Annotated in this window: 12 protein-coding genes (1 of these 12 running past the window's edge); 5 read left to right on the forward strand and 7 right to left on the reverse strand. The window is 76.5% G+C overall.

Annotated elements, in window-relative coordinates:
* The 4 genes from ACFVHV_RS11995 to ACFVHV_RS12010 form a co-directional block, all read right to left on the reverse strand.
* Positions 1-16,877 (reverse strand): type I polyketide synthase (locus ACFVHV_RS11995; RefSeq protein ID WP_380350908.1); only part of this gene is annotated, 16,877 nt, incomplete at its 3' end.
* Between the two features lie 307 nt (positions 16,878-17,184).
* Entirely contained in the window at positions 17,185-18,021 is an 837-nt protein-coding gene (locus ACFVHV_RS12000; protein WP_380350910.1) for an ABC transporter permease, read from the reverse strand.
* Positions 18,021-19,028, reverse strand: a complete 1,008-nt coding sequence (locus tag ACFVHV_RS12005) for an ATP-binding cassette domain-containing protein (RefSeq protein ID WP_359915576.1) — start codon at positions 19,026-19,028, stop codon at positions 18,021-18,023. The genes ACFVHV_RS12000 and ACFVHV_RS12005 overlap by 1 nt, the downstream gene beginning before the upstream one ends.
* Positions 19,029-19,129: 101 nt before the next feature.
* Positions 19,130-20,368, reverse strand: a complete 1,239-nt coding sequence (locus tag ACFVHV_RS12010; RefSeq protein ID WP_359915578.1) for a cytochrome P450 — start codon at positions 20,366-20,368, stop codon at positions 19,130-19,132.
* Between the two features lie 263 nt (positions 20,369-20,631).
* Here ACFVHV_RS12010 and ACFVHV_RS12015 point away from each other — a divergent pair, with 263 nt between their 5' ends.
* The 4 genes from ACFVHV_RS12015 to ACFVHV_RS12030 all read left to right on the forward strand — a co-directional run bounded on the left by ACFVHV_RS12015 (position 20,632) and on the right by ACFVHV_RS12030 (position 24,314).
* Positions 20,632-21,549 (forward strand): ABC transporter ATP-binding protein, encoded by a 918-nt coding sequence (locus tag ACFVHV_RS12015; protein WP_380350912.1) that lies wholly within the window; start codon positions 20,632-20,634, stop codon positions 21,547-21,549.
* 54 nt (positions 21,550-21,603) lie between these two features.
* The gene (locus tag ACFVHV_RS12020) at positions 21,604-22,332 is read left to right on the forward strand and encodes an ABC transporter permease (RefSeq protein ID WP_359905274.1); all 729 of its coding nucleotides are present in this window, start codon (positions 21,604-21,606) and stop codon (positions 22,330-22,332) included.
* Between the two features lie 111 nt (positions 22,333-22,443).
* Positions 22,444-23,679 carry a sensor histidine kinase gene (locus ACFVHV_RS12025; RefSeq protein ID WP_359905250.1) on the forward strand — a complete coding sequence of 412 codons (1,236 nt, stop codon included), beginning with the start codon at positions 22,444-22,446 and terminating at the stop codon, positions 23,677-23,679.
* Positions 23,676-24,314, forward strand: coding sequence for a response regulator transcription factor (locus tag ACFVHV_RS12030; protein WP_359905253.1), 639 nt, complete (start codon positions 23,676-23,678; stop codon positions 24,312-24,314). Before ACFVHV_RS12025 ends, ACFVHV_RS12030 begins: the two co-directional genes overlap by 4 nt.
* Positions 24,315-24,339: 25 nt before the next feature.
* Here ACFVHV_RS12030 and ACFVHV_RS12035 read toward each other — a convergent pair whose 3' ends face one another.
* The 3 genes from ACFVHV_RS12035 to ACFVHV_RS12045 are packed head-to-tail and all read right to left on the reverse strand — an operon-like array spanning position 24,340 to position 56,352.
* Positions 24,340-35,271: a type I polyketide synthase gene (locus tag ACFVHV_RS12035; protein WP_380350915.1), complete on the reverse strand. Its 10,932-nt coding sequence runs from the start codon at positions 35,269-35,271 to the stop codon at positions 24,340-24,342.
* A 19-nt stretch (positions 35,272-35,290) separates the two neighbouring features.
* Positions 35,291-39,895, reverse strand: a complete 4,605-nt coding sequence (locus tag ACFVHV_RS12040; protein ID WP_380350922.1) for an SDR family NAD(P)-dependent oxidoreductase — start codon at positions 39,893-39,895, stop codon at positions 35,291-35,293.
* Between the two features lie 23 nt (positions 39,896-39,918).
* Positions 39,919-56,352 (reverse strand): type I polyketide synthase, encoded by a 16,434-nt coding sequence (locus ACFVHV_RS12045; RefSeq protein ID WP_380350917.1) that lies wholly within the window; start codon positions 56,350-56,352, stop codon positions 39,919-39,921.
* Between the two features lie 280 nt (positions 56,353-56,632).
* Between ACFVHV_RS12045 and ACFVHV_RS12050 the strand changes: the two genes are divergently transcribed.
* Positions 56,633-57,671, forward strand: the 5' portion of a protein-coding gene (locus tag ACFVHV_RS12050; RefSeq protein ID WP_359905265.1) for a cytochrome P450. It continues 185 nt past the right edge of the window; 1,039 of the gene's 1,224 nt are visible here — the first part of the coding sequence; its start codon is at positions 56,633-56,635; its stop codon lies beyond the right edge, outside the window.

Consider the following 57,671-nt stretch of genomic DNA (forward strand, 5'->3'; position numbering starts at 1 on the left):
GCGAGCAGCACGTCGCGGAAGTTCACACCGGCCGCGCGGACGCCGATCCGCACCTCGCCGGGGCCGAGCGGCCGCTCGGCGGTGTCGGCGGGCAGCAGCCGCAGGCTGGTCAGGATGCCGGGCTCGGTGGGGTCGAGGGTCCAGGCGGCGGCGTCCTCGGGGACGGTCAGCGCGGCGGAGGCGGGCACGCGCACCAGTCGGGGCGCGTACAGGGCGCCGCCGCGCGCGGCGAGCTGGTTCTCCCCCAGCTCCACCGCCCGGCGGACCAGCGCCCAGTCGGCCGAGCCGTCGTCGTCGAGCAGCAGGACGCGGTCCGGGTGCTCGGACTGGGCCGAGCGCAGCAGGCCCCACACCGCGGCGCCCGCCGGGTCGGCGGGCTCCTCCCCCGGGTGGACGGCCGCGGCACCGCGGGTGACGACCACCAGGCGGTCGGCCTCGTCCCGGTCGCCGGACAGCCAGCGCCGGGCGGCGTCGAGCGCCCCGGCGGTGGCGGTGCGGGCCCGGGCGGCGTCGTCCGCGCCGGTCGCCTCGACCCGGTGCAGCACCAGGGCCGCGCGGGCGTGGCCGGCCTCGACGGCGGACAGCTCCGCCACCGGGCACTCCTCGGCGGCGGCGGCGCCGGCCGGCAGCGCGCTCCACTCGACCGCGAACAGCGCGTCGCCGGCCTCGGCGCGGCGGCCGTCCGGCTGACCGGTGGGCGCCGGCCGCAGGGTCAGCGAGCGGACGTCGGCCACCGGTGCGCCGGTGGCGTCGGCGACCCGGATCGAGATCGCGTCCCGGCCCGCGGGGGCGAGCCGGACCCGGGCCACGGAGGCGCCGGTGGCGTGCAGGGTCACCCCGGACCAGGCGAACGGCAGCGGCGTCGCGCCGGCGTCGTCGAGGAACCCGCCGACGGTGGTGGCGTGCATGGCCGCGTCGAGCAGCGCCGGGTGGACGCCGTAGCCGGCGGCCTCCTCGGCGGCGCCCGCCGGGAGGGCGATCTCCGCGTAGACGGCGCCCTCGGCCCGCCAGGCCCGGCGCAGCCCGCGGAAGACCGGCCCGTAGCCGTAGCCGGCCTCGGTCAGCCGCTCGTAGTAGCCGTCCAGCTCCACCGGTTCGGCGTCGGCCGGCGGCCAGGCGGAGAGGTCGTACGGTTCGGCGTCCGTCCCGGCGGCCAGGGCGCCGGAGGCGTGCCGGGTCCAGCCGGCCGCGCCGTCGGGCTGGGCGTGGACGGCCACCGGGCGGTCGCCGGCCGGGTCCGGGTCGCCGACCCGCACCTGGATGCGGACGCCGCCGGTGGCGGGGACGGCCAGCGGGGCCTCGACCATCAGCTCGCGCAGCGCGGTGCAGCCGACCTCCCGGCCGGCCCGCAGCGCCAGTTCCACGAAGCCGGTGCCGGGCAGGATCGCCGTGCCGCGCACGGCGTGGTCGGCCAGCCAGGGCTGGGCGGCGAGCGACAGCCGGCCGGTGAGCAGCGCGCCCTCGCCGTCGGCGAGCGGCACGGCGGCGGTCAGCAGCGGGTGCTCGGTCGACAGCAGGCCGGCGCCGGTCACGTCGGCCCCGGACCGGCCGGGACGCAGCCAGTAGGGCCGGCGCTGGAAGGCGTACGGGGGCAGGGTGATCCGGCGGCCGCCGCGGTCGGCGAGGACGGCGGACCAGTCCACCGCGGCGCCCCGGGTCCAGGCGGTGGCGACGGCGGCCAGCAGGGTCTCGGCCTCGGGCCGCTCGCCCCGGGAGGCGGGCACCAGTGCGGCGTCGTCCCGGCCGGTGGCGTCCAGGGTGAGGCGCGCCATGGCGGTGAGCACCGCCTCCGGGCCGAGCTCCAGGAAGCGGGTCGCGCCCTGGCCGGCGAGCCAGCGCACGCCGTCGGCGAAGCGGACGGCCCCGCGGACGTGCCGCACCCAGTACTCGGGGGTGCAGATCTCCTCGGCGCCGACGGCGGTGCCGGTGAGGTTGGAGACCACCGGCAGCCGCGGCGGGTGGTAGGCGAGGCCCTCGGCGACGGCGCGGAACTCGGCGAGCATCGGCTCCATCAGCGCCGAGTGGAAGGCGTGCGAGACCCGCAGCCGGCTGGTCCGGCGGCCCTCGGCGCGCCAGTGCCCGGCCAGGTCGGCGATCGCGTCCTGCGGTCCGGAGACCACGATCGCCCGCGGGCCGTTGACGGCGGCGACGTCGACCCCGTCGTGGGCGGCGAGCGCCTCGGCGGCCCCGGCCTCGTCGATCTCGACGGCCAGCATCGCGCCGCCGGCGGGCAGCGCCTGCATCAGCCGGCCGCGCGCGGCGACCAGGGTGCAGGCGTCGTCCAGCGAGAGCACGCCCGCGACGTGGGCGGCGGCGATCTCGCCGATGGAGTGGCCGAGCAGGAAGTTGGGGCGCACGCCCCAGTCCTCCAGCAGCCGGAACAGCGCCACCTCGAAGGCGAACAGCGCGGCCTGGGTGTGGACGGTCCGGTCCAGCAGGGCCGCCTCGGGGGTGTCCGCCTCGGCGAACATCACCGCGCGCAGCGGGTGGTCCAGCTCGGTGTCGAGCCGGGCGCAGACGGCGTCCAGGGCGTCGGCGAACACCGGGAAGGCGGTGTAGAGGGCGCGGCCCATGCCGGGGCGCTGGGAGCCCTGGCCGGAGAACAGGAACGCCGAGCGGCCGTCGGCGCTCTCGCCGCGCAGCACGCCGGGCGCCTCGGCGCCGGTGGCCAGCGCGCCGAGGCCGGCGAGCAGGCCGGTACGGTCGGCGGCCAGGACGACGGCGCGGTGCGCCAGGCCGGTGCGGCCGGTGGCCAGCGCCAGCGCGATGTCGGCCGGGTCCGGGTCGGTGCCCGTCCCCGCGTCGGCGAAGCCGTGCAGCCGCTCGGCCTGGGCGGCGAGCGCGCTGGGGTCGGCGGCGGACAGCAGCCACGGCAGCGGCGCCCCGGTGGCGGGTGCCGCCGGGCCGCGGGCCGCCGTCTCGTCGACGGGGGCGCTCTCCAGGATGACGTGGGCGTTGGTGCCGCTGACGCCGAAGGAGGAGACGCCGGCCCGCAGCGGTCGGCCGTTCTCGGGCCAGGGCTGCGTGGCGGTCGGCAGCTCGATCGCGCCGGCCGACCAGTCCACGTGCGGTGAGGGCGCGTCCAGGTGGAGCAGGCCGGGCAGCTCGCCGTGGCGCATCGCCATGACCGTCTTGATCACCCCGGCGACGCCGGCGGCGGCCTGGGTGTGCCCGATGTTGGACTTCACCGAGCCGAGCAGCAGCGGCCGGTCGGCCGGTCGGTCCTGACCGTAGGTGGCCAGCAGCGCCTGGGCCTCGATCGGGTCGCCCAGCTTGGTGCCGGTGCCGTGCGCCTCGACGGCGTCGACCTCGGCGGCCGACAGCCCGGCGTTGGCGAGGGCCTGGCGGATCACCCGCTGCTGGGCGGGGCCGTTCGGGGCGGTGAGGCCGTTGGACGCGCCGTCCTGGTTGACCGCGCTCCCCCGCACCACCGCCAGCACCCGGTGCCCGTTGCGGCGAGCGTCCGAGAGCCGCTCGACCAGCAGCATGCCCACGCCCTCGGCCCAGCTGGTGCCGTCCGCCGCCGCCGAGAACGGCTTGCAGCGGCCGTCGACGGCGAGGCCGCGCTGCCGGCTGAACTCGATGAAGGAGTCGGGCGACACCATCACCGTCACGCCGCCCGCGAGGGCGATGCCGCACTCGCCGGAGCGCAGCGCCCCGGCCGCCATGTGCAGGGCGACCAGCGAGGAGGAGCAGGCGGTGTCCACCGTGATGGCGGGGCCCTCCAGGCCGAAGGTGTACGCGAGCCGGCCGGAGGCGACGCTGGTCGTGGTGCCGGTCAGCACGTGGCCCTCGACGCCGTCGGGCAGCACCGCGCCCTGCCCGTAGCCGGAGGAGGTCATGCCGACGAAGACGCCGCCCTGGCTGCCGCGCACGGCGGTGGCGTCGATGCCGGCGTCCTCGAAGGCCTCCCAGGCGGCCTCCAGCAGCAGCCGCTGCTGCGGGTCCATCGCCAGCGCCTCGCGCGGGGAGATCCCGAACAGGCCGGCGTCGAACTCGCCCGCGCCGGTGAGGAAGCCGCCGGAGCGGACGTAGGTGTGCCCCTGCCGGTCGGGGTCCGGGTCGTAGAGGCCCTCGACGTCCCAGCCGCGGTCGGTCGGGAAGTCGACGATCGCGTCCCCGCCGGCCGCGACCAGCCGCCAGAGGTCCTCGGGGCCCTCGACGCCGCCGGGGAAGCGGCAGCTCATGCCGATGATCGCGATGGGCTCGTCGGTGGCGGCGGTGGCCGTCGCGGCCGGGCCGGAGTCGAGCCCGCCGACCAGGTAGCGGGTCATCTCGCCGATGGTCGGGTGGTCGAACACGGCGGTGGCGGGCACCGGGGTGCCGGTGCCGGCCGCCAGGCGCTTGCCCAGTTCGACGGCGGTCAGCGAGTCGAAGCCGAGGTCCTTGAAGGTCCGGCCGGTTTCCAGGCCGCTCGGGTCGGCGTGCCCGAGCACCGCGGCGACCTCGGCGCGGACGACGGCCAGGGTCTCCCGCTCGCGCTCGGCGGCGGACAGTGCGGCGATCCGGCCGCCGAGGGCGGCCGCGCCGTCGGTGCCGGCGGCGGCCGCGGCGGTGCGCGGGCCGGGCAGGTCGGCGAGCAGCGGGCTGGGCCGGGCGGAGGCGAAGGAGGCGGTGAAGGTCGTCCAGTCGACGTCGGCGACGACGACGGTGGTCTCGTCCCGGTCGACGGCCCGGTCCAGCGCGGCCAGGGCCAGCCGCGGGTCCATGGCCGGGATGCCGCGGCGGCTCAGGAAGTCCGCGCCGCGGCCGTCCGGGCCGCCGGACCACGGGCCCCAGGCGACGGAGGTGGCCGGCAGGCCGAGCGACCGGCGGTGCTCGGCCAGGGCGTCGAGGTAGCTGTTGCCGGCCGCGTAGGCGGCCTGGCCGCCGCTGCCCCAGACCCCGGCGATCGAGGAGAACAGCACGAAGGCGTCCAGCGGCACGTCCGCGAGCGCGGCGTGCAGCCGGGCGGCACCGGCGGTCTTGGCGGCGAGGACGGCCGCGAACTCTGCCGGACCGGTCAGCTCCAGGGCCTCGGTCGGGCCGACCTCGGCGGTGAGGACCACGCCCGCGACGGGGTGCTCGGCCAGCAGCGCGGCGAGCGCGTCGGCGTCGCCGAGGTCGCAGACGGCCACGGTGGCCGGGGTGCCGGCCCCGGTCGACTCGGCGGCGAAGTCGGCGAGTTCCCCGGACGGTGCGGAGGCGACCAGCAGCAGGTGCGCCGCGCCGCGGCCGGCCGCCCAGCGGGCGGCCTGGCGGCCGAGGGCACCGTCGGCTCCGGCGACCAGGACGGTGCCGGTCAGCCGCCGGCCCTCGCCGGCGGGCGCGGGCTCGGGGGCGCGCAGCAGCCGGGCGGCGTAGGTCCCGGAGGACCGTACGGCGCTCTGGTCCTCACCGGTGGCGCCCGAGAGGAGGGCCGCGAGGCGCCGCCCGGCGCGCTCGTCGAGGACCGGCGGCAGGTCGATCAGGCCGCCGGTGCGGTCCGGGTGCTCCAGCGCCAGCGACCGGCCGAAGCCCCAGAGCTGGGCCTGCACCGGGTGGTCCAGCCGGTCGGCCCGGCCGGTGGAGACGGCGCCCCGGGTCAGGGTCCACAGCGGGGCGGTGATCCCGGCGTCCCCGAGCGCCTGCACCAGCGTCAGCGACACCGCCAGGCCGGCGGGCAGCACCGTCCCGGGCAGCGGCTCCTCGGCCAGGCCGGCCAGCGAGACCACGCCGGCGAACGGCTCGGCCGCGGGAAGCGCCGCGCGGAGGGTGTCGGCCAGGGCCGTACGGCCGACGGCCGGGTCGGCCACGACCAGGGTCACGGTCTGCGCACCGGCGGTGCGGATCGCCGCGACCACCTCCTCGGCGGCGGTCTCCTCGGCGGCCACCACCAGCCAGGTGCCGGTCAGGGCGACCGCCCCGCGCGGGGCGTCCACCGGCTTCCAGCCGATCCGGTAGCGCCAGGAGTCCAGCGTCGAGCGGTCCCGGCGGCGGCGCCGCCAGTCGGCCAGCGCGGGCAGCACCGAGCCGAGCAGCTCCGGCGTGTCGTCCAGCCGCAGCGCCTCGGAGAGCTCGGCCAGGTCCTCGCGTTCCACGGCGTCCCAGAACCGGGCCTCGGCCGGGTCGCCCTCGGCCGCCGGGGCGGCGGCCTGCTCCAGCCAGTAGCGCTCGCGCTGGAAGGCGTAGGTCGGCAGCTCGATCCGACGGCCGGCGGGCAGCAGCGTGGTGAAGTCGACGGCCACGCCGGCGGTCCAGGCCTCGGCCAGGGCGGTCAGCAGCTGCTCGGGGCCGCCCTGGCCTCGCCGCAGCGTGCCCAGCACGGCCGTCGCGGTCCCGGCCGCGTCGGCGGTCTCCTGCACGCCGACGGTCAGCACCGGGTGGGGGCTGCACTCGACGAACACCGCCCGGCCGCTGCCGAGCAGCGCGCGGGTGGCTTCCTCGAAGCGCACCGGGGAGCGCAGGTTGTCGAACCAGTACCCGGCGTCCATCCGGGCGGTGTCGATCGGGGTGCCGGTCAGGGTGGAGTAGAGCGGCACGGTGGAGGTCACCGGGGCGACCTCGGCCAGGTCGTCCAGGATGCGCCCGCGCAGCCGGTCGACCTGGGCGGAGTGCGAGGCGTAGTCGACGGGAATGCGGCGGGCCCGTACGTCCTGCTCCTCGCAGAGCGCCATCAGCCCGTCCAGCGCGTCCGGCTCGCCCGAGACCACCGTCGAGGACGGTCCGTTGTACGCGGCCACCGAGATCCGGCCGTCGAAGCCCGCGATCAGCTCCTCGACCACCGCGCTGCCCGCCGCGACGGACACCATCCCGCCGCCACCGGCCAGTTCGACGATGGCCCGGCTGCGCAGCGCGACCACCCGGGCGCCGTCCTCGACGGACAGCGCACCCGCGACCACCGCGGCGGCGATCTCGCCCTGCGAGTGGCCGATCACGGCGGACGGCTCCACACCGTGCGCCCGCCAGACCTCGGCCAGCGACACCATCACGGCCCACAGCACCGGCTGGACCACGTCCACCCGGTCCAAGTCCGCGCCCGAACGCAGCACCTCGGTCAGCGACCAGTCCGTGAACGGCGCCAACGCCGCCTCGCACGCGGCCAACCGCGCCGCGAACACCGGTGAGGCCTCGGCGAGTTCCCACGCCATGCCCACCCACTGCGAACCCTGACCCGGGAACACGAACACCACGTCACCCGGGACGACCCGACCCCGGACCACACCCTCGCCACCGAGCACCGCGAGCCCGTCCAGCAGCGCCTGACGGTCCGCACCCAGCACCACCGCACGGTGCTCCAGACCCGCCCGCGACAGCAGCGCGGACGCCACATCCGCCACCGACGACTCCGGACGCCCCAGCACGAACTCCCGCAGCCGCTCCGCCTGCGCACCCAGCGCCGCCGGCGTCCGGCCCGACAGCAGCCACGGCAGCACACCCCCGGCCTCCGTGGGCTCCTCGGCCGCCGTCGCGGGCGCGGCCTCCAGGATCAGGTGCGCGTTGGTGCCGCTCATGCCGAACGAGGAGACGCCCGCCCGGCGCGGACGCCCGGCCTGCGGCCAGGGGCGCGCCTCGGACAGCAGCTCCACGGCGCCCGTCGCCCACTCCACGTGCGGGGACGGCTCGTCCGCGTGCAGCGTCGCCGGCAGCACGCCGTGCCGCATCGCCAGCACCATCTTGATCACACCCGCCACCCCGGCCGCGGCCTGGGTGTGCCCGATGTTCGACTTCACCGAGCCCAGCCACAGCGGCTCGCCGGCCCGCTCCTGGCCGTAGGTCGCCAGCAGGGCGTGCGCCTCGATCGGGTCGCCCAGCGTGGTGCCGGTGCCGTGCGCCTCGACGGCGTCGACCTCGGCGGCCGCGACTCCGGCGTTGGCCAGCGCCTGGCGGATCACCCGCTCCTGCGACGGGCCGTTCGGCGCCGTCAGACCGTTCGACGCACCGTCCTGGTTGATGGCGGTGCCGCGGATCACCGCCAGCACCTGGTGCCCGTTGCGGCGGGCGTCGGAGAGCCGCTCCAGCATGACCAGGCCGACGCCCTCGGCCAGCCCGAAGCCGTCCGCACCCGAACCGAAGGCCCGGCAGCGGCCGTCCTCGGACAGTCCGCGCAGTCGGCTGAACTCGATGAACAGGCCCGGGGTGGACATCACGGCGGCGCCGCCGGCCAGGGCGAGGTCGCACTCGCCGCCCCGCAGCGACTGCACCGCGAGGTGCAGGGCGACCAGCGAGGAGGAGCAGGCGGTGTCCACGGTGACCGCCGGGCCCTCCAGGCCGAGCGCGTACGCCACCCGGCCGGAGGCGACGCTGCCCGCGCTGCCGGTGACCCGGTAGCCCCCGTAGTTCTCCAGGGCATGGTCCATCCGCGGGCCGTACTCCTGGGTGGCGACACCGGTGAACACGCCGGTCGCGCTGTGCCGCAGCGTGGTCGGGTCGATCCCGGCGCGCTCGACGACCTCCCAGGCCGTCTCCAGCAGCAGCCGCTGCTGCGGGTCCGCGGCGGCCGCCTCGCGCGGCGAGATGCCGAAGAACGCGGCGTCGAACAGGTCCGCGTCGTACAGGAAGCCGCCCTCGCGGGTGTACGAGCGGCCCGGCTCGTCGGGGTCCGCGTGGTACAGCCGGTCGAGGTCCCAGCCGCGGTTGGCGGGCAGGGTGGAGATCATGTCGCCGCGTTCGGCGACGACCTGCCACAGCTCCTCGGGCGAGCCGATGCCGCCGGGGAAGCGGCAGCCCATCGCGACGATCGCGATCGGCTCGCCCGGGGCGGCGGTCGCGGCCCTGGCCGCCGCCGGCGCCGGGCCGGTGCCGGTGGCGTCGGTCAGCAGGGCGAGCAGGTGGTCGGCGAGCGCGTTCGGCGTGGGGTGGTCGAAGGCGACGGTGGTGGGCAGCCGCAGGCCCGACGCCGCGTTCAGCCGGTTGCGGAACTCCACCGCGATCAGCGAGTCGAAGCCGAGCGCCTTGAACGCGCCGTCCACCGCGATCCCGGCCGGGTCGGCGTGGCCCAGCGCGGTCGCGGCACTGGAGCGGACCAGGTCCAGCAGGGTGCGGCGGCGGTCGGCGGCGGGCAGCACGGTCAGCCGGTCGGCCAGGCCGCTCGCCGCCGCGGCGGCCGACGCCCGGCGCAGCGGGGTGCGGATCAGGCCGCGCAGCACCGCGGGGACGGCCTCGGCGCGGCCGGCCGCCTCGGCGACGGCGATCCGGGCCGGGGCGATCAGCGGGCGGCCGTCGGCGAGGGCCGCGTCGAAGAGCGCGAGGCCCTGCTCGGCGGTCATCGGTGCCAGGCCGCCGCGGACCAGGCGGGCCCGGTCGGCCTCGCCGAGCCGGCCGCCCATGCCCTCGCCGTGCGCCCAGAGGCCGGAGAGCAGCGCCTGGGCGGGCAGCCCGAGGGCGTGCCGGTGCTGGGCGAGCGCGTCGAGGAAGCCGTTGGCGGCGCCGTAGCTGCCCTGGCCGGCGGCGCCGACGGTGCTGGCCAGCGAGGAGAAGAGCACGAACGCGCTCAGGTCGAGGTCGCGGGTGAGCCGGTGCAGGTTCCAGGCCGCGTCGGCCTTGGGGCGCAGCACCGCGTCCAGCTGCTCGGGGCGCAGCCGCTGCACGGAGGCGTCGTCGACCACGCCGGCGGCGTGCACCACGGCGGTGAGCGGGTGCTCGGCCGGGACGGCGGCCAGCAGGGCGGCCAGGGCGGCCGGATCGGCCGCGTCGCAGGCGGCGGCGGTGACCTCGGCGTCCAGCCCGGCGGTCAGCTCCGCGAGTTCCCCGGTGGGCAGGCCGCGGCGGCCGACCAGCAGCAGGTGGCGGACCCCGTGCGCGGTGACCAGGTGCCGGGCCAGCAGGCGGCCGATGGCGCCGGTGCCGCCGGTCAGCAGGACGGTGCCGTCCGGGTCGAACGGGGTGCGGGCGGGCTCGGCCCCGGCGTGCGGGGCGGGTCCGGCCTTGACCAGCCGCGGCGCCAGCAGGCGGCCGGCGCGCAGCGCGAGCTGCGGCTCGTCGCCGGCGAGGGCGTCGCGCAGGGCCTCGTCGGTGGGCCGCTCGCCGTCGTGGTCGAGGATCAGGATGCGGCCGGGGTGCTCGATCTGGGCGCTGCGGGCCAGGCCGAGGACGGCGGCCGCGGCGAGGTCGCGCACCTCCTCGTCCGGGCCGGCGGCGAGGGCCTGCCGGGTGAGCAGGACGAGTCGGGAGTCGGCCCGGCCCTCCTCGGCGAGGAAGGCCTGGATCAGCCCGAGGGCGCTGCGGGTCAGGGCGTGGGCGCTCTCGGCGGGGGCGTCGGGGTCGCCGGTGACCGGGACGAGGACGGCCTCGGGCGCCGGGCCGCCGTCGAGCGGCGGCAGGCCCTGGGCGAGGTCGGCCGGGACGGTCCGGACGGCGCCGCCGGTGGCGGTGGTGGCGCCGGTGGCGGCGGGGATCCAGTCGAGCCGGTGGAGCGGGTCGGCGGTGCTCCGGCCGGCGGCCGACCGCTCCGGGTCGACGGCCCGCAGGACGAGCGCGTCGACGTCCAGGACGGCGGCGCCCGCCGGGTCGCTCAGCGTGACGGCGTAGCCGCCCTCGGGGCCGGCGGGCGCGGCGTGCACCCGGACGGCGGTGGCCCCGGCGGCGTGCAGCCGGACGCCGGCGAACGAGAAGGCGAGCCGGGTGGCCGCCGGGTCGCCGTCGAGCAGCAGCACGTGCAGTGCGGCGTCCAGCAGCGCCGGGTGGATGCCGAAGCCCTCGGTCGGGAGCGTGTCGGGGAGGGTGATCTCGGCGAACAGCTCCTCGCCGCGCCGCCAGGCGGCGGTCAGGCCCTGGAAGGCCGGGCCGTAGGCGTAGCCGCGCCCGGCCAGGCCGGGGTAGGCGTCCTGGACCGCGAGCGGGACGGCGCCGGCGGGTGGCCAGGCGCCCTGCGGCGCGGGCGCGGCGGCCGGTCCGGCGGTCAGCGCGCCGGTGGCGTGCCAGGTCCAGGGGCGGTCCTCGGCGGCGGCCCGCGGGCGGGAGTGGACGGTGACGGGGCGGCGGCCCGCCTCGTCCGGCGGCAGCAGCACCACCTGGATCTGGACGGAGCCGTCGGCCGGGAGGACCAGCGGGCTCTGGAGGGTGAGCTCCTCCAGGTGCGGGTGGCCGCAGCGCAGGCCCGCGTGCAGCGCGAGGTCGACGAGCGCGGAGCCGGGCAGCACGACCGCGCCGTTGACCACGTGGTCGGCGAGCCAGGGCTGGTCGGCGGTGGCGAGCCGGCCGGTGAGGACGAGGGTGTCGTCGCCCGCGAGGGTGACGGCGGCGCCGGCCAGCGGGTGGTCGGCGGGGTCGAGGCCGAGACCGGTGGCGTCGGTCGAGCCGGCGCCGGGCGCCAGCCAGTACCGCTCGCGCTGGAAGGGGTAGGTGGGCAGCGGGACCCGCCGGGCGGAGCCGGGGAAGGCGTCCGCCCAGTCCACCGCGACGCCGGCGACGTACGCCTCGGCGAGCGCGCCGAGGAACCGCTCGGGGCCGCCGTGGTCGCGGCGCAGGGTGCCGAGGGCGGCGCCGCCGCGGCCGTCGGCCTCCAGCGTCTCCTGGACGCCGACGGTGAGCACGGGGTGCGGGCTGGACTCGACGAAGGTGCGGTGGCCGGCCGCGAGCAGCGCCCGCACGGTGGGCTCGAAGCGCACCACCTGGCGCAGGTTGCGGAACCAGTAGTCGGTGTCGAGTTCGGTGGTCGCCAGCAGGCCGCCGGTGACGGTGGACCAGAAGGCCGTGTGGCCTTCGCGAGGCTCGATCCCGGCGAGGGCCTCGGCCAGTTCCTCGCGCAGCGGGTCGACGGCCGGCGAGTGCGAGGCGTAGTCGACCGGGACGAGCCGGGCGCGGACGTCCTGGGCCTGGCACCGGGCGACGAACTCGTCGAGGGCCTCGGCCTCCCCCGCGACCACGGTGGCGGACGGACCGTTGTGCGCGGCGACGGTGATCCGGCCGTCGAAGCGGGCGATGCGCGCCTCGACCTCGGCGGTCGGCAGCGGGATCGACGCCATGCCCCCGGTGCCCGCGATGGCGCGAAGGTAGCGGCTGCGCAGGGCGACGATCCGGGCGGCGTCGGCCAGGGTGAGGCCGCCGGCGACGTGCGCGGCGGCGATCTCGCCCTGGGAGTGGCCGATCACGGCGGCGGGGACGACGCCGGAGTGCCGCCAGAGCTTCGCCAGCGACACCATCACGGCGAACAGCGCGGGCTGCACCACGTCGACGCGCTCCAGCGAGGGGGCGCCGGGGGCGCCGTGCAGCACGTCGATCAGCGACCAGTCGGTGTGCGGGGCGAGGGCCTCGGCGCACGCGGTGAGTTCGGCGCGGAAGACCTCGGAGGAGGCGTACAGCTCGGCGGCCATGCCCTCCCACTGGGAGCCCTGGCCGGGGAAGACGAACACGGGGCCGTCGGGGGCGCCGGCCGTGCCGGTGGTCAGGTTGGCGGCGGGCAGGTCCCGGGTCAGCGCGTCCAGGCCGGCCAGCAGCTGCTCGCGGTCGGCGGCGACCACCACGGCGCGCCGGTCGAAGGCGGCCCGGGCGGTCAGCGACAGGCCGAGGTCGGCGAGGGACGCGGCGGCGGCCGGCGCGGCGCCGGTGCGGACGGCCTCGGCCAGCCGGGCGGCCTGGGCGCGCAGCGCGGCGTCGCCGTGGGCGGAGAGCGGGAACGGCAGCGGGCCGGTCCCGGTGGCGGCGGGGGCCGCCGGGGCGTCCTGCGGCACGCTCTCGACGATCATGTGGGCGTTGGTGCCGCTGATGCCGAAGGAGGAGACCGCGGCGCGGCGCGGACGTCCGCGCTCGGGCCAGTCCCGGGCCTCGGTCAGCAGCCGGACGCCGCCGGCGCTCCAGTCCACCCGGCTGGAGGGGGTGTCCGCGTGCAGGGTGCGCGGCAGCGTGCCGTGCCGCATCGCCTGCACCATCTTGATGATCCCGGCGACGCCGGCGGCGGCCTGGGTGTGCCCGATGTTGGTCTTCACCGAGCCGAGCCAGAGCGGCTCGCCGTCGCGGTCCCGGCCGTAGGTGGCCAGCAGCGCCTGGGCCTCGATCGGGTCGCCGAGGGCGGTGCCGGTGCCGTGCGCCTCGACGGCGTCCACGTCGGCGGCGGCGAGTCCGGCGCCGGCCAGCGCCTGGCGGATCACCCGCTCCTGGGAGGGGCCGTTGGGCGCGGCGAGGCCGTTGGAGGCGCCGTCCTGGTTGATGGCGCTGCCGCGGATCACCGCGAGCACCGGGTGGCCCAGCCGCTCGGCGTCGGAGAGCCGTTCCAGGGCCAGCAGGCCCACGCCCTCGCCCCAGCCGGTGCCGTCGGCGCCCTCGGCGAAGGCCTTGCAGCGGCCGTCGGCCGACAGGCCCTGCTGCTTGCTGAACTCGATGAACATGCCGGGCGTCGCCAGCACGGTGGCGCCGCCGGCCAGGGCCATGTCGCACTCGCCGAGGCGCAGCGACTGGGCGGCGAGGTGCAGGGCGACCAGCGAGGAGGAGCAGGCCGTGTCGACGGTGACCGCCGGGCCCTCCAGGCCGAGCACGTAGGCGATCCGGCCGGAGGCGACGCTCGCGGTGTTGCCGGTCAGCAGGTGGCCTTCGAGGTCGGCCGGGGCCTGGTGCAGCCGGGGGCCGTAGTCCTGGGCGGTGGCGCCGACGAACACGCCGGTGCGGCTGCCGCGCAGCACGGCCGGGTCGACGCCGAGGCGCTCGACGGTCTCCCAGGCGGTCTCCAGCAGGAGCCGCTGCTGCGGGTCCATGGCGAGGGCCTCGCGCGGGGAGATGCCGAAGAAGGCCGCGTCGAAGCGGGTCGCGTCGGTCAGGAACGCCCCGGCGGGGGTGAGCGTGCCGGTCGGGTTGCGGCCCTCGTCGGCGTAGACGCCCGCGATGTCCCAGCCGCGGTCCTCGGGGAAGGCGCTGACCAGGTCGCGGCCGTCGAGGACCGCCTGCCACAGGGCCTCGGGGGTGTCGATGCCGCCCGCGTAGCGGCAGCTCATCGCGACGATCGCGATCGGCTCGTCGCTCACGGCGCCGGGGGCGGGCGTCGCGGGCGCGACGGCGGCGGGCTCGCCGTAGAGCAGGCCGGACAGGTGCTCGGCCAGGCGCAGCGGGGTCGGGTGGTCGAAGACCAGGGAGTCCGGCAGCCGCAGCCGGGTGGCCGCGGCGAGGCGGTCGCGCAGTTCCACGGCGGTGAGCGAGTCGAAGCCCAGGTCGCGGAAGGTGAGCCGGGCGTCCACGTCGCCGGGGGTCTCGTAGTCGAGGACGGCGGCGACCTGGGCGCGGATCTGGTGCAGCAGCGCCCGCTCGTCCCGCCGCTCGGCGGCGGGCCCGGTCGGGGCCTCGACCGGGGCCGGCGCGGCAGGTGCGGGTTCGACGGCCGGACGGGCGGCCGCGTCCAGCCAGAAGCGGCGGCGCTGGAAGGCGTAGGTGGGCAGGTCGACCGGTCGGGGGGCGTGGCCCGCGAAGAGGGCGTCCCAGTCCAGCGGCGCGCCGGCGGTGTACAGCCGGGCGACGGCGCCGAGCAGGGTCTCCGCGTCGTCGCGGTCCTGGCGCAGGGCCGGGGCCAGCAGGCCCTGGGCGCCGGCCTGCCGGGCCATCGCGCAGAGCACGCCGTCCGGGCCGACTTCGAGGAAGCGGGTGACGCCCTCGCGGTGCAGGGTGTCGACGCCGTCGGCGAAGCGGACGGCCTCGCGGACCTGCCGGACCCAGTAGTCGGGGGTGGTGAGCAGGCCGGGCTCGGCGATCCCGCCGGTCAGGTTGGAGACGACCGGGATCCGCGGCTCGGCGAAGGTCAACTCCGCCAGCACGGAGGCGAATTCGGTGAGCATCGGCTCCATCAGGGCCGAGTGGAAGGCGTGCGAGACCGTCAGCCGGCTGGTCTTGCGGCCCTCGGCCTTCCAGCGGGCCGCGAACTCCTCGACCACCTCGACCGGACCCGAAACCACCACCGAGGTCGGGCCGTTGACGGCCGCGACATCGAGCCGGTCACCGATCTCCGAACGCACCTCCGCCTCGGCGGCCTGCACCGCCAGCATCGCCCCACCGCTCGGCAGCGCGTCCATCAGCCGACCGCGCGCCGCCACCAGCGCACAGGCGTCCGCCAGCGAGAACACGCCCGCCACATGGGCGGCCGCGATCTCACCGATCGAGTGCCCGAGCAGGAACTCCGGTGCCACACCCCAGGATTCGAGCAGCCGGAACGACGCCACCTCGACCGCGAACAACCCGGCCTGCGCCCACACCGTCCGGTCCAGATCCTCGACGCCCTCGAACACCACACTGCGGACCGATCCGCCGAGCAGCGGGTCGAGCTCCGCGCACAGCTCGTCGAAAGCGGTCGCGAAGGCGGGGTGGGCCTCGTACAGGCCCCGGCCCATGCCGACCCGCTGCGAGCCCTGCCCGGTGAACAGGAACGCCGTCCGCCCCTCGTCCGTCTCCCCCGAGACCACCCCGCGCACCGGCTCGCCGGCGGCCAGCGAGCCGAGGCGGCGCAGCAGTTCGTCCCGGCCGCGGCCGAGCACGGCGGCCCGGTGGCCGAAGGCCGCGCGGGTGGTGGCCAGCGAGTGGCCGATGTCGGCCGGGTCGGCGGCGGGGGTGGCCTCCAGGTGGGCGCGCAGCCGGGCGGCCTGCTCGCGCAGCGCGTCCTCGGTGCGGCCCGACAGCGGCCAGAGCACCGGCGCGTCGGCGTCGGCGGTCCGCTCGCGCGGGTCCTCGGCCCGGCCGGGCCACTCCGTGAGCACGACGTGGCAGTTGGTGCCGCCCATGCCGAAGGAGCTGACACCCGCGATCCGCGGGCCCTCGGGCCAGGGTTCGAGGGCGGTCTGCACCCGCAGGCCGAGGTCGTCCAGGGGGATGCGCGGGTTGGGCCGTTCGAAGTTGAGGCTCGGCGGGAGCTGCCGGTTGGCCACCGACAGGACGGCCTTGAGCAGGCCGGCCGCGCCGGCGGCGCCTTCGAGGTGGCCGATGTTGGTCTTGGCGGAGCCGACCCGCAGCGCGGCGTCGGGGGTGCGGCCGGCGCCGAGGACGGCGCCGAGGGCCGCCGCCTCGACCGGGTCGCCGACGGCCGTGCCGGTGCCGTGCAGTTCGACGTAGCGCACCGCGTCGGGGGCGATCCCGGCGCGCCGGTAGGCGGCGCCGAGCACGTCGGCCTGGGCGTCGCGGCTGGGGGTGGTCAGGCTGTCGCCGCCGCCGTCGTTGTTGACGGCGCTGCCGCGGATGACGGCGTAGATCCGGTCGCCGTCGGCGACGGCCCGGGCGACGGTCTTGAGGGCGACGACCACGCCGCCCTCGCCGCGGACGTAGCCGTTGGCGCGCTCGTCGAAGGTGTAGCAGCGGCCGTCCGGGGAGAGCGCGCCGAAGCGGGCCGCGCCGACGGTGCTCTCCGGGGCCGCGATCAGGTGCACGCCGCCGGCCAGGGCGAGGGTGGCCTCGCCGCGCCGCAGGCTGTCGGCGGCGACGTGCACCGCGACCAGGGAGGAGGACTGTCCGGCGTCGACGGTCATGCTGGGGCCGCGCAGGCCGACGGCGTAGGAGACCCGGTTGGCGATCAGGCCGCGCTGCAGGCCGGCCAGCGAGTGCGGGCCGATCTGCGCGGTGCCGCCGCGCTGGGCGAGGGTGGCGTAGTCGGAGGCCATCACGCCGACGAAGACGCCGGTCCGGCTGCCGCGCAGGGCGTCCGGCACGATCCGGGCGTCCTCCAGCGCCTCCCAGCTCAGCTCCAGCATGAGCCGCTGCTGCGGGTCCATGGCGGTGGCCTCGCGCGGCGAGATGCCGAAGAAGCCCGGGTCGAACCCGTCGATCCGGTCGAGGAAGCCGCCGCGGCGCGGGACGTCCCGCTCGGCGAGGTCGCCCCGGTCGAGGGGGACGTCACCGATCGCTTCCACGCCGTCGCACAGCAGCTTCCAGAAGGCCCGCGGGGTCGCGGCGCCCGGCAGTCGGCAGGCGAGTCCTACGACGGCGATGGCAGCGTCATCGGCATGGACCTCAGGCATGGGACACCTCAACACGTAATGCGCCGGAAATAGCCGAACGGAATTCACGGGTGGAATTGCCCACCCGTCGACCTGGGCGGATTGGCGTTTCGCAAGGGCCACCGCGGTCCGCCGGGTGGAATTCCCCGGCGTACCCGATGGCGCGTCATCCGCGAGCTTAGGGAGCGAACCGACCGGCACCAACCCCTAAGCAGGGCGGATGCCGGCCCCCGGTACCGGCCCCACAGTTAGGGGTGCCGGTCCGGGGACTTCCGGCCGGGGACCCCGGTCCCGGGGATTCCCACCGGGCGGTGCGGGGTTCGCCGGGTCAGCGGTTCTTGCGCTGGAACGAGCGCACCGACAGCGGCACGAAGACCACCAGGAGGCCCACCGACCACAGCAGCGTCGCGGCCACCGGGTGGTCCACCGGCCAGGCGTGCGAGCCGGTTACCGTCCCCGGGTTGCCGAACAGCTCGCGGCAGCCGGCGGTCAGGGCGCTGAGCGGGTTCCACTCGGCGATGAACCGCAGCCAGGCGGGCATCCCGTCGGTCGGCACGAAGGCGTTCGACAGCATGGTCACCGGCATCACGAGCAGCGTGAGCTGCTGCGCCATCTGCTCGTTGGGGACCTTCAGGCCGAAGAAGCAGCCGACCCAGCTGAGCGCGTAGCGCATCAGCACCAGCAGCCCGAAGCCGGCCAGGGCGTTCAGCAGCCCGTCGGAGGCGCGCCAGCCGACCAGCAGGCCGGCCACCGCCATGATGGCCACGCTGAGCAGGCCGCCGACCATGTCGGAGGCGGTGTGCCCGAAGGCGACCGCGACCCGCGACATCGGCATCGAGCGGAACCGGCTCATCAGTCCGCGCGAGACGTCGGCGGCGACCCTCTCGATCACCGCCACCACCGAACTGGCCGTCACCATGGCGAACAGCCCGGGCATCAGGTAGGCGCGGTAGTCACCGCCGCCCGGAATCCGGATGGCGCTGCCGAAGACGTAGCCGAACAGCAGCACCATCACGGCGGGGAAGATCAGGGCGGCGATCAGTGAGCCGGGCTCCTGGCGCAGCCGGCTGAACTCGCGCCCGACGAGGACGAAGCCGTCCGACAGGGCCCAGCGCAGGCGGGTCACCGGGGTCCGGCGGGCAACGGGGGTGCTCTGGACGGTCATCAGGCGTGGTCCTTGACTCTGTCGTCGGCTCGGGCGCCGGCCGGGGCGTCGCCGTCGGTTTCGGTGTCGGCCGGGGCCGAGCGGTCGGTCAGGCGCAGGAACACCTCGTCGAGGGTGGGGCGGCGCAGGCTGACGTCGGCGACCTCGATCCCCGCCCGGTCCAGCTCCCGGACGAGTGCGGAGACCCGCACGGTGCCGTCCGCGGACGGCACGCTCAGGCTGTTCTCGCCGGTCCCGGTCGGCTCGGCCCCGGTCAGCCGGTGCAGCACGGCGGAGGCCTGCGGCAGCAGCGCCGGGTCCTCGACGACCACGTCGAAGCGGTTGCCGATCGTCGACTTGAGTTGGTCGGGGGTGCCGTCGGCGATCACCCGGCCGTAGTCCACCACCGCGATGTCGTCGGCCAGTTGGTCGGCCTCGTCCAGGTACTGGGTGGTGAGCAGCACGGTGGTTCCCTCGGCGACGAGCTCCCGCACGCAGTCCCAGATCTCGCCGCGGCTGCGCGGGTCGAGGCCGGTGGTCGGCTCGTCCAGGAAGAGCACCTGGGGGCGCAGGATCAGGCTGGCGACGAGGTCGAGCCGGCGGCGCATGCCGCCGGAGTAGCCGCGCACCTGCCGGTCGGCCGCCTCCATCAGGCCGAAGCGCTCCAGGAGTTCGTCGGCCCGCTGGTGCACCTGCCGACGGGGCAGGTGGTAGAGCCGGCCGAACATCCGCAGGTTGCCGCGGCCGGTCAGCTTCTCGTCCACCGCGGCGAACTGCCCGGCCAGGCCGATCACCGAGCGCACCCGGTCGGCCTCGCGGACCACGTCCAGCCCGGCGATCCGGGCGTGCCCGGCGTCCGGGTCCATCAGGGTCGCGAGGATGTTCACCGCGGTGGTCTTGCCGGCGCCGTTGGGGCCGAGCACCCCGCAGACCGTCCCGGCCGGGACGGCGAGGTCGAGCCCTCGTAGGGCGTGGACCTCGCCGAAGTGCTTGTGCAGTCCTTCGGCGAGGATGATCGGGTCCGCCATGATCCCTCCACTGGGAAGTGCCGTGTGCGCGGGTCGCGCCGTACGCGGTCGTGGTGCGGTCGCGGCCGACCCGCGCCGGGGAGCCGTGCGCCGACGCCGGGTCAGCTCGCCGACAGCGGGAACTCCCGCAGGCCGCGAATGATGAAGGAGCCCCGCCGGCGCACCGGCCCGGCCTGCCGCAGCCCGGGCATCCGGGAGATGAGGGTCCGGTAGGCCACCTCGGCCTCGAACCTGGCCAGCGGCGCGCCCAGGCAGTAGTGGATGCCGGCCGAGAACGCCAGGGTGTCGTTGCGGCTGACCCGGGTGATGTCGAAGCGGGCGGGGTCGGGGAAGACCTGCGGGTCCCGGTTGGCCCCGGCGGCCACGATCGCCAGCTCGCTGTCGACGGGCAGCACGACACCGCCCAGCTCGACCGGCTCGTGGGCGATCCGCCGGTAGGTCTGCACCGGCGGGTCGTGGCGCAGCGTCTCGTTGACCACGTTCTGGGCCAGTTCCGGGTCCTCGGCCACCATCCGCCACTGCTCGGGGTGGCGCAGCAGCGCCAGGATGCCGTTGCCGATCAGGTTGACGGTGGTCTCGGTGCCGGCCAGCGGCAGGAACATGCACAGCGGCAGCAGTTCGTCCATGCTCAGGCTGCCCTCGTCGACCAGCGGCAGCATCCGGCTGATCATGTCCTCGCGCGGCTCGACCCGGCGCTGCTCGACGATCCGGGTGAACAGCTCGGTCATCCCGGCGATGGCGGCGTCCACGCTGCGCGCCTTCTCGTAGGTGACCACGCCGTCCAGCAGCGGGACGATCTCCCGGCTGAGGTGGTGGAAGTGCTCCCGGTCCTCCTCGGGGATGCCGACCAGGTCGCCGATCACCGCGGTCGGCAGGTGGTGGGCGAAGGCGGTCATCAGGTCGAACCGGTCGCCCTGGGCCAGGATGTCGTCGATCAGCCGGTGGCAGATCTCCTCGGCCCGGCCGCGCCAGCGCTCGACGACGCGCGGGTTGAGGGTGGGCATGGTCATCCGGCGCAGCCGGGTGTGGTCCGGCGGGTCGAGGCCGAGCATGGAGTTGTCGAAGTTCATGAACTCCGGCACCTTCTCGCCGTCGGCCCTGCGCACGCCGAAGCGCTTGTCCCGCAGCACCTGGTTGGCGAGTTCGTGGTCGGTGGTGACCCAGGTGCCCAGCGGGCTGCGGTAGACCCGGCCCCGCGCCCGGATCTCCTCGTACGCGGGGTAGGGGTTGTCCGGCGCGCTCAGCACCTTCGCGTAGGGATCGCCCTGGGCGGCGAGCTTGCGCACCAGGTCGTGGAAGAAGCGCATCTGCGCCCGGAGTTGCCGCTCACTCGACTCCATCGTCCCGTGCCCCTTCAGCCTCCGCGAATGGGGCCGAGCGTAGACACGGCCGTAACAGGGCCGACACCCCTATCCGGGGCCCGGGCAGGTGTTTAGGGGCCGGGCCCGGGAGCCGGTCGCGACGTCCGGGGCCGCGCGGGGCGGGTCCGGGTGTCAACCGTTCGATCGCGGGAAGTTCCACCGGACGGATATCACCAGGTCGATCCGGGCGCGGCGGTGCGGGCCGGACACTGGTGGGACCTCGGAGAACGGAGACCAAGACCGTGCCAGCGATCGTCGTTTCGAACCTGCGGATGCAGTACGGCCAGAAGGTCGTCGTCGACGACATCTCGTTCGAGGTGCAGGAGGGGGAGATCTTCGGCATCCTCGGCCCCAACGGCGCCGGGAAGACCACGACGGTCGAGTGCATCGCCGGGCTGCGCAAGCCCGACGGCGGGAGCATCTCGGTGCACGGCCTGGACCCCCAGCACGACGCCGCCAAGCTGCACCGCATCCTGGGCATGCAGCTGCAGAAGAGCGAGATGCCGGACAAGCTGCGGGTCGCCGAGGCGATGGAGCTGTACGCCTCCTTCTACGACGACCACGCGGACTGGCGGGAGCTGCTCGCCGAGCTGAACCTGCTGGACAAGATGAACAGTCCGTTCGCCAGCCTGTCCGGCGGCCAGAAGCAGCGGCTGTCCATCGCGCTGGCGCTGGTCGGCAACCCGAAGGTGGCCGTGCTGGACGAGCTGACCACCGGTCTGGACCCGGCGGCCCGGCGGGACACCTGGGAGCTGATCGAGCAGGTCCGCGCCCGGGGCATCACCGTCGTCCTGGTCACCCACTTCATGGAGGAGGCCGAGCGGCTCTGCGACCGGCTGGCCCTGATCGACGGCGGCCGGATCGTCGCGCTGGACACCCCCGCCGGCCTGGTGGCCGGGGTGGGCGCCGAGCAGAAGGTGCGCTTCCGCCCGACCTCCCCGCTCGACGACCACATCCTGACCTCGCTGCCCGAGGTGACCTCGGTCCAGCGGCACGGCTCCCAGGTGGAGGTCACCGGCACCGGCAACCTGGTGTACGCCGTCACCTCGGCGCTCGCCCGGAACCAGATCGTCGCGGCCGACCTGCGCGCGGAGCTGGCCAGCCTGGAGGACGCGTTCCTCGCCCTGACCGGCCGCCGGTTCGACCACCCCTCCCACTGATCCCCGGCCCGTAGCCGACCCCCGACCCCTAGAAGGAGAACCCCCGTGCGGGCGATGAACCGGCTCACGGCCGTGGAGTTCAAGCTCTTCCTGCGAGACCCGGCCGCGTACTTCTGGACGCTGCTCTTCCCGGTCGTCCTGGTGGTGATCATCGGCAGCATCCCGTCCTCCCGCGAGTTCAAGGCCGAGATCGGCCAGCGCGCCATCGACTCCTACACGCCCGTCACCGTGGTGCTGGCCTTCGCGATGACCGGTCTGTTCATCACCCCGGGCTACCTGGTGGGCTACCGGGAGAAGGGCATCCTGCGCCGGCTGTCGACCACGCCGGTGGGCCCGGCCCGGGTGCTGATCGCCCAGTTGGTGGTCCAGATCACCGTGGCGATCGCCACCACCGTTCTGGTGCTCGCGACCGCGCGCCTGCTGTGGGACGTCAAACTGCCGAGCAACCCGCTCGGCTTCGTGCTGACCTTCCTGCTCTCGGCCACCGCGGTGCTGTCCATCGGGCTGTTCGTCGCCTCGGTGCTCAAGACCACCAAGGCCGCCACCGGCGCGGGCAGCATGCTGTTCTTCCCGCTGATGTTCTTCGCGGGCCTGTACGTGCCCCGCGACCAGATGCCCGCCGCGGTCAACCGGATCGGTGACTTCACCCCGCTCGGCGCCTCCGTCCAGGCCTTCGGCGACGTGGCCAAGGGTCACCTGCCGGGCACCACCGCCCTGTTGGTCCTCGTCGGCTACACGGTGGTCTTCGGTGTCCTGGCCGCACGGCTCTTCCGCTGGGAGTAGGCCCGGGCCGGACGTCCGCGCCGGGAGTAGGCCTAGGCTGGAGGTCCGCGGTCACGGGCGGTCGCGGCGGGGCGGGAGCCGGGGAAGCAGCGGGGGCCGAGGAGCAGCACCATGAAGAGCGACGAACCGATCAACCTGCGCCGCTTCCTCACCCCGCTGCCCGTCGTGCTGCTGGGCGTGTCCACCGTGCTGTGCGTCGTGCAGCCGGAGGAGGGGGCGGCCACCGCACGGGTCACGGTCTTCCCGCTGGTCGTGGTGACCGCCGCGTGGACGCTGGCGATGTACACCCTGCGGTCGCCGCAGTGGACGGGCCGCACCGGCCCGATGCTGACGTACGTGGCGGGCCAGCTGGTGCTGGCCGCACTGCTGATGACCCAGCACCCGATCTTCTTCGTGTTCGCCGTGATCGGGTTCGTCCAGGCCTACGACCTGCTCCCGCCGCAGTGGGCCTTCGTCAGCGTCGGCGCCACCTCGCTGATCATCAACCTGATCCCCGGCGGGGTGCCGGACAGCTCCCGGCGGATCGCCATCGCGGCTGCCTCGGTCTGCCTCCAGACCTGCCTGATCGGCCTGTTCGGCAACCTGTCGCACCGCTTCAACGAGCGCAACGAGGAACGCTGCCGGCTGGTCACGGAGTTGAAGACGGTGATCGGCGAGAACAACGGCCTGCACGCCCAACTGCTGATCCAGGCCCGGGAGGCGGGCATCCAGGACGAACGCCAGCGGATGGCCCGGGAGATCCACGACACCATCGCCCAGGGGCTGGCCGGCATCATCACCCAGCTCCAGGCCGCCGACCGGGCCCGGCCGCAGTCCGAGCAGCGCGAGTGGCACCTCGAACAGGCCCGGGGGCTGGCCCGGGAGAGCCTCACGGCGGCCCGGCGCTCGGTGGCCGCGCTGCGGCCGGCGGAGCTGGAGGAGGCGCACCTGCCGAACGCGATCCGGGAGCTGGCCCAGCGCTGGTCGGCGCGGGCGGACGTGCCGGCCTCGGTGGAGACCACCGGTGATCCCGTCCCGCTGCTGACGGAGATCGAGGTCGCCCTGTTCCGCGCCGCCCAGGAGACCCTGGCGAACATCGCGAAGCACGCCGCTGCCAGTAAGGTCAGACTGACCATTTCCTACCTGGAGGACACGGTCATGCTGGACGTTCACGACGACGGGGTCGGCTTCACCGTGACCGACCTCGACGGGCCGCCGCCCGCCGACGGCGACAGCGGGTACGGGCTGGACGGCCTGCGCCGACGGCTCGACCGGGTGCTCGGGACACTGACCGTGGAGAGCGCCCCGGGCTCGGGCACCGCGGTGAACGCGAGCGTGCCCGCGATCCGCCGGGGCGGCACCGCATGAGCGAACAGTCCGCCCCCGTAAGGCTGCTGATCGTCGACGACCACCCGATCGTCCGGGACGGCCTGCGCGGCGCGTTCGCCGACAGCCCGGAGTTCGAGGTCGTCGGCGAGGCCGGCAACGGCGCCGAGGCGCTCGACCGGGTCGCCGAACTGAAGCCCGACCTGGTGCTGATGGACCTGCGCATGCCGGTGATGGACGGTGTCACCGCGATCCACCGGCTCGGCGAGAGCGCGCCCGGGGTGCGGGTGCTGGTGCTGACCACCTTCGACACCGACAACGACGTGCTGCCCGCGATCGAGGCCGGCGCCACCGGCTACCTGCTGAAGGACGCGCCCACCGAGGAGCTGCTGCGCGCGGCCCGGGTCGCGGCCCGGGGCGACGCGATGCTCTCCCCCGCCATCACCAAACGGCTGATGGACCGGGTGCGCCGGCCCAGCCTCGGCGTGCTGAGCGCCCGTGAGCTGGAGGTGATGCGGCTGGTCGCCCACGGCTCCTCCAACAAGGAGGTCGCCGGCAAGCTGTTCATCACCGAGGCCAGCGTCAAGACGCACCTGCTGCGGATCTACGACAAGCTCGGGGTCCGCGACCGGGCGGGCGCGGTCGGCGAGGCGTTCCGGCGCGGTCTGGTGACCTGACCCGGAACGCCCCGCCGGCCCGCCGTCAGCTCCCCAGCTCGTCGTCGATCAGGGCGAAGATGTCCTCGGCCGTCGCGGACTCCAGGTCGCTGTCGTCGTGCTCCGGCCGCGGCCCGTCGGCGTCCCGCAGCCGGTCGAGCAGCTGCTCCAGCCTGGCGCGGGCCCCGGCCCGTTCCGCCCCGGCCAGCGCGACCAGGTCGGCCTCCATTCCGGCCAGCCGGCCGAGCAGGTCCTCCACCGGGTCGGCCTGCGGCAGCAGGCTCTCCCGCAGGTGGCGGGCGAGCGCGGCCGGGGTCGGGTGGTCGAAGACCAGGGTCGAGGGCAGCCGCAGGCCGGTGGCGGTGTTCAGCCGGTTGCGCAGCTCGACCGAGGTCAGCGAGTCGAACCCGAGGTCCTTGAACGGCCGGTCGGCCGCGACGGCGTCCGTCGAGCCGTGTCCGAGGACCACCGCGGCGTTCCCGGTGACCAGGTCCAGCAGCGCCGCGTCGCGCTGGGCGTCGGCCATCACGGCCAGCCGCTCGGCCAGCGCCGGGCCGTCCGGGCGCCGGTTGTCGGCGGCCCGGCGGACCGGTTGGCCGACCAGCGCCCGCAGCAGCGCGGGCACCGGGTGGGCGGCGGCGCGCAGCACGCCCAGGTCGATGTCGACCGGCACCAGGTGGGAGCGGCCCGTGGTGCGCGCCCGATCGAACAGGGCGAGCGCCCGGGCGGTGGACAGCGGCGCGCTGAGGCTGCCGGCCCGGGCCTGGTCGACCTTCCCGAGGTGGCCGGTGAGCCCGCTGGCCTGCTCCCACAGCCCCCAGGCCAGCGACTGGCCGGCCTGGCCGGAGGCCGTCCGCCGGGCGGCCAGGGCGTCCAGGAAGGCGTTCGCGGCCGCGTAGTTGGCCTGCCCGCCGGAGCCGAAGGTGCCCGACACCGAGGAGTACAGCACGAACATCGACAGGTCGAGGTGCGCCGTCAGCTCGTGCAGGTTGAGCGCCGCGTCCACCTTCGGGCGCAGCACCCGGGAGAGGCGCTCCGGCGTCAGGGTGCCGAACACCCCGTCGTCCAGCACGCCGGCGGCGTGCACCACGCCCGTCAGCGGACGGGAGAGGCCGTCGAGCACCCGGGCCAGGGCGGTGCGGTCGGCCGCGTCGCAGGCGACGACCTCCGCCCGGGCGCCCGACTCGCCCAGCTCGGCGAGGAGTTCCCGCACGTCCGGGCCGTCCGCGCCCCGGCGGCTCAGCAGGGTCAGGTGGCGCACCCCGTGCACGGCCGCCAGGTGCCGGGCCAGCAGCCCGCCCAGCGTCCCGGTGCCACCGGTGATCAGCACCGTGCCCTCGGGGTCCGGCTCCACCGGCAGCGTCAGCACGTTCTTGCCGACGTGCCGGGCCTGGCTGACGTGCCGGAAGGCGCCGACCGCGTCCCGGACGTCCCAGGCGGTGATCGGCAGCATCCGCAGCGCACCGGCCTCGAACAGCTCGATCACCTCGTGCAGGATGCCGCCCATCCGGGCCGGTCCGGCGTCGCCGAGGTCGAAGGCCCGGTACTGGACGCCGGCCGGCTGCCGGACGTCGGTCTTGCCCATCTCCAGGAAGCGCCCGCCCTCGGCCAGCAGCCGCAGCGAGGCGTCGGTGAACTCCCCGGCCAGCGAGTTCAGCACCAGGTCGACCCCGCGCCCGCCGGTCGCGGTGCGGAACCGCTCCTCGAAGGCGAGGTCGCGGGAGGAGGCGATGTGTGCCTCGTCCAGCCCCAGTTCCCGCAGCGTGCGCCACTTGCCCGGGCTGGCGGTGCCGAACACCTCCAGGCCGAAGTGGCGGGCGAGTTGGACGGCCGCCATGCCGACGCCGCCGGCCGCGGCGTGCACCAGCACCGATTCGCCCCGCTGCGCGTCGGCCAGGTCGCGCAGCCCGTAGTAGGCGGTGGCGAACACCAGCGGCACGGAGGCGGCCTGGGCGAAGGACCAGCCCTGCGGGACGCGGGCCAGCAGCCGCCGGTCGGTGACGGCCCGGACGGCCGCGCCACCGGCGAAGAAGCCGAAGACCCGCTCGCCCGGGGCGAGGTCGGTCACTCCGGCGCCGACCTCCAGCACGACGCCGGCGGCCTCGGAGCCCATCGCGGCCGTCCGGTCCGGGTACATGCCCAGACCGATCAGCACGTCCCGGAAGTTGACGCCCGCCGAGCGCACCGCGACCCGGACCTCGTCCGCGCCCAGCGGCGCGTCGGCGTCCGGCGCGGGCACCAGCGCCACGTCCTCCAGTCCGGCGCCCCGCCCCGCGAGGCCGAGCCGCCAGGCGCCCGCGGGCTCCGGCGGGGTCAGCCGGGCGACGGTGGCCTCCCGGACCAGTCGCGGCACCCTGATGTCGCCGCCGCGGACCGCGAGTTGGGGCTCCTCGCCGCCCACCAGCGCGGGCCAGCCGGCCCACGGGTCGGCCGCGCCGCCCTGCGGTTCGACGTCCACCAGCACGATCCGGTCCGGGTTCTCGGTCTGCGCGGAGCGGACCAGTCCCCACACGGCGGCGCCGGCCGGGTCGGCCTCGCCACCGGTGCCGGACCCGGCCGGGGTCGCCCCGCGGGTGAGCACCACCAGCCGGGAGTCGGCGAACCGCTCCTCGGCCAGCCAGGCCCGTACCTCGCCGAGCACCCGGGCGGTCGCCGCGTGCACGGCCCCGGCCCCGAGCGCACCGTCAACACCGGCTGCGCCGGCGGAGACGGCCAGGACGGTCACCGGCGGTACGGCCGCGCCCTGTTCCAGGGCGGCGACCAGGGCCGCCAGGTCGGTGTGGCGGCGGGCCGGCCCGCCCTCGGGGGCCGTCTCGCCGACCGCGGCCCACGCGGTCAGGTCCGGCTCGGCCGCACCGGCCGCCGGGGGCAGCGGCCGCCAGTCCACCGCGAACAGCGCGTCCGGTCCGGCGTCGGCGGTGGCGCCGAGCGCCTCCGGGGACACCTCGCGCATCACCAGCGAACGCACGGTGGCCACCGGGCTTCCGGCGCCGTCGGCCAGCCGCAGCGCGACGCCCTCGGCGGTCCGGGTGATCCGCGCCCGCAGCACCGAGGCGCCCACCGCGTCCACCCGCACGCCGGTCCAGGCGAACGGCAGGGCGGTGCCCTCGACCTCGCTCCCGCCGGCGAAGCCGACGGCGTGCAGCGCCGCGTCCAGCAGCGCCGGGTGCAGGGCGAAGCCGGCGGCCTCGTCCGCCGCCTCCTCGGGCAGCGCGACCTCGGCGTAGACCGCGTCCTCGGCCCGCCAGACGGCGCGCAGGCCGCGGAAGGCCGGCCCGTAGCCGTAGCCGCTGTCGGCCAGGGTGTCGTAGAAGCCGTCCAGCGGCACCGGCTCGGCGGCCGGCGGCGGCCAGGCCGCCAACTCGAAGGGCTCGGCCGGTGCGGCCTCGGTCAGCAGGCCGGTGGCGTGGCAGGTCCAGGGCGTCCGGTCACCGGTGTCGGGCCGGGCGTGGATCTCCAGCCGGCAGTCGCCGCCGTCGTCGGGCGCGGTCACCCGGACCTGGACGTGGGCCTCGCCCCGTTCGGGGAGGGCGAGCGGGGACCGCACCACCAGTTCGTCCAGCACCGTACGGCCGACCTGCTCGCCGGCCCGCAGCGCGAGTTCGACCAGCGCGGTGCCGGGCACCACGGTCCGGCCCAGCACCGCGTGGTCGGCCAGCCACGGGTGGCTCGCCGTGGAGAGCCGTCCGGTCAGCACCGCGCCGCCGTCCCCGGCCAGGGCCAGGACGGCGCCCAGCAGCGGGTGCCCGGCGGGCAGTTGCCCGAGCGCCGCGACGTCGCCGGCCCCGGCGACCGGCCGGGGCCAGTAGCGCTCGCGCTGGAAGGCGTAGGTGGGCAGTTCCGCGTGCGGACCGGCCGGCAGGACCGCCGCCCAGTCGACCTGGGCACCGGCCGTCCAGAGCCGGCCGAGGCCGTGCCAGAGCGTGTCCACCTGGTCCCGCCCGGCCCGCTGGAGCGGGGCGAGCACGGCGTCGGGGAGGGTCTGCTGGGCCAGCCCGCAGAGCACGCCGTCGGGGCCCAGCTCCAGGAGGCGGGTCACGCCGTGCTCGCCGAGGCGGGTGACGCCGTCGGCGAAGCGGACGGCCTCGCGGACCTGCCGCAGCCAGTAGTCGGGGGTGGTGAGCAGCCCGGGTTCGGCGAGCGTCCCGCTGACGTTGGACAGCAGCGGGATGCGCGGCTCGGCGAAGGTCAACTCCGCCAGGACGGCCGAGAATTCGGCGAGCATCGGCTCCATCAGCGCCGAGTGGAACGCGTGCGAGACGGTCAGCCTGCGAATCCGGCGCCCCTCGGCCTTCCACCGCCCGGCCAGCTCCTCCACCGCCTCGACCGGCCCGGAGACCACCACCGAGGTCGGCCCGTTGACGGCCGCGATGTCCAGCCGCTCGCCGATCGCCTCGCGGACCTCGGCCTCGGTGGCCTCGACCGCCAGCATCGCCCCGCCGCTCGGCAGCGCGTCCATCAGCCGGCCCCGCGCCGCCACCAGGGCGCACGCGTCCGCCAGCGGGAACACCCCGGCGACGTGAGCGGCCGCCACCTCGCCGATCGAATGCCCGAGCAGGAAGTCGGGCGTCACGCCCCAGGATTCGAGCAGCCGGAACGAGGCGACCTCGACCGCGAACAGCCCGGCCTGCGCCCACACCGTCCGGTCCAGATCCTCGACGCCCTCGAACACCACGTCCTTCACCGGCCGGTCCAGCAGCAGGTCCAGCTCGGCGCAGACCGCGTCGAAGGCCGCCGCGAAGGCGGGGAAGGCCTCGTACAACTCCCGGCCCATCCCGACCCGCTGCGCACCCTGGCCGGTGAACAGGAACGCCGTCCGCCCCTCGGCGACCGTACCGGCGACCGCGCCCGCGCCGGGCTCGCCGGCGGCCAGCGCCGCCAGCTCCCGGTCCTGCTCGGCCCGGTCCGCGCCGACTACCACCGCGCGGTGCGCCAGCGCCGTCCGCCCGGACAGGGCCCGGGCCACCTCGGCCGGCCCGTCCTCCGGGCGCTCCGTCAGGTGCTCGCCCAGCCGGGCGGCCTGGGCCCGCAGCGCCGCCGGGGTCTGCCCGGACAACGGCCACGGCAGCGGACCGTGCGGCCGACGCCCGGCGGGCTCGGCCGGGGCGGGCTCGCCCTGCTCGATGATGACGTGGACGTTGGTGCCGCTCATCCCGAACGAGGAGACGCCGGTGCGGCGCGGCCGTTCGGCCCGCGGCCACGGCCGGGCCTCGGTCAGCAGTTCGACCGACCCGGTGGACCAGTCGACGTGCGGGGTGGGCCCGTCCACGTGCAGGGTCGCCGGAAGCGTGCCGTACCGCATCGCCATGACCATCTTGATGATCCCGGCGATGCCGGCGGCGGCCTGGGTGTGGCCGATGTTGGACTTGATCGAGCCCAGCCAGAGCGGCTCCCCGTCCCGGCCCTGCCCGTAGGTGGCCAGCAGGGCCTTCGCCTCGATCGGATCCCCGAGGCGGGTGCCGGTGCCGTGCGCCTCCACGGCGTCCACCTCGGCGGCCGACAGCCCGGCGTTGGCCAGCGCCTGCCGGATCACCCGCTCCTGCGAGGGGCCGTTCGGCGCCGTCAGACCGTTCGAGGCGCCGTCCTGGTTGACCGCGCTGCCGCGCACGATGCCGAGCACCCGGTGGCCGTTGCGCCGGGCGTCGGACAGCCGCTCCAGCAGCAGGATGCCGACGCCCTCGCCCCAGCCGGTGCCGTCGGCCGCGGCGGCGAAGGCCTTGCACCGGCCGTCGGCGGCCAGGCCCAGCTGGCGGCTGAACTCCACGAAGGCCGACGGGGTCGCCATCACCGTGGCACCGCCCGCGAGGGCCAGGGTGCACTCGCCGCGGCGCAGCGCCTCGGCCGCCGAGTGCAGGGCGACCAGCGAGGCGGAGCAGGCGGTGTCCACCGTCATGGCCGGGCCCTCCAGCCCGAACACGTACGAGATCCGGCCGGAGAGCACGGCGGCCGCGGTACCGGTGCCCCGGTGCCCCTCGCTGTCGGAGGGGCCGGAGAGCAGCGCCGCGTAGTCCTGGCCGTTGGTGCCGATGAACACGCCGGTGCGGCTGCCGCGCAGCGAGCGCGCGTCCACCCCGGCCCGTTCGAACGCCTCCCAGACGGTCTCCAGCAGCAGCCGCTGCTGGGGGTCCATGGCCAGCGCCTCGCGCGGGGAGATGGCGAACAGCGCCGGGTCGAAGTCGGCGACGCCGGACAGGAATCCGCCGGCCCAGGTGGCGTCCGCGCCCGCCTCGCCGGAGGGCGCGCCGAGCGGCGGCCAGCCGCGGTCTCCGGGCAGCCCGGAGACCGCGTCCACCCGGTCGGCGACCAGCCGCCAGAGCTGTTCGGGGTTCTCGACCCCGCCGGGGTAGCGGCAGCTCATCGCGACGATCGCGATCGGCTCCTCCAGGGCGGTGGCCTCGGCCCGCACGGTCTCGGTCGCCGCCGCGGTGCCGAGCAGCTCGCCGCGCAGCTGGGCGGCCAGTTCGCGCGGCGTGGGGTGGTCGAAGACCAGGGTGGCGGAGAGCCGCAGCCCGGTCTCGGCGGCCAGGGCGTTGCGCAGTTCGAGCGCGGTGAGCGAGTCGAAGCCGAGGCCCTTGAACGGGACCTCCGGCGGGACGTCGCCCGCCTCGCGGTGGCCGAGCACGGCCGCCGCCAGCCGCCGGACCAGGTCGAGCAGGGTCCGTTCCTGCTCGGCGGGCGGCAGCGCGGCGAGCTTCCCGGCCAGCGGGGAGGCGCCCTCGACCGGCTCGGCGGCCGGGGCTTCCAGGGCCCGGAGCACCTCGGGCAGGTCCTCGATCAGCGGACGACGGCGGCTGGCCGTGAACGCGGGGGCGAAGCGCTCCCAGCGGACGTCCGCCACCGCCACGCAGGCCTCGCCCCCGGCGACGGCCTCGGCGAGCGCCCCCACGGCGAGGGCCGGGTCCAGCAGGGCGAGCCCGCGGCGGCGCAGGAAGTCCTCCGACTCCCCCTGCACGGCCATGCCGGCCTCCGCCCACGGGCCCCAGGCGACGGCCAGCGCGGCCCGGCCGGCCGCCCGGCGCTGTTCGACCAGCGCCTCCAGGTAGGCGTTGGCGGCGCCGTAGACGGCCTGGGCACCGGAGCCCCAGGTGGCCGAGATCGAGGAGAAGACGACGAACAGTTCCAGGTCCAGCCCGGCGGTCAGCTCGTCCAGGTGCGCCGCGCCGTCGGCCTTCCCGCCGAGCACGGCGGTGATCTCCTCGGCGGCGGTGTCCATCAGCAAGGTCGCCTGGCCGACGCCGGCCGCGTGCACCACGCCGGTCAGCGGGAGCTCGGCCGGGATCGCGTCGAGCACCGCCGCCAGCGCCGCCCGGTCGGCGGCGTCGCAGGCGGCGACCGTCACCCGGGCACCCAGCCCGGCCAGCTCGGCCACCAGCGCGTCCACGCCCTCGGCAGCCGAACCGCGACGACTGGTCAGCACCAGATGGGGAACGCCCCGACCTGCCAGCCAGCGCGCCACCTCCGCACCCAGCGCCCCGGTTCCACCGGTCACCAGCACCGTGCCCGAGGGCGTCCCGAGCGGTTCGGCACCGTCCGGTCGGGCGGCCCGCACCAGGCGGCGGACGTACGTGCCGGCGCCCCGGACGGCGACCTGGTCCTCGGTGCCGGTCAGGACGGCGGCCAGCCGGGCGGCCGTCCTGGCGTCCTCGGCGGGCGGCAGGTCGACCAGCCCGCCCCAGCGTTCCGGCAGCTCCAGGGCGGCGGCCCGGCCGAGGCCCCAGAGCTGCGCCGCCACCGGGTCGGACGGACCGTCGGAGCGGCCCACCGACACCCCGCCCCGGGTGGCCAGCCAGAGCGGGGCGTCGATGCCCGCGTCGCCGAGCGCCTGGATCAGCGCGACGGCCGCCGGGACCGGCTCGGGGTGCCGGGCCGGGCAGGCGACCACGCCGGCCGGGGCGGCCGCGAGCTCGCGCAGCCGGGCGGCCAGGGAGGCCCGGGTGGCCCCGGGGTCGAACTCCAGCAGGACCACGTCGGCACCGGCGGCGGCCAGCAGCCGCTGGGCGTCAGTGTCCCCCGGGGTCGCGACGACCAGCCAGGTGCCGGTGAGCGTGCCCGCGGCGGGCGCGTCGGCGAGCGGCTTCCAGCGGACCCGGTAGCGCCAGGAGTCGATGACGGCCTCGTCCCGGCGGCGGCGCCGGAAGGAGGACAGCGCGGGCAGCACGGCCCGCAGCTCCCCGTGGTCCGCGTCCACGCCGAGGGCGCCGGTCAGTTCGGCCACGTCCTCGCGCTCGACGGCGGCCCAGAACCGGCCCTCGGCGGTGCCCTCCACTCCCTCGGCCGCGGCGGCGGGAGGAGCGGCGGGACGGGCCCAGTAGGACTGGTGCTGGAAGGCGTACGTGGGCAGCGCGACCCGCCCCTCGCCACGGCCCGCGAAGGCCGCCGGCCAGTCCACGGCGGCACCCGCCGTCCAGAGCGCGCCGACGGCGGCGTGGAAGGTGCGCACGCCGTCGTGGCCTGCGCCGCGCAGCAGCGGCGCGAAGGCGCCCTCGGCGCCGGCGTGCTGGGCCATCCCGCACAGCACGCCGTCGGGGCCGAGCTCGGCGAAGCGGGTGACGCCCCGTCGGCCCAGGGCGTCGACGCCGTCGGCGAAGCGGACGGCCTCCCGGACCTGGCGCAGCCAGTAGTCGGGGGTGGTGAGCAGGCCGGGTTCGGCGATCCCGCCGGTCATGTTGGAGACGATCGGAACGCGCGGCTCGGCGAAGGTCAACTCCGCCAGCACGGAGGCGAATTCGGTGAGCATCGGCTCCATCAGGGCCGAGTGGAAGGCGTGCGAGACCGTCAGCCGGCGGATCTTGCGACCCTCGGCCTTCCAGCGCGCCGCGAACTCCTCGACCACCTCGGTCGGACCGGAAACCACCACGGAGGTCGGGCCGTTGACGGCCGCCACGTCCAGGCGGTCACCGATCTCCGCCCGCACCTCCGCCTCGGCGGCCTGCACTGCGAGCATCGCGCCGCCCTCGGGCAGCGCGTCCATCAGCCGACCACGCGCCGCCACCAGGGCGCACGCGTCCGCCAGCGAGAACACCCCGGCGACGTGCGCCGCCGCCACCTCACCGATCGAATGCCCGAGCAGCACGTCCGGGACCACGCCCCAGGACTCCAACAACCGGAACGACGCCACCTCGACCGCGAACAGCCCGGCCTGCGCCCACACCGTACGGTCCAGATCCTCCGCACCCGAGAAGACGACCTCGCGCACCGACCGCCCGAGCCTCCCGTCCAGCTCCGCACAGACCGCATCGAACGCCGTCGCGAACACCGGGAACGCCTCGTACAACCCCCGGCCCATGCCGACCCGCTGCGCCCCCTGACCGGTGAACAGGAACGCCGTCCGCCCCTCGGTCGAGACCCCGGTCAGCACGTCCTGGGCGGAACGTCCCTCGGCCAGCGCCGCCAGCCCCTCGCCGAGGCCGGCGGCCGAGTCCCCGAGGACCACCGCGCGGTGCTCCAGCGCCGCCCGGGTGACGGCCAGCGCGTGCCCCGCGGCCGCCGGGTCGGGCCCGGTCGCCGCGAACTCGGCCAGCCTCGCCGCCTGTCCGCGCAGCCCCTCCGGGGTCTTCGCGGACACCGGCCAGAGCACCGGGCCGCCGTTCTCCACCGCTTCCGGCGCGGGCAGCGGATCGCCCTGCTCCAGGATGACGTGGGCGTTGGTGCCGCTGATCCCGAAGGAGGACACGCCCGCGCGGCGCGGACGGTCCGCCTCCGGCCAGGGCCGGGCCTCGGTCAGCAGTTCCACCGCGCCCGCCGACCAGTCCACGTGGGGCGTCGGCTGCTCGGCGTGCAGGGTGGCGGGCAGCAGGCCGTGGCGCATCGCCTGCACCATCTTGATGATGCCCGCGACACCGGCCGCCGACTGGGTGTGCCCGATGTTGGACTTGATCGAGCCCAGCCACAGCGGCTCGTCGCCGCGGTCCCGGCCGTAGGTCGCCAGCAGCGCCTGGGCCTCGATCGGGTCGCCGAGCCGGGTGCCGGTGCCGTGCGCCTCCACCACGTCCACCTCGGACGGGGCGAGCCGCGCGGAGGCCAGCGCCTGCCGGATCACCCGGCGCTGCGAGGGGCCGTTCGGCGCGGTCATCCCGTTGGAGGCGCCGTCCTGGTTGACCGCGCTGCCGCGCACCACAGCCAGCACCTCGTGGCCGTTGCGGCGCGCGTCCGACAGCCGCTCCAGCAGCAGCAGTCCGACGCCCTCGCCCCAGCCGGTGCCGTCCGCGCCGGCGCCGAAGGAGCGGCACCGCCCGTCCGAGGCGAGGCCCTGCTGGGCGCTGAAGGCGTGGAAGACCTCCGCGTTGGTCAGCACGGTCACCCCGCCGGCCAGCGCCAGCGTGCACTCCCCGGCGCGCAGCGCCTGGACGGCCAGGTGCAGCGCCACCAGCGAGGAGGAGCACGCGGTGTCCACGGTGACCGCCGGGCCCTCCAGCCCGAACACGTACGCCACCCTGCCGGAGAGCACGCTGGTCGCTCCGCCGGCCAGGACGTACCCCTGGTCGGCGTCGGCCGCACCGACCCCGTAGCCGGAGGAGGTCGCGCCGACGAACACCCCGGTCCGGGTGCCGCGCACGGTGTCCGGCGCGATCCCGGCCCGTTCGAAGGCCTCCCAGCCGCTCTCCAGCAGCAGCCGCTGCTGGGGGTCCATGGCGAGGGCCTCGCGCGGGGAGATCCCGAAGAACGCGGCGTCGAAGCGCTCGGCGCCGTCCAGGAACCCGCCCTGGGCGGCGAGGTCGCTCGCCGCGGCGTCCGCGCCGAGCCCGTCCGCCCTCCAGCCGCGCTGCTCGGGGAAGGGCGCGATCGCGTCGCCGGCCCGTTCGACCAGCCGCCAGAGGTCCTCCGGCGAGGAGACGTCGCCGGGGTAGCGGCACGCCATCGACACGATCGCCACGGGTTCGCTGACCGCGGCGGTCAGTTCACGGTTTCGGGCGCGAAGCTTCTCCGTCTCCTTGAGGGAAGCTCGCAACGCTTCGACATAGTCCTGGGTAGAGGCCATCGCAAGCTCCGTACTGCGGTCAGGAATCACGTTCGCCGAGGGCCAGCCTCAGCAGGCTTTCGCCGTCCATCTCGTCGATCGACTCGATGGCGGTCACGGGTGCGGCGTCCTCGGCGGCGGGCGCGGACTCCTGCGAGGCGAGCCGCAGCAGCGGCTCCAGCAGTCCGGACTCGCGCAGCCGGGACACCGGGACGGTGAGCAGGGCGCGGCGCGCCTGCTCCGCCTCGTCGGCGTCGAGGGCGTCGTCGCCGAGCAGTTCGGCCGTGATCTGCTCGGCCAGCGCCCTCGGGGTGGGGTGGTCGAAGATCAGGGTGGCGGGCAGGGCCAGCCCGGTGGCCGCGGTCAGCCGGTCGCGCAGTTCGACCGCGGTCAGCGAGTCGAACCCCAGGTCGCGGAAGGCCCGGTCGGCGACGACCGACCCGGCCGCGCTGTGGCCGAGGACCAGCGCGGCCTGCTGCTGCACGGTCTCCAGCAGCAGGGCGAGGCCGTCCTCACCGGACAGCCCGGCGAGGCGCTCGCGCAGCGCGGTGCCGTCCTGCGGGCCGCCGGCGGCACCCGCGGCGAGGACCTGCCGCACCTCGGGGACGTCCTCGATCAGCGGCTGCGGGTGGTACGCGGTGAAGCCGGGCACGAAGGCCTGCCAGTCCACGTCCGCGACGGTCACGCAGACGTCGCCGGTCCGGATCGCCGTGTCCATCGCCTCCAGGGCGAGGTCCGGGGCCATCGCCCGCAGGCCGCGGCGGCGCAGGAACTCCTCGGCGTCGGCGCCGCCGGCCATGCCCTCGCCCGCCCACGGGCCCCAGGCCACGGAGGTGGCCGCCAGCCCGCGGGCCCGGCGGTCGACGGCGAGGGCGTCCAGCGCGGCGTTCGCCACCGCGTACGCGGACTGCCCGCCGCTGCCCCAGACGCCGGCGACGGAGGAGAAGAGCACGAAGTAGTCGAGGGGGGTGTCCCCCAGCAGCTCGTCCAGGCAGACCGCGCCTTCGGCCTTGCCGTCCACGATCGCCGCGAACCCGGCGCGCGCGGTGCTGCCGAACGGCGTCGGGTCGCCGACGCCGGCCGCGTGCACCACGCCGCTCAGCGGGAACTCCGCCGGGACGGCGGCCAGCACCCCGGCCATCCCTTCCCGGTCCGCCGTGTCGCAGGCGGCGACGGTCACCCGGGCGCCCAGCGCCTCCAGTTCCGCGACCAGCTCCGCCGCCCCCGGCGCCGTCGGGCCCCGGCGGGAGACCAGCACCAGGTGGGGGACGCCCTGCCCGGCCAGCCGGCGCGCCACGGCGGCGCCCAGCGCTCCGGTACCGCCGGTGACCAGGACGGTGCCGGTGGCGGGGGCGGGGTCGGCCGTCACCGGCCCGGTTCCCGCCGGGACCAGCCGGCGGGCGAAGGTCCCGGTGGCCCGGACGGCGACCTGGTCCTCGGTTCCGGACAGCACCTCGGCCATCCGGTCACCGAGCACCGGCCCCGCCGGACCGCAGACGTCCACCAGCCCGCCCCACAGGCCGGGCAGCTCCAGGCCGACCACCCGGCCCAGGCCCCAGATCCGGGCGTGTCCGGGCCGGACGGTCTCCTCCTCGCGCACGGTCACCGCGCCGGAGGTGACCCACCAGAGCGGCACCCGCAGGTCCAGGGCGGTGAGCGCGTCGATCAGGTCCAGGGCGTCGGCGACGGGATCGGCTTCCGGGGCCGTGCCGGGGAAGGCGAGCACCCCGGCCGGGTCCGCGATCCGGGCGAGGTCGTCCGCCAGCCGCTCGGTCGTGGTCCGCACCACCCGGGCGCCCGCCCGCTCCACGGCGGACAGGCAGGCCTCGGCCAGGTCGGACCCCGGGGCGCCGGACTCCGCCGCCCCGGCGGGCAGCACCGCCAGCCAGCTGCCGGTCAGCAGCGGCGGAACGGCCGCGGTGGGCACCGGCTTCCAGGTGATCCGGTAGCGCCAGGCGTCGGACGTCTCCTCCGGCCGGGCGGGGTGACGCGCGACGGGCGGCTGCGCCCAGTAGTGCTGCCGGTCGAAGGCGTACCGGGGCAGCAGCGCCCGGTGCCCGCCCCAGTCGGCGTAGACGGCCGGCCAGTCCACGGCCGTCCCGGCGGTCCAGAGCGCGCCGAGCGCGGCCAGGGCGCTCTCCGTCTCGTCCCGCTCGCGGCGCAGCAGCGGCGCGAACGTGCCCTTGGCGTCGGCCTGTCGGGCCAGGGCGGACAGCACGCCGTCGGGGCCGAGCTCGGCGAAGCGGGTCACGTCCTGGCCGCCCAGGGTGTCGACGCCGTCGGCGAAGCGGACGGTCTCCCGGACGTGGCGCAGCCAGTAGTCGGGGGTGGTGAGCAGGCCGGGCCCGGCGAGTTCGCCGGTCAGGTTGGAGACGAGCGGAATGCCCGGCTCGGCGAAGGTCAACCCGCCGAGCACGGCGGCGAATTCGGCGAGCATCGGCTCCATCAGGGCCGAGTGGAAGGCGTGCGAGACGGTCAGCCGACGGGTCTTGCGGCCCTGGGAAGCCCACTCGACCGCGAACTCCTCGACCACCTCGACGGGGCCGGAAACCACCACCGAACGCGGCCCGTTGACGGCCGCCACGTCCAGCCGGTCACCGATCTCCGCCCGCACCTCGGCCTCGGCGGCCTGCACGGCGAGCATCGCCCCGCCGCTCGGCAGCGCGTCCATCAACCGACCACGCGCCGCCACCAGGGCGCACGCGTCCGCCAGCGAGAACACCCCGGCGCAGTGCGCCGCCGCCACCTCACCGATCGAATGCCCGAGCAGGAACTCCGGGACCACGCCCCAGGACTCCAACAGCCGGAACGACGCGACCTCGACCGCGAACAGCCCGGCCTGCGCCCACACCGTACGGTCCAGATCCTCGACGCCGTCGAGGACGACCTCCCGCACCGACCGCCCGAGCCTCGCGTCCAGCTCCGCGCAGACCGCGTCGAAGGCCGCCGCGAACGCGGGGAAGGCCTCGTACAGCCCCCGGCCCATGCCGACCCGCTGCGCACCCTGCCCCGTGAACAGGAACGCCGTCCGCCCTTCGCCGGCCGGGTCGCCCGCGGCCAGCGCGTCGAGCTCGGCGGTGAACGCCTCGCGGTCGCCGCCGAGCAGGACCGCGCGGTGCTCCATGACGGTACGGGCGAGCAGCCCGCGCCCGACGTCCACCGGTCCGGCCTCCGGCGTGGCGGCCACGAAGGCCCGCAGCCGGCGCGCCTGGGCCCGCAGGCCGTCGGCCGTCCGGGCCGAGAGCGGCCAGGGCACGAGGGCCGGGGAGCTCGCCGGTTCGGGGGCCACGAGGGCCTCGCCCTGCTCGATGACCACGTGGGCGTTGGTGCCGCTCACCCCGAAGGAGGAGATCGCCGCCCGGCGCGCCCGGTCCGCCTCCGGCCACGGCCGGGCCTCGGTCAGCAGCTCGACCGCGCCCGCCGACCAGTCCACCAGCGGGGTCGGCTCGTCCACGTGCAGGGTGGCCGGCAGCACGCCGTGCCGCATCGCCAGCACCATCTTGATCACGCCCGCCACCCCGGCCGCGGCCTGGGTGTGGCCGAGGTTGGACTTCACCGAGCCGAGCAGCAGCGGACGGCCCTCGGGCCGGCCCTGGCCGTACGTGGCGAGCAGCGCCTGGGCCTCGATCGGGTCGCCGAGGCGGGTGCCGGTGCCGTGCGCCTCCACCGCGTCCACCTCGGCGGGCGAGAGTCCGGCGGCGGCGAGGGCCTCCCGGATCACCCGCTGCTGGGACGGCCCGTTGGGGGCCGTCAGCCCGCTGGAGGCGCCGTCCTGGTTGACCGCGCTGCCCCGTACCACCGCGAGCACCTCGTGGCCGAGCCGCCGGGCGTCGGAGAGCCGCTCCACCAGCAGCACGCCGGCGCCCTCGGCCCAGCCCATCCCGTCGGCGGCGGCGGCGAAGGACTTGCAGCGGCCGTCCGCGGCCACGCCCTGCCCGCCGCCCAGCGAGCCGAACACCTCGGGCGCGGCCATCACGGTCACCCCGCCGGCCAGCGCCAGGTCGCACTCCCCGCCCCGGAGGGCCTGCACGGCCAGGTGCAGGGCGACCAGCGAGGAGGAGCAGGCGGTGTCCACGGTGACCGCGGGGCCCTCCAGGCCGAGGGCGTAGGCCACCCGGCCGGAGACCACGCTGCCCGCGGTGGCGGTGCCGAGGTAGGCCTCGGCGCCCTCGCCCCCGCCGGGGAGGTAGTCGTGGTACATCATCCCGGCGAACACCCCGGTCCGGCTGCCCCGCAGCCGCTCCGGGTCCAGTCCGGCGTACTCGAAGGCCTCCCAGGAGGCTTCGAGGAACAGCCGCTGCTGCGGGTCCATCGCCAGCGCCTCACGCGGCGAGATCCCGAAGAACGCCGGGTCGAACCAGCCCGCCTCGTGCACGAAGCCGGCCTGCCGCGCACCGTCGCCGCCCAGGGCCGCGAGGTTCCAGCCGCGGTCGGTGGGCAGTCCCGACTGGCCCTCGCCGCCGGTGGCGACCAGCCGCCACAGCTCCTCCGGGCTGGCGATCCCGCCGGGCAGCCGGCAGGCCATCCCGACGATCGCGATCGGCTCCCGGGCCTTCTCGTGCACCTCGCGCAGCTCCTGGCGGGCCTCCTGCAACGCGGCCGTGGCCTGGCGCAGGTACCGGAGCAGCTCTTCTTCCCTGGTCACGCTCATGTCGTCTCCCCCGGATCTCACTGCGACTGGTCGAGGATCTGGAACAGCTCCTCCGCGGTCGCCGTCTCCAGGCTCGCCGCACTGTCGGTGGTGCCGAACTCGCCGAATCGGGCGGCCAGTTCGCGTAGCCGTCGGCCGACCTCGGCCCGCTCGGAGCCGTCGGTGCCGACGTTCTTCAGGACTTCCTCGAACCTGGCCAGCTCGTCCAGGGCGCTCGCGGCCGGGGCGGTCGGCGCCGGGGCGAGCTCGTCCCGGAGGTGACGCGCCAGGTCCAGCGGCGTGGGGTAGTCGAAGATCAGCGTCGCCGGCAGCCGCAGCCCGGTGGCCAGGGCCAGCCGGTTGCGCAGCTCGACGCCGGTGAGCGAGTCCATGCCGACCTTCAGGAAGCCCCGCTCGGCACCGACCGAGCCCGCCGAGTCGTGGCCCAGCACCGTGGCGGCCTGGGTGCGCACCAGGTCGAGCAGCGCCTCCAGCCGCTCCCGGTCGGAGAGGCCGGCCAGCCGCTCGGGCAGGTGCGCGTCGCGGGCCGCGGCCCCGGTCCGACCGCCCGCCCCGGGCGCCGTCGGCGCCGCGGGGATCAGACCGCGCAGCAGCGGGGGCAGCAGCCCCTGGGTCCGCAGCGCGGCGGTGTCCAGGTTGATCGGCACGACCACGGCGGTGCCGGCGGCCAGACCCGCGTCGAACAGCGCCAGGCCCTCCGCGGTGGACACCGGCGTCATGCCGAGCCGGCGCACCCGGTTGACGTCCAGTTCGGTCAGGTTCCCGGTCATCCCGGTCGGCTGCGCCCACGGGCCCCACGCGAAGGAGACCGTGTCCAGCCCCTCCGCCCGGCGGGCCTGGGCGAAGGCGTCCAGGAAGGCGTTGGCCGCGGCGTAGTTGGCCTGGCCCGCGCCGCCGAAGGTGCCGGCCGCCGAGGAGAAGAGGTGGAAGCCGGACAGTCCGGTGCCGCGGGTCAGCTCGGCCAGGTGCAGCGCACCGCCGACCTTGGCGTGCAGGACCCGGTCGACGCGCGCCGGGTCGAGCCCGACGAGCACGCCGTCGTCCAGTTCGCCGACCGCGTGCACGACGGTGCGCAGCGGGGCGTCGGCCGGGATGCCGGCCAGCAGCGCGGCCGCCGCCGTGCGGTCGCCCACGTCGCAGGCCGCGATCTCGGCCTCGGCGCCCAGGTCGGCCAGTTCGGCGACCAGTTCGGCGGCGCCGGGGGCCTGCGGTCCGCGCCGGCCGGCCAGCACCAGGTGCCGGACGCCGTGCTCGGTCACCAGGTGCCGGGCCAGCGCCTGGCCCAGGGTGCCGGTGCCGCCGGTGATCAGCACGGTGCCGTCCGGGTCGAACACCGGGGTGTCCGGCCGGGCCGGTACGGCCAGTCGGGCCAGCCTCGGCACCCGCACGGCGCCGGACCGCAGCGCGGCCTGGGGCTCGTCGGTGCCCAGCGCGGCGAGCAGGGCGGGGGCGGTGTCCTCGTGGCCGTCCTCGTCGAGCAGCACGAACCGGCCGGGGTGCTCGGACTGGGCGGACTTCAGCAGGCCCCAGGCCGCCGCCGCGGGCAGGTCGGCGGGGGCCTCGGCCGGGTCGGCCGCGACGGCGCCCCGGGTGACCAGCACCAGGCGGGAGGAGCCGAAGCGGTCGTCGGCGAGCCACTGCTGGGCCAGCGCCAGCGCCGTGTGGGTGACGGTGCGGACCGCCTCGGCCGGGTCACCGCCGGTGGCGCCGGCGAGCGGGACCAGGACGGTCGCGGGCTCGTCGGTGCCGCTGAGCGCCGCCGCCACCGCGGCCAGGTCCCGGTGGCGCTCGGGCGGGGCGCCGGCGGCGGTGAGCCGCTCGGCGAGCCCGGACGGGTCGTCACCGGCCAGCAGCAGGCGGCCGGGCCGGGTGTCCCCGGCCGGGGCGGCCCCGGTCCACTCCACCTGGAACAGCGACTGTCCGGGGGCCGGGGCGGTGCCGAGGCCGTCCGGCACCGGCCGGGAGACCAGCGCCTCGACCGAGGCGACGGCGAGCCCGGTGTCGTCCGCGGCCTGGAGGGTGATCCCGTCCGCCTCGGCGAAGGCCAGCCGGACCCGCAGCGAGGTGACGCCCCGCTGGTGGCAGCCGACCCCGCGCCAGGCGAACGGCAGCTCGGCCCGGGCCCGTTCGCCGCGCTCGGACTCGCGCAGCGCCCGCAGCATGCCGATGCCGTGCAGCGCCGCGTCCAGCAGCGCCGGGTGGACGCCGAAGCGCTCGGCGTCCGGGCCCGGCTCCGGCAGGGACACCTCGGCGAAGATCTGCTCGTCCAGGCGCCAGGCGGCGCGCAGGCCCTGGAAGGTCGGCCCGTACGCGTAGCCGCGCGCCTCCAGCTCCTGGTAGAAGCCGCCGAGGTCGATCGGCTCGGCGTCCCGCGGCGGCCACTGGGCGAGGTCGAACGCCGGGGCGGGCGGCTCCGGGGCCAGGGTCGCGGTGGCGTGCCGGGTCCAGCCGTCGGTGCCGGCGGCGGCCGTGCCGTCGTCCGGCCGGGAGTAGACGCTCAGCATCCGGCGTCCCGCGGCGTCCGGGGCCTGGACGACGGCCTGCAGGCGTACCGCGCCGTGCTCCGGCAGGAGCAGCGGGGTCTCCAGGGTGAGCTCCTCGACGTGGCCGCAGCCGACCTGCGCGCCGGCCTGCACCGCGATCTCGACGAAGGCCGTACCGGGCAGCAGGACGGTGCCGAGCACGGCGTGGTCGGCCAGCCAGGGCTGGGAGCGGCGGGAGAGCCGGCCGGTCATCAGGACGGCGTCCAGCCCGGCGAGGTCGGCGGCGGCGCCGAGCAGCGGGTGCCCGGTGGCGCCGAGCCCGGCCGTGGCGGCCTCGGCCGCGCCGGAGCCGGCCCCGGAGCCGCCGAGCCAGTAGCGCCTGCTCTGGAAGGCGTAGGTGGGCAGGTCGACGGTGCGGGCGCCGAGGCCGCCGAGCAGCTGCGCCCAGTCCACGGCGAGGCCGCGCACGTGCGCCTCGGCGGCGGAGGTCCACAGCCGGTCCAGGCCGCCCTGGTCGCGCCGCAGCGAGCCGACCACGGCGCCGCCGCCGGTGACGGCCTCGTCCAGGTCGTCCAGGGTCTCCTGGATGCCGACGGTGTGCATCGGGTGCGGGCTGGCCTCGACGAAGTGCCGGTAGCCCTCGGCCGCGACGGCGCGCACGGCCTGCTCGAAGCCGACCGTGTTGCGCAGGTTGCGGTACCAGTACCCGGCGTCCAGCTCGGCGGAGTCCGTCCAGCGGCCGAGCGCGGTGGAGTAGAAGGAGACCGCGGAGGAACGCGGGGTGATCCCGGCGAGTTCCGCGACCAGCCGCTGCTCGACGGCCTCGACCTGGGCCGAGTGCGAGGCGTAGTCGACCGCGATCCGGCGGACCCGGACCCCGTCCGCCTCGCAGCCGGCGAAGAACTCCTCCAGGGCCCCGGTCTCGCCCGAGACCACCACGGAGGAGGGCCCGTTGACGGCGGCGACGGAGATCCGCCCCGCCCACGGGGCGATCCGTTCCCCGGCCTTCGCGGCGGGGAGCGCGACCGAGACCATGCCGCCCTTGCCGGACAGCGCGGTGATCGCCCGGCTGCGCACGGCCACCACCCGGGCGGCGTCCTCCAGCGACAGCGCGCCGATCACGCAGGCGGCCGCGATCTCGCCCTGCGAGTGGCCGATCACCGCGTCCGGTTCGACGCCCCAGGAGCGCCAGACCGCGGCGAGCGAGACCATCATCGCCCACAGGGCCGGCTGCACCACGTCGACGCGGTCCAGCGCGGCCGCGCCCTCGACGCCGCGCACCACGTCCACCAACGACCAGTCGGTGTACGGGGCGAGCGCCTCGTCGCAGGCGGCGATGTGCTCGGCGAAGACCTCCGAGGAGTCCATCAGCCCGGCGGCCATGCCGGCCCACTGGGCGCCCTGGCCGGCGAACACGAACACGGTGCGGCCGTTCACGGCCGAGCCGGTCGGGGTGCCCTCGGGGGTCTGCCCCGCGGCCAGCCCGGCGAGGCCGCCGCGCAGCTCGGCCCGGTCGGCGGCGAGCACCACGGCGCGCTCGGCGAACGGGGTGCGGGTGGTCGCCAGCGAGTAGGCGAGGTCGCCGAGGTCCGCCGCGGGCTCGGCGTCCAGGTGTGCCAGCAGCCGTTCGGCCTGCTCGCGCAGGGCCTGCGGGCCGCGGGCGGAGAGCACGAAGGGCAGCGTGCCGGCCGCGCGTTCCGCGCGCGGCTCCTCCTCGGGCTCCGGGGCCTGCTCCAGGACGGCGTGGGCGTTCGTGCCGGTCCCGCCGAAGGAGGAGACGCCGGCCCGGCGCGGGCCCTCGGTGCTCGGCCAGGGGCGGGCCTCGGTCAGCAGCTCGACCCGGCCCGCGCTCCAGTCGACGTGCGGGGTCGGCTCCTCGGCGAACAGGGTCGGCGGCAGGACGCCGGCGCGCAGCGCCATCACGGTCTTGATCACACCGGCGACGCCGGAGACGGACTGGGTGTGCCCGATGTTGGACTTCAGCGAGCCGAGCCCGACCGGCCGGTCCTCGGGGCGGTCCTGACCGTACGTCGCGATCACGGCCTGGGCCTCGATCGGGTCGCCGAGCGAGGTCCCGGTGCCGTGCGCCTCGACCAGGTCGATGTCGCTCGGCCGCACCCCGGCGCTGGCCAGCGCCTGGCGGATGACCCGCTGCTGGGACGGCCCGTTGGGCGCGGTCAGGCCGTTGGAGGCGCCGTCCTGGTTGGTCGCCGAGCCGGTGTACAGGGCGAGCACGGGGTGGCCGTTGCGGCGCGCCTCCGAGAGGCGCTCCAGGACCACCACGCCGACGCCCTCGCCCCAGTTGGTGCCGTCGGCGGAGGCGGCGAACGCCTTGCAGCGGCCGTCCGGCGCCAGTCCGCGCTGGCGGCTGAACTCGGTGAAGGAGACCGGGGTGGGCAGCACGGTGACGCCGCCGGCCAGGGCCAGCGTGCACTCGCCGTTGCGCACCGCCTGCCAGGCGAGGTGCAGCGCCACCAGCGAGGAGGAGCAGGCGGTGTCCACGGTGACCGCCGGGCCCTCCAGGCCGAGCGTGTACGCGAGCCGCCCGGACACCGCGGCGGTGCCCGTCCCGGCCAGGAAGAAGCCCTCGGAGGCGGCGATGCCGTCCTGCGCGTCCACGCCGTAGCCCTGGAAGGAGGTGCCGACGTAGACGCCGGCCTTGGCGCCGGCCATCGTCGCCGGGTTGATCCGGGCCCGCTCCAGCGCCTCCCAGGCCGCCTCCAGCAGCACCCGCTGCTGGGGGTCCAGGGTGATCGCCTCGCGCGGGCTGATGCCGAAGAACTCGGCGTCGAAGTGGCCGGCGCCCTCCAGGAAGCCGCCCTCGCGGACGTAGGTGGTGCCGGGCCGGTCCGGGTCGGGGTGGTAGAGCGCGTCCAGGTCCCAGCCGCGGTCGGCGGGGAACGGGGTGACGGCGTCCTGGCGGCCCAGCACCAGCTCCCACAGGTCCTCCGGGGAGCGGACGCCGCCGGGGAAGCGGCAGCCGATGCCGACGATGGCGATCGGGTCGTCGTCCGCGGGCGCCGCGCCGTGCTCCGGCGCGGGGGCCGCGGTGGCCGGGGCGCCGAGCAGCAGGGTGGCCAGGTGGTCGGCGACGGCGGCCGGCGTCGGGTGGTCGAAGACCATGGTGGCCGGCAGCCGCAGCCCGGTGGCGGTGCGCAGCCGGTTGCGGACCTCGACCGCCATGATCGAGTCCAGGCCGACCTCGCGGAACGCCCGGGCGGGCTCGACGTCCCCGGGTCCGGGGTAGCCGAGCACGGCGGCGGTGTGGGTGCGGACCAGGTCGAGGACGACCCGGCCGCGCTCGCCCGCGGGGAGGGCGGCCAGCCGCTGGGCGAACTCGCCCTCGCCGGCGGGCGCCGCGGTCTGCGGCCCGGAGTCGGCGAGCGCCTCCCGGGCCTCGGGGATCTCGTCGATCAGCGGCCGCTCGCGGGCGGCGCTGTAGGCCGGGGCGAAGGCGGCCCAGTCGATGTCGGCGACGGTCAGCAGGGTCTCGTCGTCGGCGAGCGCCTGGCCGAGCGCGGTGACCGCGAGCTGCGGGTCCATCAGGGCCAGGCCCCGCCGGCCGAGGACGGCCATCGCCTCGTCGGTGGCCATGCCGCCGCCGGCCCAGCCGCCCCAGGCGACCGAGGTGGCGCGCAGCCCGAGCGAGCGCCGGTACTGGGCGAGCGCGTCCAGGCGGGCGTTGGCGGCCGCGTAGGCGGCCTGGCCGCTGCCGCCCCAGACGGCCGCGCCGGAGGAGAACAGGACGAAGGCCTCCAGGTCGTCCCCGGCGAGTTCGTGCAGGTGGACGGCGCCGGCGACCTTGGCCTCCAGGGTGGCGGCCAGTTCCGCGACGTCGGTGTGCAGCACGGGCGTGCTCTGGGCGACGCCGGCCGCGTGCACGACGGCGGTGAGCTCCGGCAGCCGCGCCAGCAGGGCGGCGACGGCGGAGCGGTCGGTGACGTCCACGGCCTCGATCCGGACCTCGGCGCCGAGCGCGGTCAGCTCCGCGGCCAGCTCCGCGGCGCCGGGGGCGGCCGGTCCGCGCCGGCCGGCCAGCACCAGCCGTTCGGCGCCGGCCCGGGCCAGCCAGCGGGCCACGTGGCCGCCGACGGCGCCCGTCCCGCCGGTGACCAGGACGGTGCCGCGGGGCTGCCAGCCGTCCGTGCCCGCGGCGTCCTCGCGCGGGGCCCGGACCATCCGGCGGCCGAAGACGCCGGCGGCCCGCAGGGCCACCTGGTCCTCGCCGGAGCCGCCGTGGAGCACGGCGGCCACCCGGGCGAGGGCGCGGTCGTCCGGGTCGGCGGGCAGGTCGAGCAGGCCGATCCGACGGCCGGTGAGTTCCAGTCCGGCGGTCAGGCCGAGGCCCCAGGCGCCGGCCTGCTCCGGGCGGGTCAGCGGGTCGGCGGCCCCCACCGAGACCGCGCCCCGGGTGGCGATCCAGAGCGGTGCCGTGCCGCCGGCCGCCTCCACGGCCCGGACCAGGGCGAGGGTGCGGGCCAGCCCGCGGGAGAGCACCGGGTGGTCCGGGTGGGTCTCCTCGTCCAGGGCCAGCAGGGAGAGCACGCCGGCCGGCCCCTCGGCCACCGCCTCGGCGATCCGCTCGCCGAGGCCGTCGCCGGACGGGTCGTCGGCGGCGGGCGAGACGGTCACCACGCGGGCCCCGTGCTCGCCGAGCGCCCGCGCGCAGAACGCGGCGGTCCCGTCGTCCTCGCCGCCCGGGACGACCAGCAGCCAGGTGCCGGAGAGTTCGGCGCCCTCGGTGCGGGCGATGCGCCGCCAGCGCACCCGGTAGCGCCAGTTGTCGATGGTGGAGCCGTCCCGGCGTCGCGCCCGCCAGGAGGAGAGCACCGGCAGCGCGGGCGCGGCGGCGGCCAGCGCGGCGCGGGCGTCCGGGTCGTCCACGCCGAGTGCCTCGGCCAGCCCGGCCGGGTCGGCCTCGGAGACCGCCGCCCAGAACCGCTCCTCGGCCGGGTCGCGCAGGGCGTCGCCGGCCGCGGCGCCGTGCGCCGTCGGCAGGTCGAGCCAGTAGCGCTGCCGCTGGAACGCGTAGGTGGGCAGCTCGACGGCGGTGGCCGGGGCGCCGCCGAGGACCGCGGACCAGTCCGGGCGGGCGCCGTGGACGTGCGCCTCGGCGAGCGAGCGCAGGAACCGGGCCGGGCCGCCCTCGTCGCGGCGCAGGGTGCCGACCACGGTCACCTCGCCGGTGCCGGGGAGTTCCTCGGCGGCCTCCTGCACGCCGGGGCCCAGCACCGGGTGCGGGCTGGACTCGACGAAGGTGCGGTAGCCGTCCTCCAGCAGGGAGCGGACGGCGTGGGCGAACCGGACGGGCTCGCGCATGTTGCGGTACCAGTAGGCGGTGCCCAGCTCGGTGGTGTCGAGCGCGCCGCCGGTCACGGTGGAGTAGAAGGCCGTCCGGGCGGGCCGCGGCTCGATGCCGGCCAGCGCCTCCAGCACGGCCTCGCGCAGCGGCTCGACCTGCGGCGAGTGGCCGGCGCCGTTGACCCGGACCTTGCGCACCCGCACGTCCTCGGCGGCCAGCGCCTCGACGAACCCGTCGACCGTCCCCGGGTCTCCGGCGACCACGATCGAGCGCGGGCCGTTGACGGCGGCGATGTGCAGCTCACCCGGCCAGGCCTCGATCCGGGTGGCCACCTCGTCCTCGGGCAGCGAGACCGACGCCATGGCGCCCTGCCCGGCGAGCGCCAGGAGCAGCCGGCTGCGCAGCGCGACGATCCGCATCGCGTCGGACAGCGTGAGCGCGCCCGCGACGTGGGCCGCCGCGATCTCCCCCTGGGAGTGCCCGACCACGGCGGCGGGGGTGATGCCGTGCGAGCGCCAGAGCGCGGCCAGCGACACCATCATGGTGAACAGCACGGGCTGGACGACGTCCATCCGCTCGATCGGCGGGGCGTCCTCGGCGCCGCGCAGCACGTCCTCCACCGACCAGTCGGCGTACTGGGCCAGGGCGGCGTCACAGGCCCGGACGGAGTCGCGGAAGACCTCGGAGGCCTCCAGCAGACCGGCGGCCATGCCGGCCCACTGGGTGCCCTGGCCGGGGAAGACGAACACGGTGCGGCCCCCGGCGGCGGCGACGCCGCGCACCAGGCCCTCGGCCGTCCGGTCCTCGGCGAGCGCCGTCAGCAGCTCGGTGAAGGAGTCCCGGTCGTCGGCGAGGAGCACCGCGCGGTGGTCGAAGGCGGAGCGGCCGGACGACAGCGCTCCGGCGATCTGACGGTCCGTCAGCTCCGCCCGGGTGGAGAGGTGTTCGAGCAGCCGTGCAGCCTGCGCGCGCAGCGCGGCCTCGCCGCGGGCGGACAGCAGCCAGGGGGTGGGGGCGCCGTCCAGGGACGGGGCGGCCGGCCGCGCCGGGGCCTCGGCCTGCTCCGGCGCCTCCTCCAGGATCACGTGGACGTTGGTGCCGCTCATGCCGAACGAGGAGACGCCCGCCCGGCGGGTGCGACCGCCCCGCGGCCACGGCACCGGCTCGGTGAGCAGGCGCAGCGCGCCCGCCGACCAGTCCACGTGCGGGGTCGGCTCGTCCACGTGCAGGGTGGCGGGCAGCAGGTCGTGCCGCATCGCCTGGACCATCTTGATCACGGCGGCGACGCCGCCCGCGGACTGGGTGTGCCCGATGTTGGACTTGACCGAGCCGAGCCACACCGGGCGGTCGGCCTCCCGGTCCCGGCCGTAGACGGCCTGGAGCGCCCGTGCCTCGATCGGGTCGCCCAGCTCGGTGCCGGTGCCGTGCGCCTCGATGGCGTCGACGTCGCCGGGGGCGAGCCGGGCGGCGCTCAGCGCCTGCCGGATGACCTTCTGCTGGGCCCGGCCGCTGGGGGCGGTCAGCCCGTTGCTGGCGCCGTCGTGGTTGACGGCGGTGCCGCGGACCAGGGCCAGCACCCGGTGGCCGTTGCGGCGGGCGTCGGAGAGCCGCTCGACCAGCAGCATGCCGGCGCCCTCGCCCCAGCCGGTGCCGTCGGCGGCGGCGGCGAAGGCCTTGCAGCGGCCGTCGGTGGAGACCGCGCCGCCCTGGGTGCCCTCGACGAACATGGTCGGCACGACCATCAGGGTCACGCCGCCGACCAGCGCGAGCGAGCAGTCGCCGCGCCCGAGCGCCTCGCCCGCCGTGTGCAGCGCCACCAGCGAGGAGGAGCAGGCGGTGTCGATGGACAGCGCCGGGCCCTCCAGGCCGAGGGTGTACGCGACCCGGCCGGAGGTGACGGAGGCGGCGGTGCCGAGCATCAGGTGCGGGCCGATGCCCTCGGGCACCTCGGTGGCGCCGACGCTGTAGCCGGTGGTGGCGTTTCCGACGAAGACGCCGGTCGGGCTGCCGTGCAGCGTGGTCGGGTCGATCCCGGCGCTCTCGATCGCCTCCCAGGCCGTCTCCAGCAGCAGCCGCTGCTGCGGGTCCATCGCCAGGGCCTCGCGCGGGCTGATGCCGAAGAAGGCGGGGTCGAAGTCGGCCAGGCCGTCGACGAAGCCGCCGTCGAGGCCGTCCGCGAAGCCCTCCGGGAAGGCTCCGAGGTCCCAGCCGCGGTCGGTGGGCACCGGGGTCATGGCGTCCACGCCCTGGCTGACGATCCGCCACAGCCCCTCGGGGGTGTCGGCGCCGCCGGGCAGTCGGCAGCTCATGCCGATGATCGCCAGCGGGTCGTCGGCCGGGCCGGTGGCGGCCACCGGGGCCGGGCCGGCGGTGGCGGTCCCGGACGCGGGCTCGGGCTCGGACGCGCCGAGCAGTTCGCGACCGAGCTCCTCGGCGAGCAGCGCCGGGGTCGGGTGGTCGAAGACCAGGGTGGCCGGCAGCCGCAGCCCGGTGACGGCGGAGAGCCGGTTGCGCAGCTCGACCGCGGTCAGCGAGTCGACCCCGAGCTCCTTGAACGCCCGGTTCGGGTCGACCGGTTCGGGCCCGGCGAAGCCGAGCACGGCGGCGGCCTGGCCGCGCACCTGCTCCAGCAGCAGCCGGAGCCGGTCCTCCGCGCCGAGTCCGGCCAGCCGGCGGCCGAGGGTCGAACCGGCGGCGGCCGGGTCGGCGCCGGAGACGCGCCGGGTGCCGCCGCGGACGAGTTCGCGCAGCAGCGGCGGCAGCGACCCCGCGCCGGCGGCCAGGGCCGCCTGGTCCAGCCCGGTGGCGACCAGCGCCGGGTGGGGCAGGGCGAGCGCCGCGTCCAGGGCCGCGAGGCCGCGCTCGACGGAGAGCGGCGGGAAGGCGGAGCGGGCGATGCGCTCGCGCTCGGCCCCGGTCAGCCGGCTGGTCATGCCGGCGGTGTCCTGCCACGCGCCCCAGGCCAGCGACAGCGCGGGCAGCCCGGCGGCGCGGCGGCGGTGGGCGAGGGCGTCGAGGTAGGCGTTGGCGGCGGCGTAGCCGGCCTGCCCGGCGCTGCCCAGGGTGCCGGCGGCAGAGGAGTAGAGCACGAAGGCCGCCAGGTCGGCGTGCCGGGTCAGCTCGTCCAGGTGCGCGGCGGCGTCCGCCTTGGCGCGCAGGACGGCGGCGGCGCGCTGCGGGGTCAGCCCGGTGACCACGGCGTCGTCCACCACGCCGGCCAGGTGGAACACCCCGGTCAGCGGGCGGGTGAGCCCGGCGAGCACCGCGGCGAGCGCGTCCCGGTCGGCGGCGTCGCAGGCGAGCAGTTCGACCTGCGCGCCCCGTTCGGCCAGCGCCTCGGTGAGCGCGGCGGCGCCCTCGGCGGCGGGCCCGGTACGGCTGAGCAGGGTGAGGTGGCGGACGCCGTGGGCGGTCGCCAGGTGCTCGGCGAGGCCCCGGCCGAGGCCGCCGGTGCCGCCGGTGACCAGGACGGTGCCGTCCGGGTCGAAGGCGCGCGGCAGGGTGAGGACGACCTTGCCGATCTGGCGGGCCTGGCCGATGTGGCGGAACGCCTCGGGGGCGGTGCGCACGTCCCAGGCGCGCAGCGGCGGCAGCCGCAGCTCGCCGGCGCGGAACAGCTCCAGCAGGGTGGCGAGGATCTCGCCGATCCGCTCGGGGCCGGCCTCGATCAGGTCGAAGGCCTGGTAGCGCACGCCGCGGTGGCGGGCGGCGACCTCGCCGGGGTCGCGGACGTCGGTCTTGCCCATCTCGATGAAGCGGCCGCCGCGCGGCAGCAGGTCGAGCGAGGCGTCGACGAACTCGCCGGCCAGGGCGTCCAGCACCACGTCCATGCCGCGGCCGTCGGTGGCCTCGGCGAAGCGCCGGGCGAAGCCGGTGTCCCGGGAGGAGGCGATCCGGTCGGCGGCGACACCCAGGGCGCGCACCGCCTCCCACTTGGCCGGGCTGGCGGTGCCGTAGACCTCGGCGCCCAGGTGTCGGGCGACCTGGACGGCGGCGGTGCCGACGCCGCCCGCGGCGGCGTGGATCAGCACCGACTCGCCGGCCCGGAGGCCGGCCAGGTCCACCAGGCCGTAGTAGGCGGTGGCGTAGGCGATCGGGACGGCCGCGGCCTCGGCGAAGGACCAGTGCGCGGGCATCGGCGCGAGCAGCCGGTGGTCGGTGACGGCGACGGGGCCGAACGCGGCCGGGCAGAGGCCGAACACCCGGTCGCCCGGGCGCAGGCCCTCGACGTCCGGTCCGACCTCCAGCACCACGCCGGCGGCCTCGCCGCCGAGCACGACCTCGCCCGGGTACATGCCGAGCGCGCCCAGCACGTCGCGGAAGTTCAGGCCCGCCGCGCGCACGCCGAGCCGCACCGCGCCGGGGGCCAGCGGGGCGGCCGGGTCGACCGGCAGCAGTTCGAGGGCCTCCAGGGTGCCCGGGTCGCGGGTGTCCAGCCGCCAGGCCCCGGCTCCGGCCGGGGCCGGCAGGCCGGCGGGCACGGCCGCGCGGACCAGGCGGGCGGCGGCGAGTTCGCCGTCGCGCAGCGCCAGTTGGGGTTCGCCGCAGGCGACGGCGGCGGTCAGCACCTCGGTCGGCACCGGCACCCCGGCGGGGGCGTCCAGCAGGACGAAGCGGTCGGGGTGCTCGGTCTGCGCGGTGCGCACCAGGCCCCAGGCGGCGGCGCCGGCCGGGTCGGCGACCGGGTCGCCGGGGGCGGCGGCGACCGCGTCGCGGGTGAACACCACCAGGCGGGCGGGCGTGAAGCGGTCGTCGGCCAGCCAGTCCTGGAGCACCGTCAGCACCCGGGCGACGGCCTCCTGCGCCGAGCCGGCCGGGCATGGCAGCACCACGATTCCGGGCACGTGGCCGTCCTCGTCGACGGCCGCGGCCAAGGCGTCCTCGGCGTCCAGCAGCGCGAGGTCCGCGGGCACGGCGACCGCGGTGCCGCCGTCGGCCGGGCGCCGCCAGTCCACCCGGTACAGCCCGGCCGGGTCGGCGGACGGACCGGCGGGGGCGGCCGCGCGCAGCACGAGGCGCTCGACGGTGACGACCGGCCGGCCGTCGCCGTCCCAGGCGACCAGGGAGAGCGCGTCCTCACCCAGCGGGGTGATCCGGGCCCGGACGCCGGGGGCGCCGGAGGCGCGCAGGGCGACCCCGGTCCAGGAGAACGGCAGTCCGGCGGTGAGCGGGGTGCCGTCGGCTCCCCCGTCGGCCGTCGAACGGACCGCGAGCGCGTGCAGGACGGCGTCCAGCAGCGCCGGGTGCAGGCCGTAGCGGCGGGCCTCCTCGGGGTCTCCGGCCCGGGCCTCCAGCAGGATCGCGTCACCGTGGCGCCAGGCGGCGGCCAGGCCGCGGAAGGCCGGGCCGTACGCCAGTCCGGCCGTCTCCAGCAGCTCGTACACGGCGTCCGCGTCGGCCGGGGCGGCGTCTGCGGGGGGCCACTGCTGCGGGGCCGGCTCGGCCGCCGCGCCGTCGGCGGTGGGGGCCAGCACGCCGGTCGCGTGCCGGGTCCAGGGCCGCTCCGACCAGTTGTCGTCGGCCCGCTCCTCGGGCCGGGCGTGCACCGTGACGGTGCGGCGGCCGTCCGGGCCGGCGGCGCCGACCGCCACCTGGACCTGGACCGCGCCGCGGTCGGGCAGCGCCAGCGGGGCCTCCAGGACCAGCTCGTCGAGGTCCCCGCAGCCGACCTGGTCGCCCGCGTGGACGGCGAGTTCGACGAAGGCGGTGCCGGGAACGACGACCCGGCCGTGCACCCGGTGGTCGGCCAGCCACGGGTGGGCGTCGGCGGACAGCCGTGCGGTGAACAGCAGTTCGTCCCCGCCGGCGAGCGAGATTCCGGCGCCGATCATCGGGTGGCCGATGGCGCTCAGGCCCGCCGCGGTGACGTCGCCGCGCCAGGAGGCGGTGTTGGGCCAGTACGGCGCGGTCTCGAAGGCGTAGGTCGGCAGGTCCAGCAGGCGTCCGTCACCGAAGACGGCGGCCCAGTCGACGGCGCCGCCGTGCACGTGCAGGCCGGCCAGCGCGGTGGCGACGCTCAGCGGCTCGGGCCGGTCGCGGCGCAGCAGCGGGGCCAGGAAGACGGTGTCCTCGCGGTGGGCGAGGCTCTCCCGGGCCATGGCGGTGAGCACGCCGTCGGGCCCGAGTTCGAGGTAGCGGGTGACGCCCTGCGCGTCCAGGTGCCGGACCCCGTCGGCGAACCGGACGGTCTCGCGGACCTGCCGGGCCCAGTGGTCCGGGTCGGCCAGCTGCTCGGCGCCGACGGGGGCGCCGGTGAGGTTGGAGACCACCGGGATCACCGGCGGCCGGAACGCGAGCCCCGCGACGACCTCGCGGAACTCCGCCAGCATGCCGTCCATGTGCGGCGAGTGGAAGGCGTGCGAGACCCGCAGCTCGCGGGTGCGCAGGCCGCGTTCGCGCCAGGTGGCGGCGAGCGCCAGGACCGCTTCGCGGTCGCCGGAGACGACCGTCGAGGCCGGCCCGTTGACGGCGGCGACGGCGACCCGGTCGGCCACCGCGGCCAGGTCCTCGCGGACCCGCGCCTCGTCCGCGCCGACGGCGAGCATCGCGCCGCCCTCGGGCATCGCCTGCATCAGCCGGCCGCGCGCGGCGACCAGGGTGCAGGCGTCGTCCAGCGGGAGCGCGCCCGCGACGTGGGCGGCGGCGACCTCGCCGACCGAGTGACCGAGCAGGAAGTCGGGGGCCGGGCCGAAGGCGGTCGCCAGGCGGTACAGCGCCACCTCGACGGCGAACAGCGCGGCCTGGGTGTAGGCGGTCCGGTCGAGCAGCGCGGCGGTGTCGCTGCCGGGCTCGGCGTCGAGCACGGCGCGCAGCGGCGGGTCGAAGTGCGGGTCCAGCCGTTCGCACACCTCGGCCAGGGCCTCGGCGAACACGGGCTGGGCGGCGGCCAGTTCGGCGCCCATCCGGGCGCGCTGGGCGCCCTGGCCGGTGAACAGGAAGGCCAGCTTGCCGCTCCTGCGGGCGGCGGTGCCGCGCACCACCCGGCCGCTCTCGGTGCCGTCCTCCAGGGCGGCCAGGCCGGCCTCCAGGCCGGCGCGGTCGGCCGCGACGACCACCGCGCGGTGGCTCAGCGCGGCGCGGGTGACGGCCAGCGAGCGGCCGAGGTCCGCCGGGTGCACCGCCGGGTCGGCCGTCAGCAGGGCGCGCAGCCGCGCGGCCTGGCCGCGCAGCGCGGCCTCGCTCTTGGCGCCGAGGACGAAGGGGAGTTCCCCGCCGGCCGGGCCTGCCACGGCCTCCGCCGCCCCGGCCTCCGCCGCCCCGGGCTCGTCGGCCGCGGGCTCGTCGGCCTCCTCCAGGATGATGTGGGCGTTGGTGCCGCTGATGCCGAACGAGGAGACGCCCGCGCGGCGCGGCTCGGCGCCGCGCGGCCAGGGCCGGGACTCGGTGAGCAGTTCCACCGCGCCGGCCGACCAGTCCACGTGCGGGGTCGGTCCGTCCACGTGCAGGGTGGCCGGCAGCACGCCGTGCCGCAGCGCCATCACGGTCTTGATCACGCTGGCCACGCCGGCCGCGGCCTGGGCGTGCCCGATGTTGGACTTGACCGAGCCGAGCCACAGCGGACGGTCCTGCGCCCGGCCCTGGCCGTAGGTGGCCAGCAGGGCCTGGGCCTCGATCGGGTCGCCCAGCTCGGTGCCGGTGCCGTGCGCCTCGACCAGGTCGACGTCCCCGGTGGACAGCTTGGCGCTGGCCAGGGCCTGCATGACGACCCGCTGCTGGGACGGCCCGTTGGGGGCGGTGAGCCCGTTGGAGGCGCCGTCCTGGTTGGCCGCCGAGCCGCGCACCACGGCGAGCACCGGGTGCCCGAGCCGGCGTGCGTCGGAGAGCCGCTCCACCAGGAGCACGCCGACGCCCTCGGACCAGCCGGTGCCGTCGGCCGCGGCGGCGAAGGACTTGCACCGGCCGTCCCCGGCCAGCCCGCGCTGCTTGCTGAACTCGGTGAACACACCCGGGGTGGCCATGACGGTGACGCCGCCGACCAGCGCCAGCGAGCACTCGCCCTGGCGCACCGAACGGGCGGCCAGGTGGAGCGCGACCAGCGAGGAGGAGCAGGCGGTGTCCACGGTGATCGCGGGGCCCTCCAGGCCCATCGCGTAGGAGACCCGGCCCGAGATGACGGCGCTGGCGCCGCCGGTGAGCAGGTAGCCCTCGCCGCCCTCGTGCGGCGACCCGGCGACCAGCGCGGTGTACTTCTGGTCGCCGGCGCCGATGAAGACGCCGGTGTCGCTGCCGCGCAGCGAGGTGGGGTCGAGGCGGGCGCGCTCGACGGCCTCCCAGCACGCCTGGAGCAGCAGCCGCTGCTGCGGGTCCATCGCCAGCGCCTCGCGCGGCGAGATGTCGAAGAACCCGGGGTCGAACTCGGTGGCCCCGGTGACGAAGCCGCCCTCGCGCACGTAGCTGGTCGCGGCCCGGTCCGGGTCGTCGTCGAAGAGGTGGTCGAGGGCCCAGCCGCGGTCCTCCGGGAAGGGGCCGATGGCGTCGGCGCCGTCGGCGACCAGCCGCCAGAGGTCCTCCGGTGAACGGACGCCGCCGGGGAACCGGCAACTCATCCCGATGATCGCCAGCGGTTCGGCGTCCGCCGCCTCGAAATCGGCCAGGCGTTGCCTGGTCCGGTGGAGATCGGCGGTGACCCGCTTCAGATAATCGCGAAGCGTATCCTTATCAACCATCTGGTGAAACCCTCTTCCACGGATGGCGCGACGAATAGACGGAGACGACCGGCCGGCCCGTTGAGGGAATTCCTGGACTTTCGCCGCCGCCGCGTGCACCAGCCGCCCAATTCACCGGTCCCGCCCGACGCAGGCTAATCGTGGCCCGGCGCCGTCAACCACCCCTAGCCTCAAGGATTCCCCCTTAACCAGCACGCCGCCGGGAAGGATAGGGGTTGACCCCTCATCACCGTCCGCCGGAGCCTGGGGGAAAAATTTCCTCGCGATGATTGGCCGGGTCATGGTGGAGCGGCAAAGGACCAGGGTTCTCTTCGACCTCAACGATCCGCAGCTCCATAGGAACAGATACGCCTACTATCGGCGGCTGCGCGAGACGGAACCCATTCACCATTCGCCGTACGGATTCTGGACGCTCAGCCGGTACGACGACGTGGACGCGTTCCTGCGCTCCCCGCAGGCGTCCTCCAGCGTCACCACGGATCCGGCGTTCGCGGAGCAGCGCGGCGGTCCCGACAGCCCGGCGATGCGCAGCCTGAGCCGCTGGATGCTGGTGAAGCACGGCGAGGAGCACCGCAAGCTGCGCCGCATCATCGCCCGGGCGGTGACGCCGCGCGCCGTGCAGCGCCTGGAGCCGGAGATCCTGCGCATCGTCAACCGGCTGATCGACGACATGGGCGAGGGCGAGGTCGACCTGATCGAGCAGCTCGCCGCCCCCGTCCCGGTCGCGGTGATCTGCGGCCTGCTGGGCATTCCGATCGAGGACGCGGACAAGTGCCTCAAGTGGACGAACGCGATCGCCAACATCATCGACCCGCTGATCACCCCGCGGATGCGGGACGCGATGAACCAGGCCGAGCCGGAGTTCAGCGCCTACATCCGGCACCAGATGGAGCTGCGCCGGGCCGAGCCCCGGGACGACGTCCTGACCATGCTGATGGCGAAGGACGAGGACGGCGAGGGGCTCAGCGACGAGGACGTGATCGCCCAGGTGCTGCTGCTGTTCAACGCCGGGCACGAGACCACGATCAACGTCATCGGCAACAGCATGCACGCCCTGCTGACCAACCCCGACCAGCTGGAGCTGCTGCGGGCGAACCCGGGGATGATGGGCGACTGCTTCGAGGAGCTGGCCCGCTACAACTCCACGGTGCAGGTCATCCTGCGGCACCTGACCGACGACCTCGTCCTCTCCGGGCAGCGCATCCCGGCCGGCGACGTCGTCCTGGCGATCCTCGGCGCCGCCCACCGCGACCCGGCGAGGTTCCCCGACCCGGACCGCCTGGACCTGCGCCGCGAGGGCGTGAAGTCGCTCGCCTTCG

It is taken from the genome of Kitasatospora sp. NPDC127116 (genome assembly GCF_042677365.1).
In the GTDB taxonomy this organism is placed as follows: domain Bacteria; phylum Actinomycetota; class Actinomycetes; order Streptomycetales; family Streptomycetaceae; genus Kitasatospora; species Kitasatospora lactacystinica.

Excerpts from the sequence above, each read along its gene's own strand:
- ACFVHV_RS12000 (WP_380350910.1), bottom strand. The coding sequence starts at position 18,021 with ATGACCGTCCAGAGCACCCCCGTTGCCCGCCGGACCCCGGTGACCCGC.
- ACFVHV_RS12035 (WP_380350915.1), bottom strand. The coding sequence starts at position 35,271 with ATGGCCTCTACCCAGGACTATGTCGAAGCGTTGCGAGCTTCCCTCAAG.
- ACFVHV_RS12045 (WP_380350917.1), bottom strand. The coding sequence starts at position 56,352 with ATGGTTGATAAGGATACGCTTCGCGATTATCTGAAGCGGGTCACCGCC.
- ACFVHV_RS12020 (WP_359905274.1), top strand. The coding sequence starts at position 21,604 with ATGAACCGGCTCACGGCCGTGGAGTTCAAGCTCTTCCTGCGAGACCCG.
- ACFVHV_RS12005 (WP_359915576.1), bottom strand. The coding sequence starts at position 19,028 with ATGGCGGACCCGATCATCCTCGCCGAAGGACTGCACAAGCACTTCGGC.
- ACFVHV_RS12010 (WP_359915578.1), bottom strand. The coding sequence starts at position 20,368 with ATGGAGTCGAGTGAGCGGCAACTCCGGGCGCAGATGCGCTTCTTCCAC.
- ACFVHV_RS12030 (WP_359905253.1), top strand. The coding sequence starts at position 23,676 with ATGAGCGAACAGTCCGCCCCCGTAAGGCTGCTGATCGTCGACGACCAC.
- ACFVHV_RS12025 (WP_359905250.1), top strand. The coding sequence starts at position 22,444 with ATGAAGAGCGACGAACCGATCAACCTGCGCCGCTTCCTCACCCCGCTG.